Here is a 57,671-nt window from a genome sequence, read left to right as displayed (position 1 = left end):
GTTGAGCAGGCGGTGTGCCAATTTCTTTTTGGTTTTTCGTTGGTTTGACCAAACTTTCCAACACAGTGCCAGTGAATTCAGGGTAAATGTCGATTTGCTGACTCTTGAGGGCGTTGAACAAGAAGGCTGTTTGACCAAAGTTAGGTTTGAGGATGACTTTGTCGCGCGGATCTACTTGGTGAATCATATCTTTGTACATATTAATTAAAATATCTGGTTCAGAACCCATTTTACCGGCGATCGTAATGGTCTGTGGTGCGGGTTGAACAGCATGATAAAGACCAACACCGGAAGGGACTAAAATAATCAGGGCAAGGGTTGCTACGGCATAGCGTAACTTGCTCTTCTGCAAGATGAAAATAATGCCGCTGAACACAATTGCCAGTAGCGCCGATGCAATCGCACCAATAAGGGTCATGCTATTGTTGTTGCGGTCAATCCCCAGCAAGATGAAGTCCCCTAGGCCACCAGCGCCAATTAAGGCCGCTAAAGTAGCCGTGCCAATAATCATGACTAGGGCTTGTCTAATGCCGGCGATAAGTGTTGGCATAGCGAGTGGAAATTCGACCCGAATTAACTTTTCAGTTCGTGTCATTCCAAACGCATCGGCTGCTTCTTCAAGTGACGGGTCGATGCCGGTGATCCCAGTTAACGTGCCCGTAAAGATTGGGAGGAGCGCGTAAACGACTAACGCAATAACGGCTGGCACTGTCCCAATCCCGACGATGGGGATTAATAATCCGAGTAAGGCCAGGGACGGAATGGTCTGAAAAACACCGGTAATTTGAGTGAGTACGTTAGCCGCACGGTGATGGTGGACAACCAATAAAGCCAGTGGAATCCCGATTGCCATAGCAATCAGCAAGGACACCAGCGATATTTGGATATGCTGCCAAATGGCACTCATTAGGTCAGATCGTCTGCTAATTAATGTTTGCCAAAATTCATTCATAAAATCAGCTCCTTAACAATGTAGATAACCAGGCAGGAGAATAATGACATGCTATAATGACCATGTTTAGTGAACGAGGTCAGTGAAAGGGATGATCAGCGTGTCTGCTAAAGTGAGTCGAGCACAACAGAAACAACAAACCAAAACGCGTCTTTTTCAGGCGGCGGTAAAATTGATTAAAGCGCAAGGATACGCAAAGACCACGATTCGTCAGATAACTCGTGAGGCAAATGTGTCTTCAGGCACGTTTTACGTTCATTACACGTCCAAAGAAGACATTATTCGTGAGCGTTATTATGACGAATTGGCCAACTATGTGAGAGAAAACTATGACGCTTATGTAGCAGAACATCCGTCTGCAACGGTAGAAGAACGTATTTTGGCATTCAGCATGCTTCAGTTGCAATTGTCTGCGGATCAAGGCTGGCAAGTGGTTACATTGGTGTTTACCTCATTCTTTCAGGAAACATTAAACCAGGAGTTCGAATTACGTGACTGGAAGATGCTTAATACGTTAAGAGAATTAATGCAACAGCTAAATGATGAACAAAGATTGGCAAACCACGACCCGGAGTTGGCTTTTCAACAGTTATATACGTCTGTTCGGGGGATTATGGCGACTTGGGCATATAGTCGCGGTAACTTTGACTTAGTAACATCTGGACGGGCGTATTTGACGACCGTTTTGCATGGATTAATGAGTTAATAGATTGATTCACTGAACGTGTTCACTTAATGCGATCATTGTATTCATCGACGTTCTTTTGCGCAATTATCTGTCTTCGACCGTTGGCAATTGTGCTTTAATTGGGCGGATTAGTGGTGTCTGTGAGTGTAAACAAAAAAGCACCGTATCAGATTAATGTTGATCTGACGCGGTGTTTCGTTTGTAAGCGGACTTACCGTTTATATTGACGCTTTTTTAATCGTGAGGGATAAATGGGTAACGATTTAATTGGGTGTCTTCCAAGGTGATGTTTGGCGGCGTAGATAGATTATCACGTTTGACCTCGCGAAATTGTAATCGTGCGTAGAAATCGCGGGCGGGTTGATTGGCGATGACAACTTTTAACTGCATTGGTCCAGTTGCTTGTGACCGCATGTAATCGATGAGTTGACTGGCAACGCCTTGATGACGGTAGTCTGGGTCAATGAAGAGCAAATGAATAAAATTGGCTAACCGATAAAATGACAAGAAACCAACCACGCGATCACCAATGGTGGCGACGATAATCATTTCGTGATGACTGTCGCGCTCAAAGTCTGCCAGTTGTGGACTAGTAACCCAGGGAAATTCCTGTTGACGGTCTACTAAATAGATGTTTTCAAGTGTTGCGTAATCACCGATTGCGGCAGGGCGGATACGAATTTGATCTAACATGACTAAAACTCCATTTTTCGTCAAAATTCAAAATAAGGTAAAATACCATTAGAGGAATAAGATATGAATTTAAAACCACTATACAACATTTTAGAAACGAATATGGGTCGTCAAAATTGGATGTCGACGGAAGCACTGTGGGCACAGTCGCCATTTCAGGTGATGTGGGCCGCTATTTTGATTCAAAATGCCAGTGCAAACAATGGCGATGCGGCGGCACGGGCACTATTAGCGGCAACGGACAATGATCCGGCTAAGATTCGCGCATGCACACCAGAAAAATTGGCTGACATCATTAAGCCGGCAGGACTATATCGCACCAAGGCAAAGTACATCATGGCGGCCGCCGAGTGGTCTGGTACTCATGGTGACAACGTGGCGGAGATTGAAGCCTTAGATCGAGAGACGTTGCAGGCAGAACTGCTTAACGTAAAGGGTCTCGGTAATGAAACCGCAGATGACATTATGTTATATGGCTTTCATAAACCGCTATTTATTGCGGACACCTATGCCCGTCGTCATTTTGGCTGGCTTGGACTAGACGTGCCGAAAAAATATCGTGATTTTCAAACGTTGGTAGAGGAAGATGCTGGCCTGAATTGGGACGAATATCAGGAATTGCATGCGCTGATTGATGAATTTGGTAAAAAGGTTAAGAATCAACAGCAGTGGGATGCCAGCTTTATGGGCGGATTTACACTCTCCGGTACAGAAAGGAGAGTCAAATGACAGGAACAACCAATTTAGATGGTTTTGCCGTTCGGCGCTTCTCTGCTGAACCAGTAGTGATTGAGGCGAATCGCTTATTTAGCCAACACTTGTTAATTGTGGGACAAACAGGCAGCGGCAAATCGACATCAGCAGTGGCATTGTTGAATGCACTGATGCGCCAGAATCAAACGGGGATTATTTTGGATCCCACAGGCGAATATGCGCATTTGCCACATGCGGTAGTTGGCAAATTAGGCGATAACGCCTTTATTGATTTTGCCAAACTATCGGCTGATCAGTTGGCGGAAATTATTGGCATTGATGACGATATTGTTGTAGCTATGTTGAGCGCTGCGATGACGAGTCTGCGGCTTGCTTATAATGTCTTACACCAGGAGACACCTTACGTGAAGGTGGGCGTTTCTTGGACGGACTATGAGGCACAGTTAGAAAGGCTGCATGATTTTCCCCGACCATATGATATTCGCCTGCTGCCCGACCAGTTATTGGAAGAATGCGTCCAACCCGCCAGTGACGCCGAAGCCGATTTCAGTTTGCTGGGTCAACAGTATGATCGTCCCCGCCAACACCAGCTAGTACCAGTGCTGGCAGCCGTTCGGAAGTTCTTGGCTGACCCAACAATGCAGCGGCTGTTCCGTTTGCCCCGACCAAAACGGCGATCAGAACAAGCGCACGTGGATACATCAGCCAAGACTCAATATGACGTGGTTTATTTGCTAACGATGTTTGCCGCCATGAAAGCTCAACACCGTTTTCTCGTGATCGACTTATCAGCGCTACGAAGCAATCTTAAGGTTGGCAAACTGGTTGTGTCCACATTGGCTGCGACGTTGCTAGCGATTAAAACGAACCTGCCACACACCGTGCCAATTGTTCTGACGGTTGATGAGGCTCATCGTTATCTGACTGAAGCTGCCAGTCACGTTGGCTGGGTTGATCAAGACGGCTTATCGCGAGTTGCCAGAGAAGGGCGTAAAGCGGGACTATACCTGATGCTAACGACACAGAGTCCGCTCGATTTGCCGAGTCAATTGTTAGGTGAATTCGGCAATCTGTTGGTTCACCGTGTGACGACGATTGACGAATTGAGCAAACTACCAATTGTTAATGATATTGGGAAAGAATTGGCCCAACAAAACATGGGTGAAGCAACCTTTGTTGGCAACGGATTTGAAGAGCCGCTGACAGTGACAATGGTGCGGGCCGGGGATGTTCAGCATGATACGGCAAGCCCAGTGTTTAGAGACTAGAATAAAAAAGCTTCCAAACTCAAATGGAAGTTAATTGTCATCATTAATATCTAAACTATTTACTTTCGGCGGCTACTATCGACATATCCTTTAGCCAGCGAGTCAAGTGACCAACCAAAATAGTCCGCTAAAACGAAGAGTCGACTCGGCGGAATGTCGGCGCCCTTTTCGTATCTTTGAATGGCGCTTTTAGAAAATGTAATCGTATAGCGTTTATTCAGCGCGTCAGTTAACTCAGCAATTGATAAACGCTGTGAAGTACGCGCGTTATGCAGGATGTCGTTTAACATAAAAGCTCCTTTTTGCTCTTAATTTTAAAGCAAAAAGAGGGCTTTTTTGCGCTTTCCGTCAATTTATTGTTGCACTTGTTCCGATATCGAGTTATGATTCGAATGCGGGTCGAACGTCAAATGCTAAGGAGTAAAAATGTGAACGAAAAAATGGATTTGAGAACTTACTTATATGCACACAAAATAACGAGAGAACAGTTTGCTGATGCCATTGGAGTTTCAGTCAGTTCGGCTGCGAATAAAATCCATGGTCGAACACCGCTACATGTTGATGAAGCTCAGCTGGCTCATGACAAGTTGGGGATTCCGATTTATATATTTTTGCATTAACGACCCGATTTCGGGTTTAAATATTTAATTGAATGAAGATGATTAAATGGACAGAAATAAGGCCATTGAATATTTCAAAATGATTAACGGAAGAAATCCGACCGAGCAAGAGTTGGATAAACTTTTGTACTCTATTCCTAATGATGGGAAGAGTGCTAGTACGAAAAAAATAGATCAAAATGACAAAATCAATAAAAGAGAAGTTCGTTTAATCAAAATAACAATAGCTGTAACTATTTTGGTAAATATTTTTGCTTTATATCATTTATTGAAATTGGAGTTAAGACCTGAACTTAATTTACATGGCTTCTACGTGGGACTGTCAGCTTTTGGGTTTTTGATAGTCTTGATCTGGTTATTCAGTTGGCGACTAAAGTTAAATTCAAAAAAAGGGAGATTAAACATACATAGTGCTGTTGTACCTTATGTATCTTTTATTGCAGCGGCAGGTATAGCTGTGTTCGGCGTAACGCTCACATTTACGATTCTTTCCTCACATTCAATTTACACAATAAACGTTATAAATAGGCGAATTAGTGAGGGAAAGAAGCTACAAAGTCTATATTTCGATGGTCAGTACGATAAAGTCATTAATAAAAACTTAAAGAAAGCTGAAAAGGCGACCAATTACATGGGTGAAGTTAAAAATCGACAAAATAATGATTTGAAAACTGGAAAAATGCTTAATGATGGCCTTAGTGATAGTAGCGATATTTCGGGCATGAACGGCACAGCTGAAAAATTTAGAAGCTACGATTTTAGAGGAACTCTTAGTAAGAAATACTTAAATCAATTAAATTCTAGAGTAGAGAACTTATATAATTTTGCATTTCAAGTAAATCTCTTTACAGAAAAGTTAGATAAATTTGGCACGACAGGTGACGAGCAACCGTTAAGTAACTTTTTTGATTTAAACACTGCTTTAAAAGTAATTAACAGCAAAAACTACACGGGGCAAGTAACAACAAATGAACTAGAAACGGACGGCTTTTTGAATTAGTGGGAGGGCACTATGAATAAAGACAACACTCAGGAGCTAAGTGATTATTTTGAATTGATTAATGGTCGGAAACCAGACGATGATGAACTCGAGTTTTTGAAGAAATCTGCTGCAATGAATCAAAAAGAGAATTCTGATGCGTCAGTAGAGAATTCAGAAGGTAAATCTGATGTTGAAGAATCCGATAATCGGGAAAATCAAGCTGAAATTGAACGTTTACAGAAAAAACTTGATAAGTATGAAAAAGACACTGAACATGTCGACCTACTGAATCGCTTAACGCCGACGCGCGAACATTGGATATTGATTTTGAAGTTTATTAAGAATAGCGGCATTACGTTTGCAATCCTTGCACTATTTTTCCTTATTTTACCGACATCGTTGTTAGAAGCACTGCCAATGTTCCGCTTTTGGGCATTATTAATCATTTTGGGTTTTACGTATCTTTATCCATTGTTGAGTAGGCGTGAACGCTTCGAGTGGGATGCCAAACTTGAAAAACGACTCACTGAAATGCAACTTGATGGGGCGCGCGTTCGATCAATGTTTAAAAATGTGGCCAACGAAATGGCGGAACGTATACCCCGACAGCCAGACATACCGCGTAGAGAGGAGGCACAGGCACCTGAAAGAGCAGCAGCAGCTCCTCGTCAAGAAACTCCGGCGCAGGATACATTGCAAGATTCGGAAATTAAAGAAACGACACCCCAACCTCGACAAAAAGTCGGCTTCGGAGCTGCGGAAATATTTGCGATTATTGCTGGTGGCCTAGCATTGGCAAGTGTTTATGTGTTCAACTTCATTCAAGTTAATATTCCGATTTTGGGGAACTACGCGACGACACTATCTGACGTCTTAAATGCGCCTGGAGACTTCGTCAATAAGTTTGGTTTAAGCAGTTACATAGATACGAGTGATTTTACGGTGTCCATTGCAATACTCACAATTTGTCCGATTGTTTTCATTCTGTTTGCTATTTTGCCAAGTCGAGTAGCTAAGGTGATTGCTGCATTATCAGCCTTTGTGGAGGCGGCATTTTTAGGAACAGTTGCCGTGAAAATTACGAATGCAATTTCGGAAAGTGAAGTTGCACAGAAAATCACAGAGCAAGCCTCAAACTACTTTGGACCCGGTTTCTGGATATTAATTGGGGCTGTCGTCGTCATGGTATTAACCAGCATTGGGCTAATTACTAAGTCACTTAGAAAGTAGGACAAAATGTCAAAATCCGAGCAATGGAAGAAATGGTTTGAAGAGCACAACCATCGCCAACCAACATTTGATGAATATACAGAAGCTCAAAGTAAAGATTTTCGTTTTGAAGATTCGAGAGATGGTTCCAATCAATCTAAAAAGTCTAGAAAGCATCCGGTTTATAAATTTTTGTTGCTTTTAGCCATCTCGGTTGCGGTTCTTGGCTCGATTTTCTTGTTTGTGAAACATCAAGAGGATGTTAAACATGCGCAAGAAAATCGCAGAACGTTAACCGTTGATAAATTGAAGAAAAATAACAGTTTGATGGTCGCAGCAGTTACGGAATATGCGGCGCTTTCACTGAAGGTGCCCGAATGGGGTGACGCAGAAAATCAATTCTCTAGCATTTCAAATTGGAAGAAAACTGATTTTGGAGATGGCATTTATGAATTTGATAACGGAAACACAGAAGAAAGTATCGGATTTGTTCTGACAGGTTCAAACCAAAATAAAGCAATTTTCAAAGGGAAAAAAGGATCAGAGTTTTCCCCGACCCAAATGAGTAGCATTGTTCACTACTTAAATGCTCATGTTTCAACCAGAAAAATCTCGAAATTGTCAAAAAATGTTCGTGTAGATGGTAAAGAAGGATATAAAGACTCACCAAAAAACATTGTGGGAGGCAAGAAAGAAACTACGAATAAGAACACTAACGTCGATTCAAATCTTTTAACAAATAGTGATTTCAATACGAACATCACAGCCGATTCCGATGCCTTAAAAGCAATTATCTATTACGGAGGTCAAAATTCTGACGCTAGTGGCATATGGAAAGGCTTTGGTTCGGGTGGGAATGAAGTGCCCTTGTCAGTAGAACAAGTTAACGGCTCTGACCCTAAACACTTTATTTTGACAAGCAGTCAAATGGGCGGGGCTGGTCCCAGCTTTCGGTGGCCAGAATTTGCTATAACTCATGATTCCTCAACAAATAAGGATGGCATAGAGTTCTTTACAATGGGCAGTGCACCTTATTTTGCCTCATATGATGACATTGTCAGTTTTGCTAATAATGCTGGGGGACGTAAAAATCTAGCAAATATTGATTACACATTGACAACGGTTTCAGAGGATCAAGACTCAGATAATTTTATGGATGGCAATGGTGCATCTGATAGTAGTGATTCCGGCTCTGACAGCAATGATGACAGTGACTCTGATTCGACTGATAGCGCCGATTCTGACGAAAGCAACGCCGATGATAGTGACTCGTCGAATGATTCTGATCAAAACAGTGTAGATACGAATGATGATAATGATAACGATACGGACAATTAAGGAGTCGTAATCTAACTATTCCTTAGGAGGAAAACTTATATGGTCAATATTGTAGTGATTTTGCTTGCAATTGGCGCAGCCTATTTTCTATTCAAAATACGAGTGTTATTTGAGGTTGGAATATTTCTGTGGTTTTTAGTAACTAGTCACTGGATTATTGCTATTATTACGGCTTTACTTTGCTTATTTTTAGAATCTGCATTTGCAGAATGGCGAGAGGAAAAGCGCAATGAATACATTGGAAAACGCCGTTATGAAGGACGAATGGATGCAGTTGAAACTTCTAAGCAAAGACGCGCAGGTTATGAAAAAGCTAAACAAAAGGACGAAAGATTCTAATTTTTTGACTACTGAATTCATTACGGAGGTATTGACCGTTGAAAATTAGTAAGGCTCGTAAAGATTTAAATAAAAAAATAAACGATGCATGGCAGACGATTGTGATGGATGACGCACAATTTGGTCTTCGTGGTAATAAAAATTTGGGATTCTATTTTGGAAGCAAGGATTTTGAATTAATCCGTCAATATAATTCACAAGAGCAACAGGATTTAACTCGAATTAACCCATGGGGAATTCCAAATGATATTTCTGGCAGCATATTAACTGCCAAAGTTTTAGTCATTATGAAAAATATGGGTACGGCGGCAGACGAATATTCTTTTGATAAAAAGAGTGAGAGACCATTTTATACTCAGTCAAATCAAATTGCTCATACCACTATCCAAGGGAATGCTTTTGAACTTGCAATGCATTCAAACAATAAGCATGATTTTATGCAACAAGGAAGACCTAGGACCATGGCTAAGGTTATCGAAGAGCTCTGTATTCTTCAAGATCCTAAAAAGGCAGTTGAATACTTAAAAGGATTAGAAAGAGATCTTAGCAATATTCTTTTGAGTCAGCGGGGGAAATCAGCATCAGACAGCCAGAAATATATTAATATTCAAAATTTTTATTTGTTTGTAGTCTATCCACTTTTGCAACTTAAATTTTCATTTAACTCATACATTGCTTTTAAGCCACTGACTTTACTCGTAGATCCTTATTATTCTGGAATCGGAAATTATAGGGCGAAAAACGTTCTTAGATTTCAAAGAAATTCAGTGACTTGGGATAATTACTGGCAGAAATACTTAGATGACGATTTGATTCAATTTATGGATGGAGATGTTTCGTTTTTAAAAAGGGAACATGTAACGCGTTTGAGCGATGTTATGCTTCTCCAAGCATTTCCATATCGATCTTTTAGAGGTTCCCGTTTGAACACTAAAATATTGAAACCGATTTATGAGCGACAAAATCTTTTTCTGAAAGCAATGTTAGAACATATTCGTGAATACAATCTTAATAATGAAAACGATGTAATTACTGTAGACTTTGCTCGACCAGGTGGGAGGTCAAAGTCTGTTGCAATGACTATTGCTGATAATAATTGGACGTATACACATGACCCGGCAATCCAAGCTATTTTAAGTAATGCTGTGGTTAAGCCATTGACAAGTAAATAATTAATGTAATGAATTTGGAGAATACAAAATGAGAAATATTCACTCATTTTTGATAAAAAAGTTGGGAGTTTAATTTTAACTTCTATCCTTGTTTTACTTTTAGTAAGCTGTGCAAGTAATACTTCAAAGAAGCAACATGCTTCTTCAGGCAGTGTGCGCGTATCAAAGAGCCTTAAAACAAAAAAATCATCAAGTATAGTTCAGCAAAGCAATAGTAACTCTTCGAGTAATAATGTTTGCAGTAGTTCACAAAGCTCGACAGACAGTCAAAAAACAGTAGCTACTCCTCTTAATATGGACGATATATTTGGATCTGGAAAAATTGATATATTGTTGCGAGCGTTGCTGTTTTATGGCGTAAATAATCCGAACACAAGCTCACAATGGCATGACATGAAAACGTCATTAAATTCCGCCGGAGGAATATGGACTACTGGCATTATGGGAGCACACCCAACATGGATGGCGGGTAGTGGTGAATACAGCGGTAGCTCAAATATTCCATTACCCACGGTAAGAACTGTATTACCGGGAGAGGATTTGAATGCGGACGAAAGCACTCAAGAACGTCATACCGGTGTCACTTATTCAGTCGATAAATTTGATGATGGTGGAAATCCAATTGATGAAGAAAATGAGTACTCAATAAAACTTCAAGATGTCATTGACTTTATAAATGCTAACGGTGGTAAAAACGCACTCAATTCTGTTGACTACCATATGGTATCTCCCGCCGTTCAAAGTTCTAGTGATGATGACAGTTCTGATGATAGTAATACAAGTGAAAGTGACACGAACAACGATGATGGTTCTGATGATGACACAAGCGATAGCGATGTAAGCAGTGACACCAGTAATGATTCCAGTAATTCTGACGATCAGAACAACAATCAAAATGACGTCAATTCTAATGACAACGATGATGGCTCTGATAACTAATAAAAAATTGAATATTTGTTGCGTTGATTTTTAAGCACTTAGAGACAGATTTAGAAAGTGTCTGGAGGGTGAAAACTTTGAACCTTAATCGAACAGTTAAATTTAATAGAATTTGTGTTTTAGGAGCTGCAATGGTGCTTACGCTGGCACTCACTGGGTGTGCATCTTCCAGTTCTTCAGGTAATAAAAAGAGTGTCGTTAAAGAGCTAAAAAGAACAGAAAAGGTTTCAACAGCGCCAGTTAAGAACAAGAGTAATTTCACTGTTGACGACTTGAAGCAGCATCCGAAAATGTCCGCGACTGCTATCACGTTGTACGGAGATACGCATGTCAAAAATAGTCGTAAAGATCAACTGTCATCGACGTATAAAGACAATTTCGAAAAGGGATTTAGCCTTGCGATAGAAAGTGTAAATTCGACAACAGCAAAGTATTAGACGAATTCTGATAAGCTATCAAAATTCAGTTATTACAGCTTATTGGGCAGTAAACATGATCAGGTTGCTTATTACGATACGGAAGATAAAGTGCTGTTAAAGGTGGCACTGTCAGACGTGGTAAGTTATCTGAATAAGACACTGACGCGTGACGAAATGACGAGCACAGTTGGAAAAATTAGTATTGGTTCAAGAAACAACTCCCAAAGTGCAACTACTAAAAAGGATAGTTCAAATGTTTTGACGATGGACGAAGTATATCCTGAAAGCGGTAAGCTTGATCCCAATCTTGACGCTAAAGCGATGGTCTACTATGGAATAAATAATCCCAATGCTAATCCAGAATGGGCGGCACTCAAAAGTTCAATGGGGTCGTTATATAGTTTTTTAGCAGCCCCAAATATGCAATCGGGTGAGATGTATAAACCGGACAAAGAAACACCTGATGGGTTGTATGCCACTACTAAAAGTTATGAACCTGATGACGGCTCAAATTTGCCGTTGCAAGAGCAAGAAAATAATTATGAGTTTATGTATTACTCAGAGATTCATCCAGGTGGGTCAGGGCCATCATCCGCAGTGCTAACTGTGCATTTGCCTGAAGTTGTGAATTTTATTAACGCAGCAGGAGGGAAGTCTGTCTTGAAAAGTGTTCATATTCGAACTGCTCTTGACAACTAGATTTAGGAATTTTTTTGAATTGACAGTCTTGATTAAAATTGCTCCAAAAAGGACTAATTATGACTCAGAAAAAAGGAAAATATTTCCAAATAAAGAAATCTACTTTTGTGCTAACAGTAATAGGACTAACCATGATATTAGTTTTTCTTATCAGCCTACTTGTCATAACAGGGCAAGAAACAAGTCGCTGGCAAAAATATAGCGATGAACAGCAAAAACAAATTGATGATATTACTTGGAAACCACAAGCAATAACGAGACAGGCAACCAACTTAATAAAAATTGGGCAAAATGGTTCCAGTTTTCAAGAAATAAAAGAACTTTTCGGGCAAAGAAATGTCCGTTTGGAAAATGATCTGGTAGAGGGCGACAATGCTTCATGGGAAAATAATGATAAAACTGAATTTGTAAATGTCTCATTTGCTAAGAATCGAGCGAACTATATGGAAATTTACAGTAGGGATGCAAATGCTGGGTATGGAGCACTGCATCACATTATTAGTTTCAATGATTTTAAATCAATAAAGAAAGGAGAATCTATTTTACAAGTTCAGAATAAGCTTGGCAGCCCAAGTGAAGTAGAAACTATTATAAAGGCGGACAATAACAGAACTGACACGTGGACATATGGAAGGGGTATAGATACTCACCAGCAAATCAAATTTTCAAAAGGTGGCTTTTCTATAATCTTTCATAATGGTGTGGTAAGCAAAATACCGCGATTTTAAAATTTTATACGGTATCTGAAAATTGCCAAGAAATAATAATAAATGTGAAATACTGCTCATTTATACAGTTTGAATATTACGATCGATTTTAATGAGTTAGAAATTGATTTAGAAAGAGTCTGAAGAATGAGAACTTTGAGTCTTAATCGAACAGTTAAATTTAATAGAATTTGTATTTTAGTATCTGTAATGGTGTTTACGTTGACTCTTACTGGGTGTGCATCTTCCCATTCTAAGAGTAATAAAAACACTGACGTTAAAGAATCAAAGAGAACAGAAAAGGTTTCAAACTCGACGGTTGAGAACAAGAGTAATTTCACCGTTGATGACTTGAAGCAGCATCCAAAGATGTCTGCGACTGCTATCACGCTGTATGGAGACACACATATTCAGAAGAACCAAAAAGGAAAGCTGTCATCGAAGGATGAAACCAACTTTGAAAAAGGCTTTAATCTGGCAGTAGAAAGTGTAAATTCAACAACAGCAAAGTATTATACGAATTCCGATAAGCTATCAAAATTCAGTTATTACATATTATTGGGCAGTAATCATGATCAAGTAACGTACTATGATACCCAAGATAAAGCCCTTTTAAAGGTTTCGTTGGCTGACGTGATAAGGTATTTGAATAAAACTTTAACGAGTGCTGAAATGACGAGCGTTGCCGATAGTATCGAAATCTCAACAAAAGAATCAGTCAATAAGGCCAAGAACGGTAGTGACACTTCTAGTAGCTCTGAAACACAAACATGGAGTGGTAAAACAGCCGCTGATTTTTTAGAAAAAGTTGATTCGAGCTCACCTGAAGGGGCTTCTATAGTCGGAGAAAAATACGTTATATTTGGGACTGAAGCTATTAAGGGGAGTGATCCCGATATTGATACGTTTATTGAACCTGATAGAGGTGCTGTAGTCCCCGCCAATGATTGGTTTATCAGTGGCGACAATCGTAGTGGTGCTGGTGCCAGATCAGGGGTTGTTCTCACTCAGAACGCAGATGATACAGTGACAATGATAATGTGCAATGGGTTCGACTTAAATCCATATCTAAAAGCAACTGTTCGAGAAAGTGACTATAAAGTGTTATCACAAGAAGATCTCGGCATTCAAGGCAGTCTAACTGATTATTTTGGCGGAAAGAGTAGTGATGACGCTCTTAATTATCCTATTGGACAGGAAGGCGATTCGAGTGATGATAATCAAAGCAGCTCGGATGATCAAGACGATGATTCCAGTGACGATAACCAAAGTAGTTCAGATGATAATACGGATGACAGTAGTTCTGATGATTTCGATCAACAGCAAAACAATCAGAATCAAGCTAACTCTAACAGTGATAATGATGATGCTGATAATTAACACTTTTGAACTTTCTTAGGTGATATGGATAACGGCGCCAATAGAACAAACAGCGATTAGTTCATTCATGTTGATAATTGTAATAAATACGGTGTGGTTACAGTAGCTGCCTTCACTAGAAATCCGGATGGCCTAGTGACAATTCGGATGTGTGAGGGATAGGATTTAGGGTCTTACTTGACGGCAGTGGCACGAGAAAGTGATTGTAAAGCTCTATCTCAAGATGACTTGAATGGCCAAGGAAGCTTAACCAAATGCTTTGGTGGTCAGGGCAGTTATTCTGAAAATGAATCTAATGCACACGAAAGTTCAAATGACTCTGATAACAGAAATAGCGATATCAGTATTCAGGTTTTAAACAAAGGAATGTGAATTATGAAAAAAGGCCCATTGGTATTAAGAATTCTAGTGTTAGTTTTTCTGGTAATCGTATTATTTTTTTCAACACCACCGTTGAAAAGTAAATTGAAGAAAACAAACAATAATCACCCAGTTAATAGTGCCTTGTTGGCCATGCCACCAAGAAGACAAACTTTCAAGCTTAGGGAAGTTGCCGAATCTCGGAATGTGAAGTTAAGAGTTAATAACTTTAAAGTCAAGAGCTTTACTGACAAAGATGCTGATGGAGTTAAACACGTACGCAATTATGGAGTTGTCAATTTTACTATCATCAATGATAGTAATCGCGATTTTCAGTTTGTCGCGTCTGATTTTGAGTTAATGAATCAAGAAGAATATAGCCAATATTTGTCCCAAAATTTTTATGGATCGTCAAGTACGACTCAAAGCACCCCTGACGACGAAAGAACAGATTCTATATCTGTTGACAATTTAGAGCAGGGATCTCATGTTAGTGGGAATCTGTACTTCCAATATCAAAAGGCAAAGCCAAAAGTAGACAAAATGTGGTTTATATTGAAGCATGAAAAAGATTCAAATTATATTGGTCCTTGTCTGTTTCCAGAAGATGTTTCTGTGGATGTGGGGCAAGGGTAGTTGATTTTGACTATGTGGAAGAAATTATACTTTTGATTGGAGCGTTAACTTGTGAAAGAAAGTGTACGAAACAGAAGGTTAGTCAACATTTCATTTTATGCATTGCTTGTTCTAGTGCTTGTCGGTATTTTCTATAATTTTTATTCAACTTGGTCAATTAATAATCAAAATCAGAAGAAAGAAAATTTGCCAAGGCGAGAACTCTATAAAGCAGCAGATGTAAAGAAAAATACAAAGTTGCTGTATACCTATATAGTAATATACGGAGTCTCAAATTATGGTGCCAATTTTTATTTAGATTATCCAAAAAGTAGTCTGCCAGAACTGTCTGATGCAACGGATTGGTCAAAGGTTAGGAATTCTGTCAATACACATAAATTTAAAATTGTTGGATTTAACTACACAGGCACCCCAGGCTTTGATTTACAAACTAAATCAACAAGTGTACTTCCCCTGCGAAAGTTACCAATGTTTCGTGTAACCGAGAACAAAAGCGTATATTACGATGCAGGGTTTTATGAAGTGGATAAATTTAATAATTATGATAAAACTCCTTTTCACACTATTTATCATTTTGTTAACTCATATTACACGAAAGCTCAGGTGAAACGTGTGCTCGATAACGAGGAAATTGATTGAAACGACAATTTTAATTTTAAGTGAATTTGAGCATGAACGTTAAAAATGGCTTCCATTATTTTGCAAATGGAAGTCACTTTTTTTGCACATATCTTATTCAAACACAAACTGGTTATGATACAACTCCGAATAGAACCCGTGTTCATCAAGCAATTGCTGATGAGTTCCTTGCTCAATCACATTGCCATCTTTCAGTACGACGATCTTATCGGCGTTAAGAATGGTTTTCAAACGGTGAGCGATAACAAAGCTGGTGCGGCCTTGAACCACGGCATCCATTGCTTTTTGGATGCGCGCTTCAGTGACGGTATCAACGTTTGAAGTCGCCTCGTCAAGGATCAATAATGATGGGTTAGTGAGGATGGTCCGAGCGATACTGAGCAATTGTTTTTGCCCAGTCGAGAAGACGGAATTTTCGTCCGTGACCTTGGTATCGTAACCATCGTCTAGCGACATAATGAAATCGTGAATGTTGGCTTGCTTAGCAGCTGCAATCATCTCTTCATCAGTGGCATCAGGTTTTCCATACTTAATATTAAATGCAATGGTGCCAGAGAAGAGGACACTATCCTGTAAGACGATTCCGACGTGGTCACGCAGGTTTGTCATGTCGACCTGACGCACATCCTTATTATCAATGGAAACAGTCCCCGAATCGACATCGTAAAAACGGTTCAAGAGGTTCATAACCGTTGTTTTCCCAGAACCGGTAGGACCAACAAGAGCGACCATTTTACCTGGTTCAACGTCAATGGAAACGCCGTGCAGGATTTCACGGCCTTTATCGTAACTGAAGTGCACATCGTTTAGCGAGGCCCTGGTGGAGCCAGCAGGAATAATGGTGCCTTTTTCTGGTCTGATTTCTTCCGGTTCATCAAACATCTGGTTCAAGCGTCGGGCACCAGTAACAGCCAATTGGAACATGCTGTATAGTGTTGAAATTTGGGTGATAGGTTGATAGAACTGCTGCGAATATTGGACGAAGACAACGACCAAACCAAGGGCAGCGGCACGGCTCATGCCTGAGTTCATTGCTATCCAACTACCGGCGAAGATAACAATCGCCGTGTTGACCAACGACATGCCTTGCATCAGTGGAAAGAGCATTCCTGAGTAGGTTTGCGCCCGTGTTGTGGCCTTACGAACGTTTTCGTTGTGAGGCAGAAAACCGTCGATGGAATCCTGTTGCAAACCGTTAGTAATGTTGACCTTTTGACCGGCAATTTGTTCATTGATATACCCGTTCAGTTTGCCGACTTCATCTTGCTGAATATCGGTATACTTGCGGGTACGGTTGATTAAAAAGGTAGCTAGAACGATAGCAATGGGAGCTGAAGCGATGGTAACCCATGCCATTTGCGCGTTTTGTTGGAACACAATAATCAAAATCCCAATCATCAACGCGATGTTGGCCATGATTTCCCCTAGAGCTTCGTTGAGGGCATTGGAGATATTATCCAAATCACTGGTGAAACGGCTGAGAATGTCACCGTCTTGATGGGAATCGAAGAACCGGATTGTCATCCGTTGTAGTTTGCCAAATAAACCACGGCGCATGCGATTCGTTGAGTAGCCTGTAATGTAGGTGATTGCGATGTTCATGACAAATGTTCCTAGGACGCCGATGAAATAGAACAGGCCAAGCAGCCAAACAAAATGAACAAAATCACCTTTATTGCTGACGCCGTGCATCAGGCCAAATACATATTTAGCCAACGAGGTGACTGCCTTTCCTAGGTAAATGGGAGCTTTAACCTGGAAGTAGGTAGAGACGATGATAGCAATAATAACAATCGTAAAACTAATCTTATAATGTTTCAGATAATGATAGAAGAAACGCATGGAGCGACCAACGTCTGACATTAGGCTTCCCCCTTTCCCTTTTGGGTCTCATAAATTTCTTGATAGAAATGGTTATTGGCGACTAATTCTTGATGGGTACCTTCGCCAACGAGTTTCCCGTTATCGAGGACTAAAATGCGATTAGCGTTGATTACGGATGAAATTTTTTCTGCAATGACAAACGTAGTTGTGCCTTTTAGTTCATGGTTCAAAGCTTCCTGAACTAGCTTTTCTGACTCGGCATCTAGCGCAGAAGTGGAGTCATCCAGGATCAAAATCTTGGGCCGGCCAATCACGCCTCGCGTAATGGATAATCGTTGCTTTTGACCACCAGAAAAGTTGCTGGAACGTTCCTCGATATTAGCATCATAGCGATTGGGCAAACGGTCAATGAACTCAGCAGCTTGCGAAATCTTGCTGGCCCGATCCATATCAGCAATTGATGCGTTTTTAAGACCTTGCTGAAGGTTATGAGCAACGGTACCGGAAAACAGGATGGCTCGTTGCAGTACAAAGGCGACTGTTTTACGTAGTGAACGTTCGTTGACGTCTTTCAAGTTAACGCCGCCAACACTAACCGTACCGCTTTGCGGGTCAAACAAACGGGGAATGAGCTGAGCTAGAGTGGATTTACCAGCCCCAGTAGCACCAACGATGCCGATCATTTCGCCGGGTTTAACGTCAAACGAAATGTCTGACAGGGTTGGTTGATCATCACCATCATAAGTGAAGGAGACGTGATCAAATTTAACGGATCCGGTTAAGTCTTGCTCCGGCACATCCTTCTTGTAAACGATGTCTGGCTCAGTGTTCATGATTTCGTTTAACCGGTTTAAGGACACCATTGCACGAGCAGAGAAGGTGAGCATCATACCACCATTAATAATGGCAAACATAATTTGCATCAGATAATTAATAAATGACGCAATGGCGGCAACGGCACCTGGATGCGTTTGGGCAATGTCGCCAGTGAAGTAGATGGCGGCAACCACTGCCATGTTTCCGATCAACATAAAGGCGGGAATCATTAATGAAAAGAGAATACCGACGCCAATATTTTGGTCATTCAGTTTGTCGGAGACAGTATTGAATCGCTTTTGTTCATTATTTTCTTGATTGAATGACTTAACTACGCGGACTCCAGTTAAGTTTTCCTTAGCCAGCTCGTTAACGCGGTCAATCAGGGTCTGCATTAACCCAAAGCGGCGTCCCATCCGACCAAACGTACTAAGAACAACAAGCATAACAAGCACGATTTGGATCACGATGATCCACCAAAGTTGAGGCAGCGTGTTCAGTGCGAGAATCAGCGCACCGACAAACATGATGGGAACTCGAATCAGGGCTTGAAGGACCGTCATAATCAGGTTCTGAACCTGATTGATGTCATTAGTTAACCGGACAACTAAACTACCGGCTGAAAAATGTTCGATGTTACTGAAAGAAAATGCCTGAATTTTGCGATAGGCCATTTCCCGAATCGATGCGGCCATTCCCATGGCTACTTTAGCGGAGAAGATGGTGTTCAACACACCGGCGATCAAACCAACGAGCGCGATGACAATTAATGTGATCCCGATCGTTAGTATTTTATGATTGTTGTTGGCGATGATGGCATTGATCACGTTTTGCAGCAATTTGGGTTGCCACAAACTGGCGGCAGCCATTACGGCCGCCGAAAAAACGGCCCAGAAGATCCCCCAGGCAAAGTGTTTTATGTTGGCGCGGATAATTTTCAAGGTTAATTAACCTTCTTTCTATGAACTATTGCTAATTTGACTTTTCGGTGATGGGCTTACGCTACCGGTTGACAACATTGAAACTTCGCTGTGGGACCGGTTCAAGCCGGAAGTGCACCGTCTTTCACCTCGCCGCCAAGCCTCTGAGAACCGCGAGTCTTGGCGACCGTCCGTGCTGTAAATTCGAGAAGCCCACTCGAATTAACACCACTTTCACTGCTTCGTTTCAATGTTGACGCCCTTTCTCTCACACCTTGCATCAAAACAGCTTTACTGCTACTTTTTACAATTGTATTTGAGGCAAATTACTATTTGGAGTTTTTATTGAAGTGTGAGTGGAGGCAAACAGGGACAGAGCTTCGTGGTAGCAATACTTAGTGGGCGTACTTGGGCCACTTAGTATTGCAGGGCGACTTCTGAGATCGGGTTATGAGCTCAGAATCGAAACCCAAGACCGTCTTGTGGGCTTGGGTCGGTCCCATGAAACGGCGTCCCTGTTTGCTGTAACGGTCAGTCTTGAAAGAACTATTTTTTTACTTCGATTTACACAGGTTTAATGTCGCCGATGAAGATAAATGGCGACGATGATAACGATGATGAGTAGCAGAATGATGGTGCTCCGCGAATCATGCCCCAAAGCTTGTCGAAGCAAACGGAAATAACCAATCCCGTGAGGCAAAAAGACGCCTGAAATGGACCACATGTGTGTTGCCTCCTAAATTACTTTGTTTGACTTATTATACGCATTACAAAAATTATGAGAAAGCAATAAGTTGTTTGTGAGCAAATTTCCACAAAAAGGGGTCGCGTTGCTTCCTAAAGATGAGTAAGATGAAATTAGCATTTATGCGTATTGGAGGACCAATCCAGATGAACTGGGCACATTTTATTTTTGAAACAATTATCTATGTAAACGCGGTGTTGGCGTTCATTACCGTGTTCCGTGAACCGCGTGATATTTCAGCGACCTGGGCCTGGCTACTGGTGCTGGTGTTCTTGCCGATCATCGGTTTCATTGCCTACGCCTTTGTCGGTCGGCGATTGCCGAAGAATCGATTATTTCAAATTCAAGAGCAGGAACAACTGCAGCTTGATGAGCAGCTAGCACTGCAGCGAGCCGAGTTATCATCAGAGCGAAATGACGCGGATGATGTAACCGCTACTGCGTTGGGTACAGTTAATTTATTTATTGAGTCTGATCAAGCCTTCCTAACTCGCAACAACCGGGTGCACATTATTTCTGATGGGAAAGCGCTGTTCCACCAGATGTTTGAAGACATTGAGCGGGCTAAACAGAGTATTCATATCGAGTTTTACACGATTTATAACGATGACATTGGCAACGAATTGTTGCGTTTGTTGATTCGTAAGGCGGAAGCCGGCGTGGCTGTGCGAGTACTGTATGATTCATGGGGTTCAATGGGCGTGCGGCCCAAATTCTATGATCCATTACGGGCCGCTGGTGGGGAAGCATATCCCTTCCTGCAAACGCGCAGTGCGCTAGTGGATTTTCGTTTGAACTTCCGTGATCACCGTAAAATTGTTGTGATTGACGGTGCTATTGGCTATACCGGTGGTTTTAACGTCGGCGATCAGTATCTTGGCCGTAAAGAAAAGTTTGGTTACTGGCGTGATACGCATCTTCGCATCGTTGGGGCTGGCGTTTACGGGCTTCAGTCACGCTTTATTCGTGATTGGAATGCCACTAGTCGCACCAAACCGTTAAACGTTACCAACGATTTCTTCCATATCACTAAGGTGAAGGGTGAAACCAACATGCAGATTGTTTCATCTGGTCCCGATTCTGATAAAGAGCAGATTAAGATGGGCTACTTACGATTGATCAACTCAGCTCGTAAACGGTTGTGGATTCAGTCACCATACTTAATTCCGGATGACTCCGTCCTAGATGCGCTTCGGGTAGCGGCCGGCAGTGGCGTGGATGTTCGCATCATGATTCCAAGCAAGCCGGATCATGCGTTTGTGTACCGGGCAACCGAGTATTACGCGAAGCAGTTGTCTCGTAACGGGGTAAAGATCTTCAAATATCGCAACGGTTTTATCCATTCTAAAACGATGGTCGTTGATGATGGGGTCGCATCTGTTGGATCGGCAAATTTGGATTTTCGTAGTTTCAAACTAAACTTTGAGGTCAATGCATTCCTGTACGATCCTAAAGTTACCGCCGAGTTGGCTAAGTTATTTGAAGCTGATATGCGCGTCAGCGAACTGACGACTTACGAGACGTTTGCCCAACAATCGTATTGGCGTAAGTTCAAGCAAACATTTTCACGTTTATTGTCGCCAATTTTGTAGAGAATAACTATCACAATAGAAGGGACCGGTTTCGTAGCTAGACTGCGAAACCGGTCCCTTCTAGCAAACTTAGTGTTCATCTGCAGTTGGGCGGACATCGCCAAATGACCAATGTGGTAACTGTGATACGAATTGATGATAGGCGGTCTCTTCTTGTGTTGACGCGACTTCTGCGCTGGCGAGGTTCCCGGCGTGTAAGTCAGATTCGCTCAAACGCAAATGGTCAGTGAAGGTCGCGTTGCCGATTAAGTCGATAGTGTACGCAGCGTTTTGATGATGGACACGCGTTTGAACCATCCCGCCTGGATTATAAATTGTCAGGAGTTGGTCAAACTGAGCTGCTGGGTGAGTCAGTACCCAAATTAGCGATGTGGCCGACATGCCAGTACCACAGGCGTTTGTAAAACCAACACCACGTTCAAACGTCCGCACAAAGAGGTTAGTGTCGTTTATTTCCCAACCAAAGCTGACATTGACGCCGTCAGGGAACCACGGGTTTTGACCATTTAATTGTTGCCCGAGTTGCCCTAGGAACGAGGTTGTTAAGGCATTAGGATGATTATGGTCTGTGAGACTAATCAAATGTGGGTTTGGTACTGCCACAGCGGAAAAGTTTGCAGTGGAATTTGTTGCAAACGGCAAGTTGTTTTGATTTAAAAGTGGTGTTGTCGGGATTTGATGTAAGCCGATCAAAGTAGCATCGAAACTGACGGGTTGGATGCTGACACTGAACGCAGGCACATTTAGCGCAAACGGCGTGACTTGATGAACTGGTAAATCAGCCGCATCTGTTTCAACTTGGAAGTCCGTTTGGTGCGATTGTTCCGCAAGATAGCGGCTGACGGTTCGTAGGCCGTTGCCACACATGCTTGCTTGGCTGCCATCGCGGTTGAAAACCTGCATCCGGCCAATTGTGTTGGGATGTTGACTGTCGCTGATGACCAGGACACCATCTACTTCATCCAGACCTGATGGTGCTGTGTCGTTGACTTGTTGCGCCAAACGACTGAGTTCAGCTGTGGTGAGGGCATGTTTAAGTTGCCGTTGATCGAGCAGGTAAAAACTATTTTCCGAGCCATGAACACGAATTAAATTAACCATGAGTGACCTCCTGTGCTGGTTGACGAAGTGGCAAGCTAACTGGTTGGTTAAAGAAGTCATTGTAGATAAGGCGAACGGCGTCATCAGCCTGAGCTTCCCGAACACCGATCATGATGGAAATCCGTGACGCCCCCTGGTTGATCATTTGAACGCCGATATGATGAGTGGCTAGCGGGTGCAAGATCCGGTCAATGACGCCAACCTGATTGCGCATGCCTTCGCCAACCACCATCAAAATCGCGTAATCATCGATCCACTGAAGACGATCGGGTTGCAGCGTTTCTTTGATATCTGCTAGCAAACGAGGGAGGACATCTGTCGGAGTTTGATTGCGATCGAAGATGATCGTTAAATCGTCAATTCCTGAAGGCATGTGTTCGTAGCTGATATGGTAGCGGAAGAGGATTTTGAGTAACTTTAATGTGAAGCCAACTTCCCGGTTCAACAAATAACGGTGCAGGTAGAGCGCTGCAAACCGTTTGGAACTGGCCACCCCCGTAATTAATCGCTTAGGCTGCGACTGATTCGTTGGTACAATCAGTGTTCCTGGCGCACTAGGATGGTTGGTATTCTTAACGCAAATGGGAACCTGGCCTTCAATGGCTGGAATAATGGCTTCATCGTGAAAAACTGAGAAACCGGCATATGAAAGCTCCCGCATTTCAACGTAGCTCATCTTAGTAATGGGTGCCGGATTAGCGACAACGTTTGGATTGGCGGCGTAAATGGAGTCGACATCCGTAAAGTTCTCGTATTCAGTCGCATGCAAACCACGAGCAAGAATGGCACCTGTGATATCTGAGCCACCACGGGAAAAGGTTACAAGCTGACCGCTGGTTGTATAGGCAAAGAAGCCAGGAACGACCCACAGTTTGTCTTCCGCTAGAAGCTCCTGACGGGCAACGGCCAGGTGTGTGTATGTCTGGGATAAAATGGTCGCGTTGTTTGGCTCCTGCGTGGCAATTAATCCGAGTTCATGTGGGTCAACGTAACGAGCACTTAATCCTTGTGTAGTTAACACCAGCGCCAGTAACTGGGCGTTTAACTTTTCACCGTGGGCCTTAAACGCAGCCATTCTAAAGGCTGGACCACGAAATGATGTCGTTGGTAGGGCCAAAATTTGGTCCGCCAATGGTTTAAATTGAACTGCCGAAATATTGAACGCTGTTGCGATTTCTTGATACCTGTCGATGATTTTCCGGCCGATCGACTGTTGTGTCTTGCCATGCACACGGGCGTATTCAATCAGTAGATCGGTAACTTTTTCATCATTCTCATTCCGTTTGCCAGGTGCTGAAACAACCACCACGCGGCGTTGCCTATCCATTCGCAAAATCTGTATGACGTCATTAAAATGCGTCGCATCTGCCAAAGAACTGCCACCAAACTTAATTACTTTCATCGATCCTAACCTCGCTTACCACGGTCGTTTGTCCAAACAGACCATTGTTTTTGATGTTAGAAGGGGAATCGACACTGAAATCATTCACACCCACGATTACATTTAAAAAGCGCACCCAGTGACTTTGTTTAACGAGGTCATTGGGTGCGCTTAGTCTAATCGAACGTAATCGATATAGTACCGGTTATGTATGGTCGTAGATAGCGCCCCGCAACTTTTTTGTTAGTTGCGACAGTCCTTGAGCTGTTAACCCAAGTCCCAACCCTAACTGAGACGAGTCAGTCAAAGTTTCGGCGAATCATCCTTTCACTAAGCGTCGTTAACCTCGTCGATTTCCTCTTAGTTACTTTTAATCTTCGCAACCTCTTCTATGATTACTGGCAATTATAGCGAATTAGTTTTCAATTACAATAGCTAAATGAAAATAAATGTAAACGCGTTGGTACACCGTTTTACTTGGGAATATAAAATTCAAATGGGGACTTGACGGGTTATGAAAAGAGCGATATGCTCATTAAAATTAAATGTGAAAAGAGGTTGCAACCAACAAGAGTAATCAGCGGAGTCGGGTCACGACATAGAAACTGATGAAAGGGGCGGTTGCCGAAGCTGGACGATTGACCATCGCTTTGGCTGGGATGTTGATGAATAATCAACAAACTGTCGTGATGAAAAATTCATCGCGGGGCGCTTACGACATTCAGAAACGAAATGAATTTATTTTCGGGACTCTTTTGCGTACGCACCTGTGCAAATGAGTCCCTTTTTTCGTGCTATGTGTCTGTGTTTACGGTTGTCAACATTGGCACACTCGACCTGGGACCGGTTCGAGCCTCCCAAGTTCGGAGTCTTTCACCTCGCCGAGTAGCCCCGTTGGAACCCGGGTCTCTTCGACCGTCCGTGTTGTAAATTTGAGAAAATCGCTCGAATTAACATCACTTTCAGGACTCGGTATCAATGTTGACGCCCTTCAGTTCACCTTGCAAAGATAATCGCCGTATAGGCAAAGCGCATAACCGTTTGAACAGACACATAACTTCTAAAAACTAAAAGGAGCAAAAAAATGACAACAACAGTTGAGTCAACGACAAATCATTTAATGATCGGTGGTATGGATACCGTCAAACTGGCAGAGCAGTTTGGCACACCGCTGGTTGCTTACGATACGCAGGATATCGTTCGTCAAGTGAAGGCCTTTCAACAGACGTTTGCTAACCATCGAATTGATGGCATCGTGAGTTACGCGTCGAAGGCCTTCTGCGTGAGGGGAATCTATCAGCTGTTGGCGCCACTTGGCGTACATGCGGACGTTGTTTCAGCGGGTGAAATGGCAACGGCGTTTGCGGCCGGCTTTCCGGCATCTCGACTGAGTTTTCACGGGAATAATAAGTCTGTGGACGAACTGACAATGGCACTGGATCATCATCTTGGCACGATTATTGTTGATAATTTCGTTGAGCTTCATCTATTACAACGTTTGCTACAAGAACGCGACGAAACCATTGCGATTCAAATTCGGGTGACTCCCGGTGTTAGTGCCCATACACATCAGTACATTCAAACGGGTCAGGTCGATAGTAAGTTTGGTTTCGACATTGGCTCTGGCCAAGCGGATCAAGCACTAGAAGAGGCTTTAGCAGATGATCATCTAGAGGTTCGCGGCGTTCATGCCCATATTGGCTCGCAAATTTTTGAGAGTACCGGCTTTGTAATGGCAGCCGAGAAACTGATTGAATTGCTGACCCATTGGCATGAGGCGTTTGGCTATTCGGCCCAGGTGCTAAATATAGGCGGCGGGTTCGGCATTAAATATGTGGAAGGTGACGATCCACAATCACCGGAGGCCCAGCTTGATACTGTGTTAACGACGATTGAAGCCAGGTTAGGTAATCATCACCTAGAAATGCCGGAGATTTGGATTGAACCTGGCCGGTCGTTGGTTGGCCCGGCAGGAATCAATCTATATCGGGTTGGCGCAAACAAACGTGTCCCCGGCTTATTGCCTTATGTGGCTGTTGACGGCGGCATGGGGGATAACATTCGGCCAGCGCTGTACCAGGCTGAGTACGAACCAGTATTGGCCAATCATGTGGAAGATTCATCCAAGGAAACTATCCATATTGTCGGTAAATATTGTGAGTCTGGCGACATTCTAGTAAATAAAGCTACGCTGCCCGTTACGAAAACAGGCGATGTGATTGCACTCTTAGCCACCGGTGCGTACGGTTACTCGATGGCCAGCAACTACAATCGTAATCCACGTCCAGCCGTCATTTTTATCGATCACAAACAAGCCAGCATCGTCGTCCGGCGCGAAACTATTAGCGACATGCTCGCACTGGATGAGGATTTTAAGAAGAGTGCTGCCGAAACCCTGTAAGGTAACTCAATCATTAAGGAGGATTCAAATGGCAGAATTAGATGCGACACAGATTATTCATACGATAGCGACTGCTAAGAAACAAACGCCGGTCAAGGTCACTGTTAGTGGCGAGCACTTACGTCAACTTACGGTTCCAGATGGCATTGAAGCATTTATGGAAGATCACACGGGGACGTTGTTTGGGAGTTGGCCGGTAGTAAAACCATTTCTTGAATCACACCAAGACGTGATTGTGCAAACACATGTGGAAACTAATGCCACTAATTCAGCTGTTCCGTTATTAGATGCGCGCGAAGTTAACGCCCGCATCGAACCGGGTGCCATCATTCGTGATCAAGTAGTGGTTGGTGATCACGCTGTCATTATGATGGGTGCACTGATCAACATCGGCGCTGAGATTGGCGCTGATTCCATGATTGATATGGGTGCCGTGCTTGGTGGCCGTGCGATTGTTGGCAAACATTGTCACATCGGTGCTGGCGCGGTGCTAGCCGGGGTAATCGAACCAGCTTCTGCAGAACCTGTGCGCATCGATGATGATGTGTTGGTTGGGGCCAATGCAGTGGTTATTGAGGGCGTTCATATCGGTGAACACGCTGTGGTTGGTGCTGGTGCTGTGGTAACTGAGGATGTGCCAGCCAATACCGTTGTTGCCGGAGTTCCAGCTAAGGTAATTAAAGTTAACGATGCAAAAACGCAGGCTAAAACGAAACTGCAAGATTCGTTACGAAAGCTCTAGCACGTTTGACTGAAAGAAAGCTGGTACTGCATGTCTGAAACGTTAGATTTAATTCATATTCGCCGTCACTTGCACCAAATTCCAGAGTTGGCACTGCATGAAACTCAAACAGCCGCATATTTACGGCAAGTTATCGAAACAATGCCTCAGCAATGGTTGACCATTCATCACATACCAAGTCTGCCAACCGCTTTGATGGTTAAAGTTCAAGGAAGTAAGCCGCAACGGTGTATCGGGTACCGCACTGATATTGATGCCTTGCCAGTTACAGAAGCGACTGGCTTGCCATATGCGTCGACAAATCCCGGTAGGATGCATGCTTGCGGGCATGATATCCACATGACGGTGGCCCTAGGGGTGCTCAATTATTTTGCGAATCATCAGCCAAAAGATGACTTACTGTTTTTCTTTCAACCGGCTGAAGAAAACGACAATGGTGGCAAGTTGGCCGTTGAAGCAGGTGCCTTTACTGGCGAATGGCGACCGGATGAGTTTTATGGCTTGCATGTCAATCCGGAGCTGCCTGCAGGCGTGATTGGATGCCGTAATGGCACGTTATTTGCCGGCACGACTGAAATCAACGTGGACTTTGTTGGCAAGGGCGGGCATGCGGCTTATCCACATTTGGCTAACGACATGGTAGTTGCCTGCGCCAGCTTTATCATGCAAGCGCAAACTGTTGTCTCCAGAAGCGTTGACCCAATTGAAGGCGGCGTGGTGACGTTTGGCAAACTGAATGCCGGTAGTATCCGTAACGTCATTGCTGGCCGTGCCAGGCTAGAAGGGACCATTCGCGGACTAACGCAAACGATGATTGAACACATTGATCAGCGACTACAGGCAATCGCCAATGGCATCGCTACGAGTTTCGAGTGTGAAGTCAATGTTGAACTGAATCAGGGCGGCTACTTGCCGGTAGAAAACGATCCGCAGTTGACGATCCCGTTCATTCAATTTATGAAAAATGCACCAGATGTGGACTTTGTTGAAACGGCACCGGCCATGACCGGCGAGGATTTCGGATATATGCTGCATCAATTTCCTGGCACGATGTTTTGGTTAGGGGTGGACGGTCACGCCCCGTTGCACTCTGCCAAAATGACGCCAGATGAGTCCGCTATTAGTAAGGGTGTCACCGCCATTACTGAGTTTTTGGAGGATCGGATGTCAAGAGAGTGATGGTCGACTTCGGTTGATGCCGAATCCGGATGGCTCTCATCAATAGGGAGGAATTTAAAATGTTTGAACAAAACGATTTATTAACAGCGATCATCACACCGTTTACCGAAGATGATCATATTGATTTCGATGCATTAACGCGTTTAACAAATATGCTCATTGAAACTGGTTCACGCGGGTTTGTCATCGGTGGGACGACAGGTGAGACGCCAACGCTAACGCACGACGAAAAGATTGAACTCTATACCCGTTTTGCACAGATTGTGGCTGGTCGTGGTGTTGTCATCGCTGGGACAGGCAGTAACAATACAGCTGCGACGATTGCCTTTAATCAGGAAGTAGATGCGATTGACGGGATTGATGCGACGTTGGTCGTTGTCCCTTATTACAATAAGCCTAATCAACGGGGGATGATTGCCCACTTTACAGCGGTTGCTCAAGCTGCTATTAAGCCGATCGTCATTTACAACATTCCTGGCCGAACTGGTGTCAACATGACGAACGAAACGATTCTCCAACTTGCACAAGTGCCGAACATCAGTGGTGTTAAACAGTGTGGTAGCGATGCAGATTTGGCAGCACTAATTAATGATGCGCCGACAGGTTTTGCTGTTTACAGTGGCGAAGATGCCCAAGCATTATTAGTGAAGGCACTGGGCGGGGCTGGCGTCATTTCCGTTGCCAGTCACGTATATGGTCCAGCGATGCGACAGGAATATGACGCTCTAGAACAAGGTAATATTGCACGTGCTGGCCAGATTCAACGTGACTTGATGCCAAAGATGGCTGCGTTATTCATGTACCCATCACCATCACCAGTCAAGGCTGTTTTAAATGCGCAGGGACTACCAGTTGGCAACCCACGTTTGCCAATCGTTACGCTGAATGACACTGAGCAAACCAGTTTGGCACATCGTTTAGGCGTTCACGAACTAAGCGATATTCCGTTGGCAGAGAACACGGAGGCGGTATAGAAAATGAGTGAATCAAAGATCCGTGTTATTGTCGCTGGCTTTCGCGGCAGCATGGGGACTGCTAGCTGCCAGACAATTTTAAACGATGATCGGTTTGAATTAACTGGCGTGTTTGGTCCTCATGCTGCACTGACTGACGGAAATGACACACATTTACCAAGCCAAGTTGTCGTTGCCACTACGGAAGACGAGTTGCCTGAGGCGGACGTTTGGTTAGACTTTACAACACCAGCCGTGGTTGAACATAACGTTGAAGTAGCCTTGCAGCATGGGCTAGTCCCGTTGGTTGGCACGAGTGGCTTAACAACGGCACAAATAAAATCATTACAAGCGTTGGCTGCTTCAGCTCATCTAGGTGGGTTGATCGTTCCCAACTTTGGATTATCAGCGGTGTTACTAACTCAGTTTGCTAAACAGGCCGCCAAGTATTTTCCAAACGCGGAGATTATTGAAATGCACCATGCCGATAAACGGGACGCGCCATCCGGTACGGCCGTTGCCACGGCTCATGCAATCGCCGCTGGTCGGCAACAAGAGCCAGATCCTGATCATACTGAAAGCAGCGTGGATGGCGTGCGTGGTGGGATTGTCGACAATGTTCCGATTCATGCAGTCCGTTTGCCTGGTTATCTAGCACATGAACAAGTGCTGTTTGGCGGAACGGGCGAAGCGTTGACTATTCGGCAGGACACGTATGACCGTGAGTCATTTATGGTTGGCGTGAAGTTAGCTTTGAGCAAAGTGACAACATTAACAGAATTAAAGGTTGGTTTGGAACAGGTTTTAGATTAGCGTCGTACCGCGAATTGATACGGTCAAAGGAGAATGCATATGCCAGAATTAGAAGCTCAGTTAACGGGGATGACACGGCCCGTGTTTGACCAAATTGTGCCATCAGCGATTCGTCAGTTTGATAATCAAATAAAGGATATTCCTGGCATCCTGAAATTAACGCTTGGTGAACCAGATTTTAACGCGCCAGACCATGTTAAGCAGGCGACCATCGATGCAATCAATCAGAATCGCTCTCATTACGCACCAGCTGCTGGGTTACCGGAGCTACGAGAAGCGATTAGTACATACTTAACTAAATTGAATCAGGTCACTTACGATCCCCAAACGGAAATATTGGTAACAGTGGGTGCCACAGAAGCGATTGCGGCCGCGATGGGAACTGTTTTGGGAGCGGGCGACGAGGTGATTATCCCAACACCAATTTTTCCGTTGTACATTACGACTGCCCAGATTGATGGCGCTACACCAGTGTTAGTTGATACCTCAGTAGATGACTATGTATTGACACCGGCTCGGCTAACGGCTACATTGGCTGCCCATCCGCGTGCAAAGATGCTGGTTTTGAATTATCCGACCAATCCAACTGGTGTCACTTACACAGACTCGCAGTTGCAAGCATTGGCTGCAGTGATTCGCAAACATAAGTTGCTCGTGTTGGCTGATGAAATCTATTGTGAATTAGCCTATGACCAGCCTCATGTATCTATTTCTACATTATTACCAGAGCGGACAATCGTGATTAATGGCGTTTCCAAGACATTTGCCATGACTGGTTACCGGGTTGGTTACTTAGCAGCACCAGCTGCACTAACCCAGCAGATTGCCAAACTACATGGTGCCTTGGTAACTGCAGCACCAACACCAATGATGGCGGCGGCCACTGATGCTTTGCAACATGGGGTGGCAGACACGGCGGCCATGAAGGCTCAGTATCACGAACGTCGCGATTTTCTGGTACAAGCACTCAATCAACTAGGCTTTACCACGGCTCAACCAAACGGTGCTTTTTATGTCTTCGCTAAAATACCGGCAGATGAGGAACAAGATGACCGCGCTTTTGCGCTTAAGGTCGCTCAACAAGCAAAAGTAGCCGTTGTTCCAGGTAGCTGTTTCGGGCCTGGTGGTGAAGGCCACGTTCGGTTGTCATACGCCGCCGACATGGACAAACTGCAGGAAGCCGTCAAACGACTAGCAGCCTATCGTGCCAACAAATTATCGGTTGATGTTTCGGCCTAACTAAATGATCGAGTGGAATGAAACTTGAAAGGAAGCAATTTAATGCAATCATTTAATGTCGCAATTCTTGGTGTTACTGGCGCAGTTGGAACGCGGATGTTACAACAACTGGAAAAGTCTGATATCGCAGTTGACCGTTTGGTGCTGTTGGCATCAGCACGTTCAGCTGGTCAAACACGCATTTTTCGTGGCCAAGCTTATACGATCGAAGAAGCCACAACGGACTCGTTTAAAGGTATCGATATCGTCTTGTCGTCAGCTGGCGGTTCAGTTTCCAAAGCATTGCTACCAGCGGCGGTGAAGGCTGGGGCGGTTTGTGTCGATAATACCAGTGCCTTTCGGATGGAGCCAGATGTCCCGTTGGTCGTGCCTGAAGTGAATCCAGAGATGTTGAGTCAGCATCATGGTATTGTTGCCAATCCAAACTGCAGTACCATTCAAATGGTTGTGGCGTTGGCGCCGATTGATCGTCAGTATAAGTTACATCAAGTCCTAGTTTCGACTTATCAAGCGGCTTCCGGTGCTGGTCAACGGGCAATGAACGAGTTATTCGACGAGGCACAACAACGTCATGAAGGCGAAGAGGAGACGGCTGCCATCTTACCCGTCAAGGGTGCTGAACATCACTATCCATTGGCGTTTAACTTGTTGCCCCAGATTGATGTCTTTGAAGATGATGGTTTCACTCACGAAGAATGGAAGATGATTCACGAAACTAAAAAGATTTTGCGTGGCGACATGAACGACACGGAACTCAAGGTGTCTGCAACCTGTGTCCGCGTGCCTGTACCAATTGGCCATGGTGAAAGCGTTTATTTTGAAACGCACCAAGCACCAGCCGTATCAGACATGCAGGATCTACTGGCCCATTCAAAGGGTGTTGTACTGCAGGATGACCCTGCACACCAGGTTTATCCGCAACCGATTAACGCTGCTGGTCATGGCGAAACGTTTGTTGGCCGGATGCGAGCAGACCGGGAAAACCCAGGTGCTTATCACATGTGGGTCGTTGCTGATAACCTACTTAAAGGGGCGGCATTGAATGCGGTTCAAATCGCACAGGAACTGATCAAACGTGATTTAGTGCGTGTTCCTGAAGTAACTAAATAAAGTGCAAAAAACATCACGCTGATACGAAAAAATATCAGCGTGATGTTTTAGGTTACTTTGATTGGATGACATCGAAACAATTAACCAGTTAATAATACTAAGAAACGTGGATCGAACTGGACTTAGTTGCCGCAGTGACATAGAAATGTGGGTGATCGCCGACCGCACCATCTTTGAAGTTAGTCGTATTATGATCGTAGATAGCATTATCGGGACCGGTGATAGAACCACTTTTGGCGTCCAAGTCAAAGTTATACTCGATGCCCTTAGCGAATTCTAGTTTGATTGAACTGGAGTGCGCCGTGGTATCAAGATTGCCAGTGAGATCGCTGAAACTTAGGTTAATTGAACCTGAATTGGCGTTGAACGCACCAGCGCCGATCAAGTCAGTGCCGCGGACAGAACCTGAGTGCGTGTCAACATCGAACTTAGCAACCGTGGTGTCTGCCAAGCGAATTGAACCGCTATGAGCACGAGCACGTAATAGCCCCGCAACAGTGGTTTGCTTAATGCGAACGGAACCAGAGGATGCGTTGACATCCAAATCCTTAAAGTGGGCACCATTAATGCGAATGGAACCACTGTTTGCTTCCAAACGAACCTGGTTCAGAGCACCGGTATGGCTGAAGTTAACGCTGCCTGAGGCACTGTTAATCAGTAAATCACCTGCAAAGGATGCTGGAATGAGTAGTTGAACACGAACCCGCAGTGGTAACAGGTGAGGCCGGGATCCGTTATGAATTGACAGGGTACCATTCTCCAACTTAGTTTGTGCAAGATAGCTGTCATTAGCGCGGTTCATGTATTCCCGGAAGATGATGTGATCATCATCGGGATTGCTTAAAATTCGGACGCTACTGTCAGCATACTTAAAGTCGATTCGCTGAACTTGATCGGCAGAAAATTGTTCTTCGTTGGCAAGGGCTAAACTGTCCACGTAGATTTCAGTATCGACCGGTTCCTGTTCATTAAATTGCTGATCGAAGTTTGAAAATGTGTCGTCATTGGCATGGGGATCGAACTTGTCATTATGTGGTTGCTGCTTTTTTTCCGTAAACGAACCGGCAACTGTTTTGCCGCCGTCCGTGTGAATACCACGATTGTCGATTACAAGATTACCCATCCGAATACCGTCGTTTGTGACAGTAAACGTACCGTTGTTGATGTTGATGCCATCGCTATCAATATTTACCGCTTTCCCACCGTTAACTTTAATACCATTGTCGTCGATGCTGAGCACTTTGCCACCATCGATAATTACCTTGCCATCAGCAATATCGATGTGGTGACCGTGACTGTAGGTATGCTCATGTGACGTTTGTTTGGCATCGTCGGAATGAGTATCTTGATCAGTGGCATTTTTTTCGGCGTTAATTTCATCCACTAAATCGTCGAGATTGCCTAATCCTTCAAAGGCTCTGTTGACGGCGTCCGTGATGGTGGCGCCTTTTTTTTCATTGTCGTGGGCGGCCTCACTCAGATCAGCGGCCAACTCCTCACGTAATTCATGCATTTCTTCCGTGTCAGGATAAGCCTTAAACGTTTCATCCAAACGTCGGTTAACCATCGTATCAATTGTGTCCATTGTCATCAATCCTCCCAGTAATCAGGTCATCAATAATCTTTTTGGCAAACGCCCAGTCTGCGACGTTTTTGGCGAGTAGGCGGGTACCTTGTTCGGTTAGTTTATAGTATTTTCGGCGGCCACCCTGAGTCTCGTCGCCCCAATAGCTTTCGATATCACCATTGCGTTCCATGCGGCGAAATGCAGTGTATAAAGTGGCTTCGTTTAATTCATATGCATCGTGGCTCAGTTCGCGGACGGCCTTAGCAATTTCATAACCGTAACTGTCGCCCTGGCTAAGAATATTAAGAATGATGGTCGTCGTGTGTCCCCGAATGATATCTTTAGAAATTTCGGGTTTCATGAATGCACCTCCAGTAGTTGTTCGTTTGATTGAGTATAATTTATCACCAATTACTGTGTGTGTCAAAGTATTGTTTAAAGTTTTCTGTTCAAGTTTCAAATGCAGCCGCCTAGTTAATGCGCTTGCGGTTGTCAACAGTGATACCGAGAGCCATGGGACCGGTTCAAGCCTGCAAACCACAGTCTTTCACCTCGCCACACAGCCTCGTGAGAAACCGAGTCTCTGCGACCGTCCGTGTTGTAAATCCGAAAGGACCATTCGAATTAACAACACCTTCATGGCTCGGTATCACTGTTGACGGCCCTGTCGCTGAGATAGTGGACAATTTCTTTGAAATACCAGATACTCGTAGATTAAAAAATTTGGTGCAATTCTATTCACATCAATGCTAATGTATAACTTAGCAATTATGATTTTATTCTGGTCTACAAACACTGTGTTAATGCGGATGCAAGCGTTCCTTGCTCGTCAATGAAGCAAGCTACTGGTACTTTTTAGGAGTGAAGATGATGCAAACAAAAGGTGAAATTCTTTCGGCCAATTTAAAGAGGGCACGTAATCAATTACGGCTCACACAGTCTGAGGCCGCTAAACAACTAAATGTTTCACGTCAGGCTATTTCTAACTGGGAGACAGGGCGCAATCTGCCGGATGTTTTATTGTTGCAACAAGCGGCAGTCGTCTATCAAACGTCTGTTGACGCATTGATGAATGTTTCCGCAGTGACAACGATATCGGCTAAGTTCTCAAAAGTCTTGATCGTAATCGCGGAAACCATCTTGGTAACTAGTCGGATGACACAGTTATCCACAATTGCTGGTCTAAGAATGATGGATGGGTTGATTGTGGTTGTGGCAATGTTGCTATTTATATTCAAGATTAGAAGAACGCAACTTGTTTCTGCAACGATACTGATAGGTGTGCTAAACCTTGTTGCCGCGCGGCAGTCGCAGATCGACTTAAATTTTGGCATGCGATTTGCTTGTTTTGCAGCAGGCATTTTGCTGCTGTTACAAGCTATTATTGATTTGACTAGGAGGATCACTGAGAACCATCATTTTCAACATTGATGTTCGGGGCGGTTAGCGATGAAACGATTGTGGTGGTTGGTGACTATTAGTTGGAGTTTTCTGCTTGGATGCTCAGTGGCAATCGTCATGACACGTACGGTGGATGGGGCAGGTGTGACACAAACGCCTGCGTTGCGAATTATTTCACTGGTAATCTTAGGAATAGTTGTTATTTTCGTTTGTGCCTGTCAATTGATTTGGTGGCTAATTATGCGCCGGCATTGAGACCTTAATTTAAATCAGCACAAAAAGCCGCCCATCAATTAAGATGGACGGTTTCTCTGTCATCCGGTCATCGCAAACATCTCATGACGCTGTTGCCAAGTTGATCTTTGCTCACGGATTACTGCCGGTCACACACCGGCTGTTTAATTGTGCGACCCCGCGGGAGTCACTTATATTGGTGGCGGATTCTAGGTTGCCGCCTGCCTGTTATCAGCTGATGAACAACTTCATCCAACTGACCCTGTGGTTCTTAGGAAGGAATCTTTCTAAGGCCAACGCTTTTTTCGTGGTCATGATTCACTCACTGGCCATTCGTCTAAGCATCTAATTGTAATGGGATGTTCGCTCCCTGGACGATGTTTATCAGAACAACACCATTTCACGGTGAAGTGACTTCATGATGTCTAACACCAACCATTCAGACGCGTAGTCCAAACTGTGTTCTAAACTCATTAAAGGCCAACTTCCTTCCTCACTTAGAAGTATAGCAAACGTTTAATGAAAGCGCTACCATTATTTACCGTTTTCGATATTAAAATTTAAATCGAACAAATGTTTGTACATCTATTTCACCGAGAATCAGATTCGGGTAAAATGGACACAACAAGTTAGTTCCGCAGAAGAAAGGGGCAGAAAACGTGTCGTTAAACTTTATTTTGGGTCAGGCCAAATTTGATCATCGCCAGGAAATGATTGAGCAAATGCGTGCCTCCATGGCTGAGCATCCAAAAGATCAGTACTTCGTTTTGGTTCCTAACCACATTAAGTTCAATGCTGAGGTTGGTGTTTTAAATGCACTGAAAGAAGCCACGGATAAGACGGGCCAGTCACTCTATGCGAATGGGCAAATTCAAGTATTTTCGTTTACTCGATTAGCTTGGTACTTCATGAAAAATACGCCGACTTACCAACTACCGCGTTTATCAAACGCTGGGTTAAGTATGCTGATTTATCATATTATTGCGCTACACCAGACTGAATTGACCGTTTTTGCCGGTGAACTTAACCAAACCGGTTTTATTAATCAGTTGGTTCGCCAGTTTTCCGAGTTAAAGGTCGGTCAGGTTAGTGCGGCGGATTTGCAACATATCGCAGGTTCTTTGGAAACTAGCGAACAGGCAGATCTAGGCGGCAAACTCCATGATTTGGCAATTGTATACGAGGCATATACAGAGACTTTAAGCGGAAATTACGTTGATAATGCTGATCTAGTAAACCAGTTAACTGACTATTTGGCGCAAGGCAATGAACTTAAACATGCCCATATTTATTTAGACGGATACGCTACTTTTTCTGCACAGGAACAACAATTAGTCACCGTAATGATGAAACAGGCTGCTTCGGTTACCGTTTCGCTGGTTATGCAGCGTGCTCCGAAACAAACGCCAGAATTGGGTGACCTATTTTATGAGCCGTCATTAACGTATTTGAAACTAGTTCAGTTAGCTCGTGAAAACCAGGTTCAGATTAAGCTAGATACGACTGCTAAGAAATTGCGGGTAAGCACTGAATTAGCAAAATTAGACGATTATTGGGTCGCCAGTGTTCCCGCCAAACGGCTGCCGGTTGAGCAACTTTCAGCACAAACAAATTTGCGTGTGTTCACTGCTGAAACACGTCTGGACGAGCTCAATCAAGTTGCCCGCCAAATTCGAACGATGGTTGCCCAACAGCCTGAACGGTATCATTATCGTGACTTTTTAGTGTTGAGCCGACATTTAGCACCGTATGAAAACTTTGTTGGTCCAGTGTTTGATCAGATGGAAATTCCTTATTTCGATGATTCAGACAAGCCAATGGACAAACACCCACTGATTGAATTAATCAGTGCTTTATTTGACGTACGCGCCCATTATTACCGTTATCAAGATGTGATGCGGTTGTTAAAAACGGAGCTGTTAATCCCTAGTACATCAGGGCAGCCAATGTCAGTCAAAGATTTTCGACAAGCGTTGTCGCTAACGGAAAATTGGGTATTGAAAACCGGTATTGAAGGCTCTCGTTGGGTTGAAAAAGAAGATTGGACGTATTGGCGTTTACAACATGTCGATGATGAGACCCTCACGGAAGCAGACGTTGAGGTTCAACGTCAAATAAACGTTATTCATCATTTCATTGGGGCCGTTTTGCCACCATTTTTCAAGCAATTAGATAAGGCCACTAATGGCACCGAGGCAGCCAAGATTTTGTATCAGTTTTTAGCTGATAATGGGGTGATTGATTGCCTGAATTCCTGGCGGGTAACGGCCACCGATAACGGAGACTTAGATCGCGCAAGCCGCAATGAGCAGGCATGGAATACATTTACCGGCATTTTGGACGAGTATGTCAGTCTCTTAGGCGAGGCTGCTGATTTTGATATCGATGAATTTGCTGCGTTGCTGTTGAATGGATTCGAAGGCACCAATTATACTCAAATTCCGGCAACCTTAGACCAGGTGACTATTTCAGAAACGGGAATTGTCCAACTAAATGATTATCAGGTTGTTTTCTTAATCGGGGCTACTGATGATGTTATGCCAGATCAGGTCGCTGAAAGTAGTATTTTAACCGATGGTGATCGAGACCGATTAGCCCCTAAACTCGCGGATAATCAATTTTTAACGTTAAGCGCGGGTACGCGAATGACATTTGATCCATATATTAACTACATGGGATTTCTGACAGGATGCCAGCAGCTGATCTTATCGTATCCGCAAGGGGGGACTGACGAGAACGGTCTTCAACCATCACGCTACGTCACGAGCATTGTGAACCACTTTCAGTTGCCTGTTGTTACTTACACCGCCACTCCAAATGTGGCAACGCAACAAGCTAGTGCACTGCAACCGTTTATTGGCTCGCCACGATTTGCACTGACTAATTTGATTAAGGTTAGCTATCAGGCCAAAGAGACCCAGTTACCTTTGCCAAAGCCATGGGTGTTCGTGTACCGCTGGTTACGATTGTCCTCCGTTAAAACGTTAACGGATCAATTATTAGCGGGAATAGATTACCGAAATACGCCACAACCGCTACGACCTGATATTGTACAAGGACTTTATGGTGATCAGTTAAATACTTCCATTTCACAGCTTGAGACATTCTATAGAAATCAGTATGAGTACTTTCTTAAGTTTGGGCTACGTTTAAATGAACGAGATGAATTCGAATTATCTGCCGCTAGCACTGGGGAGTATTTCCATATGGCGCTAGATCAGCTGATGAAGTTGGTAGTCAGTCGTCAACTGGATTTAAGCCAGCTGAGTGAATCTGCCATCAACGATCTCGTAAGTGAAGTGATGCCATCGGTCAATGATCAACCGCAGTTTGCCATTCTAAACAGTTCTCACCGAATGGGATATATTCGCAATCAATTAATTGAAACCATCAAACGGATGGCGACGATTATCGGGCAACAACAGCAAATTACGCCGATGCGAACGTTAGCTACGGAAGTATTGTTCGGCCATGTTGGGGCGGATTCAGGAATGCCAGCCTTGTCGTTCAAACTGCACGGGGATCGTCACATTAACGTGCGTGGAAAAATAGACCGAGTTGATGGGATGAATGTTGGCAGTAAAGAATACTTGAGTGTTGTGGATTATAAATCTGGCCGACGTACATTTGATTTTGAGCAAGCTTACTATGGGCTATCAATGCAGATGCTGACGTACCTTGATGCTCTTCGCCAAGATGCCGATTCAGTGAGCCCTAGTCAGTTAAACTCACTAGCAGGAGCATTATACCTACACATTCAAAGTGCAGGCATTTCGCTAAATAAACTGGGTAAGGGTAAACGTTTGGACCTAAATGACTTGGCCTCAATCAGTGACGCCTTGCTATCAGCCCACAAGTACCAAGGTGTGCTGGTTGCTGATCCTGTCATTTTGACAAACTTAGATCAGGACATTGCAGATGGCGGTCACTCAAAAGTTTATCCATTGGCTCTAAAAAAAGATAAAACGTTGTCCGCGACGGCTAAGACAGTCATTACTGCTGAACAACTGAATGATTTATTGTCATACGAGGAACAACTCATTGTTAACGCAGGCAATCAGATTTTTGCCGGATCAGATAAGCTCAATCCGTTCCAAAATGCCCGCAAACAGACAGGGTTGCAGTATTCACCATACACTGCGGTTATGCGCTTTGACGCAATGCTACCTGAAAATCGCTATCACGTGTTGGATAAATTAACGCCCGCAGATGTGCTTCATCGCATTGATCCAAAGCAACAGGAGGCTGATAAAGATGGCAACAACTAAGTTAAATTTCACACCGGCTCAGGATGCCGCCATCCATCATGCCGGCCACAATGTTTTAGTTTCAGCTTCAGCTGGTTCTGGGAAAACTCGGGTATTAGTCGAACGTGTAATTACCAAATTGTTGGATGAGAGCAATGATACAGACATCACTAATTTACTGGTGGTGACGTTTACTAATGCAGCAGCTAAAGAAATGCGCGACCGTATTCAAACCACATTAAGGCGTGAAATAAATAAAAATGACGGCGAAGATGCCGACAGTAACAAACGTCGCCGTCAGTTGTTGCATCAGTTAAATCTGCTTGGCAGCGCAGATATTAGTACTTTGGATGCATTTTGTTTGCGACTGGTTCAGAAATACTATTATGTCATTAAACTTGATCCGGTTTTTCGTCAGCTGGCCGATGAAACGGAAGCCCAGTTACTAAAAGAAGATGTTTGGGGCGATTTGCGTGAAACCTTATATGCTAACGATAATAATGGTCGGTTTGCTGAGTTGACCCGCAATTTTTCTAACGATCGTGATGATGAGGGCTTACAAGACCTAGTCTTTAGACTCGCAACGTTCGCCACTGCAAAAGCTAAGCCTGATGCATGGCTAGAGAGTTTAGTCAAGCAGTACAAATTATCCGATGGAAGTCTTTGGGAAAGCGATTTAGCGCGGCAATACATCCAGCCGAATGTGGCCAGTGCAATTCAACAGTGTTTGGCAGATATTCAAACGGCTAATAACATTGTTGCTGGTTTTTCAAGTGACGACTATATTGCCAAGTGGCAGAAGGTCCTAGCGCCCTTAACTGATCAGTTTACAAAGTTGCAAGATGAACTAACGACGACAACCTGGGATTCATTACGCGATGAATTGGCTAGTGTTGATACTGGTCGGGCACCGGGGTTAAGAAAATTAGAAGCCGATGATCAACGTGTTCATGATCAGTTAAAAACGTTACGAGGTGGTTTAAAAAAGCGCCTTGAACAGCTAATTGATCGTTACTTTGTTTTAAACGAAGCTGACATTAAAGAGGTTAACCAGCATGCGAGTGAATTAGTTGCGCAACTTGCTGACGTGGTAATGCAGTTTATGTCAGCCTTTGCAGCTGCCAAACGTCAACGACACTTAGTTGACTTTGGTGACCTAGAACATTTTGCGTATCAAATTTTGCAAGACGACAGTGTCCATCAAGAAATTACGAAAAAGTATCACGAGGTACTCGTTGATGAATACCAAGATATCAATGAGCTGCAAGAATCGATCTTGCAATCAGTAGCCAACCAGACGGCAGGCCATGGAAACATGTTCATGGTGGGCGATATGAAGCAATCAATTTATCGCTTTCGCTTGGCTGATCCAACGTTATTTTTGAAAAAATATAATACGTTTGATACTCATGATCAATTGGTCGAAAAGCCAAATAGCGATGGTGAGCGGATTATACTGGCCGATAATTTTCGTTCGATGAAGAATGTTGATGCCTTTACAAATTTGATTTTTTCACAGTTAATGGACGAATCTCTTGGCGAAATGAATTATGCCGGGGATGCTGAATTGCAATATGGACCAAAGGATTATCCTGAGGAGGATGTTCCAAAAACACAGGTTATGATTTACGAGAGCGGCACTGACGATGAGTCTGCGGACAGTGATGATGACGAAGAGGACGTCACTGACGCTTTGGCCATTAATGATCGTGCAGAAGGTCAAATTGTGATGGTGGCAGCCAAAATCCGTGATATGGTGACCGAAAAGACACAAATTTTTGATCGCCAGCAAGGTACCAATCGAGACATGACGTATGGGGATGTCGCATTACTGGTTCCAACTCGTAACAACAATCTGTTACTTCAAGAGCAATTTGCTAAGCTTGGGGTTCCCCTAGAAGTCCGCGATACTGCGAATTACTTCCAAACAACCGAAATTCAAATTATGATGGCTCTTTTACGAATTATTGATAATCCATACCAAGATATTCCATTAGCAGCTGTTTTGCGTTCTCCGATTGTCGGTTTAAATGAAAATGAATTGGCCTACCTACGCATTCAAAACAAAACAAGTGATTACTACCAAGCCCTGCTGGATTTTGAACAACGTGTTCAATCAGAACCTGATAAGATAGGTGACTTTGGTCAGCGTGTCCATGAACGTTTGCAACGCTTTTTAAAGCAGTTAGATCACTTTAGAGATATCGCTCGTCAAAATCAGTTGGTAACGTTAATCTGGACCATCTATCAAGATACTGGCTTTCTCGATTATGTTGCGGGAATGCCAGGTGGACAACAACGGGCCAGTAACTTACATGCGCTATACGCACGGGCCGCTGATTATGAAAACAGCAGCTTTAAAGGCGTTTTTCAGTTTGTTCACTTCATTACGGAAATGCAAAAACGCGATAAGGATTTGGCTGAGGTTAATACGGCAAGCAATGACAATGCTGTTTCAGTAATGACGATCCACGGTAGCAAAGGCCTGGAATTTCCAGTAGTATTTGTCATGGATGCTTCCCATGGTTTCAATCTATCGGATCAGCGGAGCGCTGTGGTGTTGGACGACCATCTTGGTATTGGAATCACGTGGTACGATCAAAGTCGTCATTTGAAGATTGATACACTGCAAAAAAAATTGGTTGCCAGCGAGTCACTCAAAAAGACCTTATCTGAAGAAATGCGGGTGCTTTACGTTGCTCTTACACGGGCACAACAACGTCTGTTTGTAGTTGGCACGTATAAGGATCAGGATGATTTATTAAAGCATTGGCAAAAAGCAGCTAACAATGCGTCCTTAACGTTAAATACGACATTAAGATCGGAAACTAAGAACTTCATGGATTGGATTGGGATGGCTCTTTTACGATTGCCGTCAGTGGCCAAGCAATTAGGAGTGGATGACTTTGTGATTCCGTTGTCGTCCGAGGCTGTGAACGAAACGCGGGCGGATAGCTTCGAATTGGTCTTAAAAACGAAAGCTGATTTAGAGGCTGCCGGTATTTTACAAGCAGCGGATGACGAACAACAAACCTACTTGGATGAATTACGTGAAACGGCCAAACAAACCAAGTTTGGTGATCTTAACGTTGATGCGTTAGAGCAGGTATTGTCTTTTAGCTATGCAAACGAAGCCGCAACGAAAACGACTGCTTATCAATCTGTCTCAGAATTGAAGCGATTATTTGAAGAACCCGATCAGAATCAGTTTGGTACGCTGGAATTAGACGATCAGGCCAAGGCTCGGTCACGGGTTACTAACAACGAATTAAGAACACCACAGTTTATGCAAACGGTCACGGCGCCGAAACCTACTGAGATTGGAACAGCGACCCATCTAGTTCTGCAGGAAGTAGACTTAAGCGCTGGTCAACCTAGTCCCGAAGACTTGCAGAATCTTGTTAATCAACTGGTTAAAGATCATGTATTGACTGATGCGGTGGCTTTGAAAATCAACTTGTCTCAGATTGAAAGCTTCTTTCACAGTGATTTAGGCAAGCAAGTGATTGAACATGCACATGACGTTCATCGTGAGGCGGCGTTTTCATTACTAATACCTGCTTATCAGTTATATCAGGGAATTCATCGGCCAGAAGATGAGACGAAGGCTGAGCAAGTGCTCATTCACGGAATTATCGACGGTTATTATATCAAGGATGACGAGGTCACGTTATTCGATTACAAGACTGATTATATTGACCCTGCACATCAAGATGAGGGACTTCAAAAGTTGGTCGAGCGTTACCGAGGTCAATTGAACCTTTACGCCGCCGCGCTGACAAACATGACTGGATTACCTGTAACGCACAAAATTCTTTACGCGTTAGATGCCAGTCGACCGATTGAAATATAAATAAAAAACTGATTTTCTTGATGACTTACACGTTAACTGGCGTAAGCACAGAAGAAAATCAGTTTTTTATTGTTGATTAGCATCAATTACACGATGCAGAGCCTTTTTAGCGGAGAGCCAAAATAGAAAGGCTTCCAGTGCGTCATAACGAATAACCTCTGCCGCAGACATTTCTTGCTGTTGCTGTTCGGCCAAACGAAAATGTTTGAAGGAGTCGTTAGCAGCTTCTCGATTAAACAGTGTTATGAAATGATCGTAACTTTTTTGCGGCGATTCATTGTCGATGATGTATTGAAGGGCAACTCTAAGCTCTTCAAGTGAAAAAATGTTTTTTAAGAGACCAACAATGATAGCGCCTGCTAAATGAATCTTATGATAGCTTTTTTTGTCGGGTGCGACTAGAACGTCGGCCTTAAAGTAATTATGCATCATTGTTTTAGTTACTATATCGCCGGTAATAGGGCGTAAATACCCATTTGTAAGTTCAATCAGCTGGTCGAGATGAAGGTCGAATCCAGGCAGGTCTGACCAATGTGGCAGAATCATCAAGTTATTATTTTCGAATGATTGATTCAATGGCTTTGACATATTAATGGGGCGTCCTTTCTGACATTAACCCACCTGTACCGCGATACCAACAAGTCCGGGACCAGTATGAACGCCAAGGGCAGGGGAAATGTTTCCTGTCTCAATATTAAGTGATGGAAAGCGGTTTTGTAAATCCCCTGTTACCTGTTTTAATAGCGGTTCATTGAGACCTTGAGCTACAGCTACCCGTGCGTTTTTGTTAGCAGAGATTTTTTGGAAAGCAAGTTCGACCATTTTTTGGACAGCTTTCTTTTCTGTGCGCGCTTTAGCGATAGCTGTATAAACGCCATCTGAATCACAAGTAATAATTGGTTTAATGTTAAGTGCCGCACCAAAGAATCCGGCAACACGGCCGATTCGTCCACCAGCTCTTAGGTATTTTAATGTTGGAATATAAATGTAGACAGAGCTTTTAGGAACGGAGGCATTGAGCTTATCGATGATTGTGGTAAATGGCAATTGCTGGTCAATGAGCGATTCTGCGTAGCTGGCAAACAGGCCACTACCAACACCAATGTTTTTAGTATCGATAACTACCATTTTCACGTCGTCTTGTGACTCTGCGACTTGTTTGAACAGGCTGTTGGTTACCGAAAGTGCACCAGATATAGTGATTCCGATGACATGAGTAAAGCCGCGGCTTTTTAGTGTTGCGAGGCGATTAATGACATCGCCCATCACAGGGCTGGCAGTTTTAGGAAGCTCTTTAGCAGTGGATTGTAACCGATAAAAGTCATCTGGTTCAATGGTTTCACGGTCGGCGTAAGTTTTGCCATCGATCATTAACTGCATTGGTACAGCGACGATGTTTTGATACTGTGTAAAAATATGTTCAGGCACATCTGAGGCCGAATCTACGAGCAAAGCAATTTTTTCTTCTGTCATCAAGACTTTACCTTCTTAGTCGTATTTAAAACGATATCGATTTCATTAATATAGTATTGAATACTACATTAATGATCGGGCATTGTCCAATTCTGGTTTAATTCATTTAATTTTAATAATTGAATAAGAAATTCGTTTGAGCTCGCCTAGTATTTGAAAATGTGATAATTTACTGATTGAGAAAGTAATTGATGGCATAACTGCGAGTCTCATGGGGAGAGAATCGACATTATATAGAGGGTGGATGAAATGATGCACGATAACTGTGAAATTTGCAGACGAATTCAAATGATTAAGGATGGGACTAATCCCTATTTTGTTGCTGAATTATCAACAGGGTATGTGGTAATTGGCGACAATCAGCACTTTAAGGGATACACCTTGTTTCTATGCAAACAACATGAGACAGAATTGCATTTTTTGCCACGCGATTTTAAAGAGCAATTTTTGCACGAAATGAGTTTGGTAGCGGAGGCTGTTTACGACGCGTTCCATGCCGAAAAAATGAACTATGAGTTATTAGGGAATGGCGATACCCACGTGCATTGGCACCTATTCCCTCGTCGAGAAGGCGATACGACAACACCGGGGCCAGTTTGGTGGTTAGATCGTAACGTTATGTTCAGTGACGACAACCGGCCATCGCCTGAAGAACTTGACGAGATGAGGCACACACTGAAAGCAACACTAACTAAAGTGCTGGCGGCGGATGCTGAAGCGGCAAATTAAATAGAACTCAAATAGCGGCGACATTCACGTGAAGTAATCATGTGAATGTCGCCGCTATTTGAGTTTTATAGAAGATTTGAATAGCGTGTACAGATTGTCTTTCTATAAAAGCTTAAGAAAAATTGAGGCAATGATAACACTTGCAACGGATACGGTTGCAAAACCACCTACTAACATTTTAGGCATCATTTGATCTCGTAGATAGCCTTCGAGCGGTTTGTCTCCTGAGGCAACGCTCCGAGATATCTCTGATGTCAGGATGTAGTCAGCCGGGAAACCGAAAAGAGAAGTTAGCGAACAGGCATAGGCCATTTGCCATGTCATACCAAATGGTTTTGCTAGAAGTCGTGCAGCAAGAAACATGCCTAACAGACCAAGAGCAATTAGCGTGATAATTTGAACGATTATAGTTCCCATTAGGCTTGGTGTGGTTGAGCTTAATTGACCAAAAACGTAGGCTAGCAGACCGTACATGAGCCAACTAAAAACGCCGGCCTTGCCCAAAATATTATTCTCAAGAAAGCCAAGTTGATGGGCGATGACACCAAATATTAAGCAGACGACATTTGCGTTAATAACGTTATGAATCAACATTGCAAATCCCATACTGATGAGTGCGACGATGGCAACCTTTACTAGCAAATATGCTGAGGTGACGTATGCATTGGGCAACTTGATTAACGAGTCTTTTTTCTCTTTACTTTCATCGGATTGCTCGTATTTTGGAGCTAAAGTGGCACGATTTTTGTTAAAAACAATGCTGAGGCGTTTTCCTTCATGTTTTAACATGGCTGCGGTTAATGGGTAGCCGACTACTGAATGGAGAACAAACATGGATACAGGTAGTGCTACTAATGCTGTGATGCCCTGTGATTTCAGGCCGTTACTCATTAACAATGCTGAAACTAAACCGCCTGTTAAAGGCGGGATTGCTGCTACTACTGTATGCCAGTTGAAAAGCCATGTGCCGATTGTTAATGTCAGAATCAGTGTTCCAATGACGCCAAGCAGTGCGATACAAACTGCTTTCCATTGCTGCAATAATTCCTTTAAGCTCATTAGTGTACCAAGGTGAACTAGAAGCAAAGGGATAGCGATGGAGATAAATTGAGGACCAAATGAAGCACTTGCAACGACTGTTTTGGGCAACACTGTCCAAAAACCAATGACAAATAAAATTGCACTAACGAAAACGGACGGAATGTAAGCATGCGAAACAGTTGATACCCACTCGCCGATTAGCATAAAGGCCATGACAATACTAAAAGCAATAATAAAATTCATACACGTCACCTCAAAAAATAAATTAACAATGAGAATACTATTAATTTATTTTTAAGTCAAAATTAATTTAAGAACCCTTACTAAACGGCATTATTTTAATAATAAACTCTATTCAACTGATTTGACCTTTTTTGCTAGTTGGTATATTTTAATCATAATTTAATTTATTTGAGGTGACTTTTATATGTCAAAAACAGTATTTACACATGGTCATTTATTTGACGGGAACCATGAACAGGAAGTAAATGATGCGTGGTTCGTTGTTGATGATACAACGGGAAAAATTGAAGAAACTGGTAGTAATACACATCCAGTAGTTGAACAAGAAGTTGATTTGTCTGGACAGTATGTTATGCCGGGATTAATCAATTGTCATACTCACATAACGATGGATCCCAACACAGGTGATGGTGGAACTGGCGCCAATGTTGTCGAAGCGACGGTTCGTGCTGTTGATAATTTACACGATCTGTTGAAATCAGGTGTTACATATATTCGCGAGTGCGGGTCTTCGTTTGACATTGACATTTATTTGGAAAAATTGCGTAGTGCAGGGAAACTGACTAAGGTGCCACGTATATTGCCATCTGGCCGGCCATATTCAATGACAGGCGGACATGGTGATTTTCCGAATTTCGGGCATCTGGTCGACTCTCCGGATGAAATGCGCAAAGCAGTTCGTCAAGGATTAAAAATCGGAACGAAGGCTGTTAAAGTTATGGCAACGGGTGGCGTTATGACTCCTGGTGACTTTATGGATGATCCTCAACTTAGCGTTGAAGAAATCAAAGTTGCCGTTGATGAAGCGCATCATAAGGGAGACATCGTTGCCGCACACGCAGAAGGTAATCCAGGCATTATGAATGCTATCAAAGCAGGTGTTGACTCGATCGAGCACGGTTTTTATGTTAACGATGAAGAAATCGATTTGATGTTGGAGAAGGGGACTTATTTAACACCGACTATTGTTGCTGACTGGGCAATTCCAGAATATGCCAAGGGAAAATTGCCAGAGTGGGAAATCAAGAAAGCAGCTGATGCGCTGGACGACTTGTACACTAATATTATGCATGCGTGGAAACGAGGCGTACCGGTTACTCTAGGAACTGATGCGGGGACGCCGTTCAATGATTTTACTATGACACCGAAAGAACTATCTCTAATGGTCGATAAGGGAGTATCACCTGCCACTGCCATTAAGTCATCAGTTACGTCAGCGAAATTGATGAAGATTGATGATGAATATGGCACCTTGGAGAAGGGAAAATATGCTGACTTTTTGGTCTTGAATGGTGATCCTCTGGTAGATGTGAATGCCGTTCAACAACCCGATAAACAAGTTTACCAGCATGGGCAACGTGTCTATTAGTGTCTGAACTTAGCAAATAATCAGTTAGTTAGTGTGAAAGCAGGTTTAATTAAAATGAACAAAAGAGAAGTAGAAGATTATGCAATCGCAAACTTATCTGATGTTGAAGAATATATAACTATTCCAAGTATTTCCGCACAGGGAACTGGCATTAATGAAACCTCTGATTGGTTAGTTAATGAATTTAAATCATTGGGAGCCTCAACGGTTGAAAAATGGCATGATCAAGGAGGAAATCCAGTCGTTTTTGCTGCGTTTAAGGGTGCTAAACAAACGACAGTTTTATTCTATAATCACTATGATGTTCAGCCACCAGAGCCACTAGACGAATGGCATTCTGATCCATTTAAACTGACGCAACGAGATGGAAAAATGTTTGCACGTGGTGTTTGTGATGACAAAGGGGAACTAATGTCACGCCTGACGCTCATTAAATATTTCAATGAGCATGGTGGACTGCCTGTGAATCTAAAATTTTTCGTAGAAGGCGAAGAAGAAGTAGGCAGTCCACATGTTGGGGACTATTTAAAAGCTCACGCGGCAGAACTAAAAGCAGATGTTTGTTTGTGGGAAGGTGGCGGTAAGAACGCCGTTGATCATTTTGAAGTCACCTGTGGTCTGAAGGGCATTGCAACGTTTGAATTAAGTGTTCAGACTGCGGATGTAGATATTCACTCATCATTGGCGAGTTATGCCGATAACGCAGTTTGGCGTCTTATGGAGGCCGTTACATCATTACGAGGAAAAGATGGGCGTGTTAAAGTATCAGGATTTTACGATAATATAAAACCGCTCAGTTCAACAGAGACAGCTGCTGTTGAACAAATGGACTTCGATGGTGAAGCTGTTAAGAATACTTTTGGATTGAAAGGAAATTTCGTCTATCCAGACCCGAAGACCGAATTGGTAAACGGTACGACATTGACTGTAAATGGCATCATGGGTGGATATGCAGGTGCAGGAGTAAAAACAATCATTCCGCGTTCCGCTTCTGCAAAACTAGACTGTCGATTGGTTCCTGGTCAGGAGCCGGCCGAGCTTATGAATTTAATTCGCAAACAATTGAATCGAAATGGGTTTAGCGATGTTGAGATGAAACCAACGCATGCCGAGTTGCCATTTCGGACGAACCTTGATGATCCCTTTGTTAAGCTGAACGTTAAAATTGCTAAACAGGTATACGGTGATGAAAATGTACGGTTAGTACCGAACATGCCAGGCAGTGGACCAGCTGGTGAGTTTGCCAATGAGCTTGGAAAGTCATTACCAATTGTTATGGTTGGTGTTCACTATGCGGCTAGCAAACCGCATTCCCCGAATGAAAATATACGTCAAAGTGATTATCAAGAGGGAACATACTTTTTAGGTGAGTTATTGACTGCAGTTGGCGCACAGTCGGAAGAGTTCAAAGTGTCCAGTTTAAACAATGAATAATCGCACGAAAGCCCCCCGTTTTTCATATTTTGAAAAACAGGGGGCTTTGAGTTATATGAAAATATATGATGAGGTGTGACCGACTAAAAAAGTTATTCGTTTAAAAATGCTTGCGGCCTCATTTTTTCTACTCAATTAATTTTAAACGATGATGAACGATCACTAGATCAACAGTGTCATCATCGTAAACGAAAGCAGCCCCGTAAATATCGTCGCGGTCTTCTCCCCAACCTGGAATTGGTTTACCTGCAAAGAAAAGCCGCTTTGTTTCTATTTCACATGTGATTGAGTCACGGGCAAAAATAGTAACACCGCTGACGTGTGTTTGCAGGGGATGACCGGTTTCAGGACTCAACAAGTGGTGGTAACGATGACCGTTCTTAACTAAGACGCGTTCGTAGGTGCCTGACGTGACGGCGGAACCAGCTGGCATCAACACAGTCAGAAGATCCTCACCACGAGCTTTTGTTGGCGCCTGAACACCAACTAACCATTGACCATTATCGCGTTTAGGCGAAGTACCGACAAATTCAATGTTTCCGCCTAGATTAATGATGCCTGCTTGCACGCCATTGGCACGCCATAAATCGCGAATTCGGTCAGCAATGTAGCCCTTGGCAATCCCACCCAGATCCAGTTCCATTCCTGGTTCGGTGAGGTAAACACTCTGATCAGCGTCATTTAGAATGACGTTTGCTGCATTAGACAGTGCTAGCCGTTTGGAAATATCGGATTCATTGGGAACGTTTGCTCCAGCAAAGCCAATTTTCCAAAGTTTAACGAGTGGTCCAATTAGAGCATTGAACCCAAAATGTTGGTGACTCTGCTCAACGGCAGTTTTGATGAGTGCAAACGTGCTTGGGGATACTTGTACAGCATGTTTGCCGGACGCGTTGTTGACTGCCATAACTTCGGAAACGGGTGCGTTAACGGTTAACTGTTGTTCGTACAGTTGAATGAGCGCAATGCTGTCATCCAGTACCTTTTCATCTGTTTCACCCATGACCGTTAGCACAATACGAGTGCCAAGTGCATGGGTTGTTTTTGTTAGTTTTTGCGATGCGAGATTATTAATCATAGTTTGGGTCCTATTGGTTATCTTTCAGTATGTTCAAAGTGTCAATGTTAATTGGTATTATAGGTCGTGGTCGTTTTTATCGTCAATGTTAGTATGGATGAGTACTCAACATTAATAAATTAATAAATAAACTTTGAAGTTTAGTAAAGACACTACTGATATTAACCATCTGAAAATATTGTGCGGTAATATCACAGTGTACCTAAAGAGATGAAGATGTTTCCATTTTCACTAGTCAACGGATGTCTAGCGTTTGTGAAATTACCTTGAATCTTCTTTGGAACAGGGTTATATTTTTTTATGGCGGTATTTTTAAGCCCTTATGGAGAGTTACCCAAGTCTGGTTGAAGGGACACGATTTCGGTTGTGAGGTCAGTAATGACGCAGAGGTTCAAATCCTTTACTCTCCTTTGTGAGTTCCTGTTGATGACAAGCCTGTGCTGTTGACGTGGACTCACATAGTTGCATAATTTAACAGTTTTAAAAATGGAGAGTTACCCAAGTCTGGTTGAAGGGACACAATTTCGGTTGTGAGGTCAGCAATGACGCAGAGGTTCAAATCCTTTACTCTCCTTCACAGGCATCGGTGGTCGATGCCTTTTTAGTATCAAAAAAATGGAATGGTGTGAAAATGGTGCAAAAAGTTCGGGAATTATCAGCTGAAGAATTTAGTGCGTTTGAAGAAAAGTGTCCTTACGGTTCGTTTTATCAATCTGTAGAACAGGGCAACCTGATGTTAAAAGAAGGCCATAAAGCGACTTATATGGGTCTTGTCGAAGACGATAAGATCATTGTGGCCGGATTGTTGGTCGGCATGAAGATTCACTTTGGTTATCGGTTTGATATCTATGGTGGACCATTGTTTATGCCAGGTTCTGAAACAAAAGCTAACTTGTCTGCGTTCGTTGAAGCAGTTGAAGAATACGTTCGTAATCAAAACGGGATGTTCTTGCGCCTGATCCCCAACTTGCCGGTTAAAACATATAACGATGCGGGCGAGCTCACTGCGAGTCACTTTGAAACTTTGCCAGCATTGTTTAAAGAACTTGGCTACGATTATCAAGACTATCATGCAGCCGGTTACGACGAAGCAACTCATGTTACTCATTACGAGTATAAAAAAGATGTCCGTGACATGACGGAACAAACGCTGGAAAAGAGTTTCGATAAGAAAACACGTTATAACATCAAAAAGGCCAAAGAATTTGGTGTTAAATTAAGAGACATCTCCTTCGATGAATTACCAGAATTCAAGAAGGATACGGCAATGACTGCAGAGCGATTGCACTTCCCGGACAAGTCACTTGATTACTACCAAAACGTTTACCGTGAGTTTGGCGATAAAATTCGCTTTGTCGTGGCTGAAATCGACTCGAATGAATACATTGATTCTTATCAACAAAAGATTAAGTCAACTGATGATAAAATCGCGGCACTTAAGGCGAAAAACAAGGGCTATGAACAGAACAAGATCGATGATCTTGAACGCCAAAAGGCTAACCATCAAAAGAAAATCGATGTCGCAAAGGACCTTCAAAAACGGTATCCTGCCAAGTTCAATGTTGCCGGTGCGATGTTTGTGATTCAACCGCAAGAAATCGATTATGTATTTAGTTACACGAACGAAGAATTCAAGACTTTTAAAGGGCCATTCATGTTGCAAGATGCTATGATGAAGGCCGCTGTTGACCAAAAGATTCCGACGTACAACTTTTTGGGTGTTGCCGGACTATTCGATGGTAGTGACGGTGTGTTTGAATTCAAACAAGGCTTTAATGGCTACACTGACGAAATGATCGGTGAATTCTCCAAAGTGTTGATTCCATGGCGTTACAAGCTCTTAAATGCCATTAAGACAGTGTTGGGGCGTAGCAAACGTTTCTAAAGTGGACTTGAAAGATAAAGAAAATAACCGTTTGAAAATTACAAGTTGCACAGTAATTTCCAAACGGTTATTTTGGTAGCGTTAAATAGAATTGAATGGAGAAACAAAATGTCTATTATTTCCCGTCATGCCAGGTCAGAAGATTATGACGCACTAACCATACTATGGCGTGAAACGGTTGTAACAACGCACAAATTTTTGAAGGCGACAGAGATTGACCAGATTCAACGAATGTTGCCAGTGTACTTTGATGCAGTTAATTTGTTGACATGGTTTGATGGTGAAGAACTAATTGGTTTTTCTGGCACGAAGAATTATAAACTTGAAATGCTGTTCCTGGATGTTCGTTGTCTGCATCAGGGCTACGGAAGGCAAATTTTGGAACGCCTGATCAATAAGGAACACATTCAAACAGTAGATGTTAACGAACAAAATCCTGATGCATTATCTTTTTATCAGCATAATGGGTTTCACATTGCGAGCCGTGATGCTGAGGATAATCAGGGACGTCCATTTCCAATCTTGCACTTAAAGTTAACCTAAGTATATTATCGAGAGAAATAAAATCATTCCGCTCAAAACTCACCTGTATTTCTAATCCAATTAAGGCAAACATTCTTGTAAAATCTCTATTGTAGTCGATTCCGGCTCATCGCATAAAAACGGTGAGAGGAGGACGAATATGTTACAAATGTTTTTGACTATTATAGTGGGCCCGCTTGTTGTCGGCGTGCTGCTTATCTTATTTATGCAGTGGTTGAATCGAAATGATAAGTGGTGATCGACTACTAATCTAACCCGTCCGTTTAAGTACATATTATTCGAAAAAAGAACCCCGAAGAGTGCCAGCTCTTCGGGGTTTTGACGAATATGTTACATTTAACTATCAGTGTAAATATAGTTTATCATGTTTTTGAGCAAATGCTAAGTAGTAGGGTAAATGTCATTTGAACATGTATGTGCCAAACACAAGCACATAACTTACCCTTATGTTCGACCAAATGTTTCAGTTCATTATCCATAGCAAATTTCATAATCAATCAAAAAGCGATCGTAACTTTGGATTAAAATCCAAAATTACGATCGCCTTATTTAATCTATTGTTTGAGTCACAACATTTAATCCGAAGTCTATTGTTCTTCGTACCAAGTGTAGTGGAAGTTACCAGGACGGTCAGTACGTTCGTAAGTGTGAGCACCGAAGTAGTCACGTTGTGCTTGCAACAAGTTAGCTGGCAAAACTTCTGCACGGAAACTGTCGTAGTAAGTGATGGCAGCTGAGAAGCTAGGAACTGGAACCCCAGCCTTAACAGCCATGGCAACAACGTCACGAACTGATTCTTGGTACTTAGCAGCGATGTCCTTGAAGTAGTCGTCGAACAATAAGTTCGTCAGCTTAGGATCCTTGTCAAAGGCATCAGTGATGTTTTGAAGGAAGCCGGCACGGATGATACAACCTGCGCGCCAGATTTGTGCTAGTTGACCAAATTGTAAGTCCCAGTCATAAGTTTCAGAAGCAACACGCAATTGTTCGAAACCTTGTGCGTAGCTCATTAACTTACTGAAGAACAAAGCTTGACGAATCTTTTCGATGAATTCTTTCTTGTCACCGATTTCAGCCTTACCTTGGTTCTTAGCTGCTGGCAATACTTTAGAAGCTTTAACACGTTCGTCTTTCATCATTGAAATGTAACGAGCGTAAACGGATTCAGTAATAACTGATTGTGGTACTTGGATGTTCAAAGCATCTTCTGAACTCCACTTACCAGTACCTTTGTTGTTACCACGGTCCAAGATCATGTCAAGGATAGGCTTTGTCTTGTCGTCGCCTAAGTCATCTTTATGAGTCAAGATGTCAGCGGTGATTTCGATTAAGTAGCTGTCCAATTCACCCTTGTTCCATTCTTTAAAGATGTCAGCCATTTCGTCAACAGAAATGCCGGCAACGTTACGCATGATGTTGTAGCTTTCGTCGATCAGCTCTTCATCACCATATTCGATACCGTTGTGAACCATCTTAACGTAGTGACCAGCACCATTAGGGCCGATGTACGCAACACATGGCTTGCCATCTTGAGGGGCCTTTGCAGCAATCTGTTCAAGGATTGGGGCAACTAAGTCATAAGCGGCCTTTTGACCACCAGGCATTAGTGAAGGACCTTGAAGGGCACCTAATTCACCACCGGATACACCCATGCCGATAAAGTTGATCCCGGACTTGTCCAGTTCAGCGTTACGAGCCATAGTGTCGTGGAAGTTAGTGTTCCCACCGTCGATTAAAACATCACCCTTGTCGAGTAATGGCAATAATTCTTGGATAACGGCGTCCGTTGGGGCACCAGCTTTAACCATCATCAAAATCCGACGAGGTGTTTCAAGAGACTTAACGAAATCTTCAATCGTATAACTAGGAACTAACTTTTTGTCGCCGTGGTCCTTCATCATGTCATCGGTCTTTGAACGTGAACGGTTGTATACACCTACAGTGAAACCGCGACTTTCAATGTTTAGGGCCAAGTTCTTACCCATAACTGCTAAACCAACAACACCAATTTGTGCTTTTTGATCTGCCATGATAAACCTTCCTTGTTATGTTTTATTGTGAAAATCATTATCATTATGGGCACAATCCCGTTATGTCAACGATGTTCCACAATTGTGAAGAGCAACACTATTACAGCTATTATGGTAGTTGATACGCTTACATTTTTCAACCGCTAGGGGTTCGTTTAATGAAATTAGTTGTGAAATAAATTTACGCTGACAGTTTATAAAACTTGGTTACAATCGTTTGTCATTGTTCTTAAATAATTGCCGTAATATTCGACATCGGTTAGACTTGAGTTTACTTGTGAAAAAGAAGCAGTCAAACAGAGTAGAAAGAGGGAAACTCATGGACGACGTTGTTATCGTCAGTGCTGTGCGCACACCTGTAGGAAAAATGGGCGGCGCATTGGCCAGCTTTAGTGCAGTTGAATTAGGAACCTTAGCGGCTAAGGCTGCAATTAAGCGGGCAAACGTTGATCCAAGTATCATTAATCAAACGATTGTCGGCAACGTCTTACAGGCTGGCTCGGGGCAAAATGTTGGTCGTCAAATAGGGATCAACGCTGGCGTTCCGGAAAGCAGCCCAGCGATGACCGTTAATGAAGTTTGTGGATCAGGTTTAAAAGCGATTCGATTGGGTCAATCAGCCATTGTTATGGGTGATGCCGATGCAGTCTTAGTAGTTGGCACGGAAAGCATGACCAATGCACCTTACCTGACGAATGGTATGCGATTGGGGACTAAGTTTGGTGACACAACGATGGTTGATAGCATGGAGCATGACGGCCTGACGGATGCCTTTTCAAATCAGCCGATGGGTGTGACTGCTGAGAATGTTGCAGAGCAGTACCACGTTAGTCGCGAACAACAGGATGCTTTTGCATTGGCCTCACACCAGCACGCAGCCAAAGCCAGTGACGATGGTGCGTTTGCCGATGAAATGCTGCCATTAACCGTTAAAAATCGGCATGGGGAAACCGTTATCGACCGCGATGAAACGATTCGTGAAGATACCAGTCTCGAGAAGTTGGCTAAACTTAGACCGAGCTTTGAACTGGGTGGTACCGTCACGGCCGGTAATGCGGCGCCACTGAATGATGGTGCTGCTGCCATGATCCTGATGCGTAAAAGCAAGGCTGACGAGTTAGGTTTGAAACCATTGGCGACTATTAAAGGTTATCAAGAAGTCGGCGTTAACCCACAAACAATGGGCTACTCACCGGTTAAAGCAGTCAGTGAGTTACTTGCCAAACAGCATCAGACGGTGTCGGATATCGACTTGTTTGAACTGAATGAAGCCTTTGCAGCGCCAAGCGTGGCAGTTGCTCGCGACCTGAAGATTCCAGCGGACAAATTGAATCCAAATGGCGGTTCTATTGCCATCGGCCATCCCCTTGGGGCGACTGGCGTTCGGATCGTAACGACACTGATTTATGCCTTGAAGCATGCCAATCAGCATACAGGTGTTGCCGGTTTATGTATTGGCGGCGGACTGGGCATTGCGCTTTCTGTGGAAGTTAATTAAGACCTTTAGTATGAGAGAGCGGGACATAACACGCCTTGGCTTTCTTAGGTAACATAAATCCGGCGTTTATGGGTGTTTTTCCCATGAGCGCCGGATTTATGTTAGATGAGCAAAAGTCAGTGTTATGTCTCACGTTTGCGGCAATTTTTCATCCGCATGAACTTTTGCGATTGAAGAAAAATTGCTTACCGAAACTACCTGCTACCATTTTGCTGAAATAAAAGATGAGCAAAATGACTCAGACTTTTAATTTCTATGCTAATTGTGACTGTTATCGACTTTTTTCATCAATTCAGTTTTGACGTAGCCGGTAAATAATGAGACCGGTAAGCGAGATAATACCGACAATAATTAGTGAAATGCTAATTTGCTGACCGGTGTGTGGCAAAGCCTCCGCCAGAGAATCCTTCTGTGTTGCAGATTCTTTGGTTGAAATGGATTGACCGTTAAACGGCGCATTCGAAGACGAATTTGAT

At 43.2% G+C, this 57,671-nt stretch carries 51 protein-coding genes, 2 tRNA genes and 2 riboswitches (2 of these 55 cut by a window edge); of the genes, 37 read left to right on the top strand and 16 right to left on the bottom strand.

Features of this window, described 5'->3' with window-relative positions; genetic code table 11:
* Positions 1 to 952: the 5' portion of an ABC transporter permease/substrate-binding protein gene (locus GB993_RS07065; RefSeq protein WP_161003676.1), read on the bottom strand. The gene continues 584 nt to the left of window position 1, outside the view; the window shows 952 of its 1,536 coding nt (coding positions 1–952); the start codon lies at positions 950 to 952; its stop codon lies beyond the left edge, outside the window.
* Between the two features lie 91 nt (positions 953 to 1,043).
* Between GB993_RS07065 and GB993_RS07060 the strand changes: the two genes are divergently transcribed.
* Positions 1,044 to 1,658 carry a TetR/AcrR family transcriptional regulator gene (locus GB993_RS07060; RefSeq protein ID WP_161003675.1) on the top strand — a complete coding sequence of 205 codons (615 nt, stop codon included), beginning with the start codon at positions 1,044 to 1,046 and terminating at the stop codon, positions 1,656 to 1,658.
* Between the two features lie 216 nt (positions 1,659 to 1,874).
* Here GB993_RS07060 and GB993_RS07055 read toward each other — a convergent pair whose 3' ends face one another.
* Positions 1,875 to 2,333, bottom strand: coding sequence for a GNAT family N-acetyltransferase (locus GB993_RS07055; RefSeq protein ID WP_161003674.1), 459 nt, complete (start codon positions 2,331 to 2,333; stop codon positions 1,875 to 1,877).
* Positions 2,334 to 2,396: 63 nt separating this feature from the next.
* On the opposite strand from GB993_RS07055, the gene GB993_RS07050 reads away from it, so the two are divergent.
* Together GB993_RS07050 and GB993_RS07045 are read left to right on the top strand one after the other, a co-directional pair.
* On the top strand, positions 2,397 to 3,062 hold the full coding sequence (locus GB993_RS07050) for an endonuclease III domain-containing protein (RefSeq protein ID WP_161003673.1): 666 nt from the start codon (positions 2,397 to 2,399) through the stop codon (positions 3,060 to 3,062).
* On the top strand, positions 3,059 to 4,315 hold the full coding sequence (locus GB993_RS07045) for an ATP-binding protein (RefSeq protein ID WP_161003672.1): 1,257 nt from the start codon (positions 3,059 to 3,061) through the stop codon (positions 4,313 to 4,315). Before GB993_RS07050 ends, GB993_RS07045 begins: the two co-directional genes overlap by 4 nt.
* Positions 4,316 to 4,374: 59 nt before the next feature.
* Here GB993_RS07045 and GB993_RS07040 read toward each other — a convergent pair whose 3' ends face one another.
* On the bottom strand, positions 4,375 to 4,605 hold the full coding sequence (locus tag GB993_RS07040) for a helix-turn-helix domain-containing protein (protein WP_017260839.1): 231 nt from the start codon (positions 4,603 to 4,605) through the stop codon (positions 4,375 to 4,377).
* Between the two features lie 138 nt (positions 4,606 to 4,743).
* Between GB993_RS07040 and GB993_RS07035 the strand changes: the two genes are divergently transcribed.
* The 13 genes from GB993_RS07035 (at position 4,744) to GB993_RS06975 (ending at position 15,754) form a co-directional block, all read left to right on the top strand.
* Positions 4,744 to 4,935 carry a helix-turn-helix domain-containing protein gene (locus tag GB993_RS07035; protein WP_161003671.1) on the top strand — a complete coding sequence of 64 codons (192 nt, stop codon included), beginning with the start codon at positions 4,744 to 4,746 and terminating at the stop codon, positions 4,933 to 4,935.
* Positions 4,936 to 4,981: 46 nt separating this feature from the next.
* Positions 4,982 to 5,935 (top strand): DUF4184 family protein, encoded by a 954-nt coding sequence (locus GB993_RS07030; protein ID WP_161003670.1) that lies wholly within the window; start codon positions 4,982 to 4,984, stop codon positions 5,933 to 5,935.
* 12 nt (positions 5,936 to 5,947) lie between these two features.
* Positions 5,948 to 7,147: a hypothetical protein gene (locus GB993_RS07025; protein WP_161003669.1), complete on the top strand. Its 1,200-nt coding sequence runs from the start codon at positions 5,948 to 5,950 to the stop codon at positions 7,145 to 7,147.
* 6 nt (positions 7,148 to 7,153) lie between these two features.
* Positions 7,154 to 8,464, top strand: a complete 1,311-nt coding sequence (locus tag GB993_RS07020) for a hypothetical protein (RefSeq protein WP_161003668.1) — start codon at positions 7,154 to 7,156, stop codon at positions 8,462 to 8,464.
* Between the two features lie 39 nt (positions 8,465 to 8,503).
* A complete protein-coding gene (locus GB993_RS07015) occupies positions 8,504 to 8,803 on the top strand; it encodes a hypothetical protein (RefSeq protein WP_161003667.1) in 300 nt (99 codons plus the stop codon).
* Between the two features lie 38 nt (positions 8,804 to 8,841).
* Positions 8,842 to 9,975, top strand: coding sequence for a hypothetical protein (locus GB993_RS07010; protein WP_161003666.1), 1,134 nt, complete (start codon positions 8,842 to 8,844; stop codon positions 9,973 to 9,975).
* 393 nt (positions 9,976 to 10,368) lie between these two features.
* Positions 10,369 to 10,914 (top strand): hypothetical protein, encoded by a 546-nt coding sequence (locus tag GB993_RS07005; RefSeq protein WP_161003665.1) that lies wholly within the window; start codon positions 10,369 to 10,371, stop codon positions 10,912 to 10,914.
* Between the two features lie 77 nt (positions 10,915 to 10,991).
* The gene (locus tag GB993_RS07000) at positions 10,992 to 11,351 is read left to right on the top strand and encodes a hypothetical protein (protein WP_161003664.1); all 360 of its coding nucleotides are present in this window, start codon (positions 10,992 to 10,994) and stop codon (positions 11,349 to 11,351) included.
* Positions 11,352 to 11,393: 42 nt separating this feature from the next.
* The gene (locus GB993_RS06995) at positions 11,394 to 12,032 is read left to right on the top strand and encodes a hypothetical protein (protein ID WP_161003663.1); all 639 of its coding nucleotides are present in this window, start codon (positions 11,394 to 11,396) and stop codon (positions 12,030 to 12,032) included.
* 59 nt (positions 12,033 to 12,091) lie between these two features.
* Positions 12,092 to 12,760 (top strand): DUF3862 domain-containing protein, encoded by a 669-nt coding sequence (locus tag GB993_RS06990; protein ID WP_161003662.1) that lies wholly within the window; start codon positions 12,092 to 12,094, stop codon positions 12,758 to 12,760.
* A gap of 126 nt (positions 12,761 to 12,886) precedes the next feature.
* Positions 12,887 to 14,119: a hypothetical protein gene (locus GB993_RS06985; protein WP_161003661.1), complete on the top strand. Its 1,233-nt coding sequence runs from the start codon at positions 12,887 to 12,889 to the stop codon at positions 14,117 to 14,119.
* Between the two features lie 375 nt (positions 14,120 to 14,494).
* The gene (locus GB993_RS06980; protein ID WP_161003660.1) at positions 14,495 to 15,115 is read left to right on the top strand and encodes a DUF4352 domain-containing protein; all 621 of its coding nucleotides are present in this window, start codon (positions 14,495 to 14,497) and stop codon (positions 15,113 to 15,115) included.
* Between the two features lie 51 nt (positions 15,116 to 15,166).
* Positions 15,167 to 15,754 carry a hypothetical protein gene (locus GB993_RS06975; RefSeq protein ID WP_161003659.1) on the top strand — a complete coding sequence of 196 codons (588 nt, stop codon included), beginning with the start codon at positions 15,167 to 15,169 and terminating at the stop codon, positions 15,752 to 15,754.
* A 93-nt stretch (positions 15,755 to 15,847) separates the two neighbouring features.
* Here GB993_RS06975 and GB993_RS06970 read toward each other — a convergent pair whose 3' ends face one another.
* The 3 genes from GB993_RS06970 to GB993_RS06960 all read right to left on the bottom strand — a co-directional run bounded on the left by GB993_RS06970 (position 15,848) and on the right by GB993_RS06960 (position 20,038).
* Positions 15,848 to 17,617 (bottom strand): ABC transporter ATP-binding protein, encoded by a 1,770-nt coding sequence (locus GB993_RS06970; protein ID WP_161003658.1) that lies wholly within the window; start codon positions 17,615 to 17,617, stop codon positions 15,848 to 15,850.
* Complete coding sequence (locus GB993_RS06965) at positions 17,617 to 19,335, bottom strand: ABC transporter ATP-binding protein (RefSeq protein ID WP_161003657.1); 1,719 nt, start codon at positions 19,333 to 19,335, stop codon at positions 17,617 to 17,619. The genes GB993_RS06970 and GB993_RS06965 overlap by 1 nt, the downstream gene beginning before the upstream one ends.
* Positions 19,336 to 19,888: 553 nt before the next feature.
* Complete coding sequence (locus GB993_RS06960; protein ID WP_017260849.1) at positions 19,889 to 20,038, bottom strand: hypothetical protein; 150 nt, start codon at positions 20,036 to 20,038, stop codon at positions 19,889 to 19,891.
* Between the two features lie 167 nt (positions 20,039 to 20,205).
* On the opposite strand from GB993_RS06960, the gene cls reads away from it, so the two are divergent.
* Positions 20,206 to 21,651 carry a cardiolipin synthase gene (gene cls / locus GB993_RS06955; protein WP_161003690.1) on the top strand — a complete coding sequence of 482 codons (1,446 nt, stop codon included), beginning with the start codon at positions 20,206 to 20,208 and terminating at the stop codon, positions 21,649 to 21,651.
* A gap of 69 nt (positions 21,652 to 21,720) precedes the next feature.
* On the opposite strand, the gene dapF is transcribed toward cls, so the two are convergent.
* Positions 21,721 to 22,752: a diaminopimelate epimerase gene (gene dapF / locus GB993_RS06950; protein WP_161003656.1), complete on the bottom strand. Its 1,032-nt coding sequence runs from the start codon at positions 22,750 to 22,752 to the stop codon at positions 21,721 to 21,723.
* On the bottom strand, positions 22,745 to 24,154 hold the full coding sequence (locus GB993_RS06945) for an aspartate kinase (protein ID WP_161003655.1): 1,410 nt from the start codon (positions 24,152 to 24,154) through the stop codon (positions 22,745 to 22,747). Before GB993_RS06945 ends, dapF begins: the two co-directional genes overlap by 8 nt.
* A gap of 192 nt (positions 24,155 to 24,346) precedes the next feature.
* Positions 24,347 to 24,530, bottom strand: a riboswitch (Lysine riboswitch).
* Between the two features lie 147 nt (positions 24,531 to 24,677).
* A riboswitch (Lysine riboswitch) is annotated at positions 24,678 to 24,855 on the top strand.
* 362 nt (positions 24,856 to 25,217) lie between these two features.
* Here GB993_RS06945 and lysA point away from each other — a divergent pair.
* Genes lysA through GB993_RS06910 form a run of 7 tightly spaced genes read left to right on the top strand, consistent with a single transcriptional unit; the run spans position 25,218 to position 32,570 of the window.
* Positions 25,218 to 26,534, top strand: coding sequence for a diaminopimelate decarboxylase (gene lysA / locus GB993_RS06940; RefSeq protein ID WP_161003654.1), 1,317 nt, complete (start codon positions 25,218 to 25,220; stop codon positions 26,532 to 26,534).
* Positions 26,535 to 26,562: 28 nt separating this feature from the next.
* Positions 26,563 to 27,276, top strand: coding sequence for a 2,3,4,5-tetrahydropyridine-2,6-dicarboxylate N-acetyltransferase (gene dapD / locus GB993_RS06935; protein ID WP_161003653.1), 714 nt, complete (start codon positions 26,563 to 26,565; stop codon positions 27,274 to 27,276).
* Positions 27,277 to 27,306: 30 nt separating this feature from the next.
* Positions 27,307 to 28,455 (top strand): N-acetyldiaminopimelate deacetylase, encoded by a 1,149-nt coding sequence (locus GB993_RS06930; protein WP_161003652.1) that lies wholly within the window; start codon positions 27,307 to 27,309, stop codon positions 28,453 to 28,455.
* Between the two features lie 59 nt (positions 28,456 to 28,514).
* Positions 28,515 to 29,429 carry a 4-hydroxy-tetrahydrodipicolinate synthase gene (gene dapA, locus GB993_RS06925; protein ID WP_161003651.1) on the top strand — a complete coding sequence of 305 codons (915 nt, stop codon included), beginning with the start codon at positions 28,515 to 28,517 and terminating at the stop codon, positions 29,427 to 29,429.
* 3 nt (positions 29,430 to 29,432) lie between these two features.
* Positions 29,433 to 30,221, top strand: coding sequence for a 4-hydroxy-tetrahydrodipicolinate reductase (gene dapB / locus GB993_RS06920; RefSeq protein ID WP_161003650.1), 789 nt, complete (start codon positions 29,433 to 29,435; stop codon positions 30,219 to 30,221).
* A 39-nt stretch (positions 30,222 to 30,260) separates the two neighbouring features.
* A complete protein-coding gene (locus GB993_RS06915; protein ID WP_161003649.1) occupies positions 30,261 to 31,460 on the top strand; it encodes an aminotransferase class I/II-fold pyridoxal phosphate-dependent enzyme in 1,200 nt (399 codons plus the stop codon).
* Between the two features lie 42 nt (positions 31,461 to 31,502).
* Positions 31,503 to 32,570, top strand: coding sequence for an aspartate-semialdehyde dehydrogenase (locus tag GB993_RS06910; protein ID WP_161003648.1), 1,068 nt, complete (start codon positions 31,503 to 31,505; stop codon positions 32,568 to 32,570).
* Positions 32,571 to 32,667: 97 nt separating this feature from the next.
* Here the strand turns inward: GB993_RS06910 and GB993_RS06905 are convergent, their stop codons facing one another.
* Both GB993_RS06905 and GB993_RS06900 read right to left on the bottom strand, forming a co-directional pair.
* The gene (locus GB993_RS06905) at positions 32,668 to 34,155 is read right to left on the bottom strand and encodes a DUF4097 family beta strand repeat-containing protein (protein WP_161003647.1); all 1,488 of its coding nucleotides are present in this window, start codon (positions 34,153 to 34,155) and stop codon (positions 32,668 to 32,670) included.
* Complete coding sequence (locus GB993_RS06900) at positions 34,142 to 34,498, bottom strand: PadR family transcriptional regulator (RefSeq protein WP_161001906.1); 357 nt, start codon at positions 34,496 to 34,498, stop codon at positions 34,142 to 34,144. The genes GB993_RS06905 and GB993_RS06900 overlap by 14 nt, the downstream gene beginning before the upstream one ends.
* A gap of 506 nt (positions 34,499 to 35,004) precedes the next feature.
* On the opposite strand from GB993_RS06900, the gene GB993_RS06895 reads away from it, so the two are divergent.
* From GB993_RS06895 to addA, 4 genes are all read left to right on the top strand, one after another.
* A complete protein-coding gene (locus GB993_RS06895) occupies positions 35,005 to 35,568 on the top strand; it encodes a helix-turn-helix domain-containing protein (RefSeq protein ID WP_238331621.1) in 564 nt (187 codons plus the stop codon).
* Between the two features lie 18 nt (positions 35,569 to 35,586).
* Positions 35,587 to 35,793, top strand: a complete 207-nt coding sequence (locus GB993_RS06890; RefSeq protein ID WP_161003646.1) for a DUF3923 family protein — start codon at positions 35,587 to 35,589, stop codon at positions 35,791 to 35,793.
* Between the two features lie 638 nt (positions 35,794 to 36,431).
* The gene (locus GB993_RS13185) at positions 36,432 to 40,040 is read left to right on the top strand and encodes a PD-(D/E)XK nuclease family protein (RefSeq protein ID WP_161003645.1); all 3,609 of its coding nucleotides are present in this window, start codon (positions 36,432 to 36,434) and stop codon (positions 40,038 to 40,040) included.
* Entirely contained in the window at positions 40,027 to 43,872 is a 3,846-nt protein-coding gene (gene addA / locus GB993_RS06880; RefSeq protein ID WP_161003644.1) for a helicase-exonuclease AddAB subunit AddA, read from the top strand. Before GB993_RS13185 ends, addA begins: the two co-directional genes overlap by 14 nt.
* A 66-nt stretch (positions 43,873 to 43,938) precedes the next feature.
* Here addA and GB993_RS06875 read toward each other — a convergent pair whose 3' ends face one another.
* Positions 43,939 to 44,460, bottom strand: a complete 522-nt coding sequence (locus GB993_RS06875) for a DUF1836 domain-containing protein (protein ID WP_161001911.1) — start codon at positions 44,458 to 44,460, stop codon at positions 43,939 to 43,941.
* A 24-nt stretch (positions 44,461 to 44,484) separates the two neighbouring features.
* Positions 44,485 to 45,345: a DegV family protein gene (locus tag GB993_RS06870; protein ID WP_161003643.1), complete on the bottom strand. Its 861-nt coding sequence runs from the start codon at positions 45,343 to 45,345 to the stop codon at positions 44,485 to 44,487.
* A gap of 288 nt (positions 45,346 to 45,633) precedes the next feature.
* Here GB993_RS06870 and GB993_RS06865 point away from each other — a divergent pair, with 288 nt between their 5' ends.
* Positions 45,634 to 46,074: an HIT family protein gene (locus GB993_RS06865; protein WP_238331620.1), complete on the top strand. Its 441-nt coding sequence runs from the start codon at positions 45,634 to 45,636 to the stop codon at positions 46,072 to 46,074.
* 102 nt (positions 46,075 to 46,176) lie between these two features.
* Here GB993_RS06865 and GB993_RS06860 read toward each other — a convergent pair whose 3' ends face one another.
* Complete coding sequence (locus tag GB993_RS06860; protein ID WP_161003641.1) at positions 46,177 to 47,358, bottom strand: hypothetical protein; 1,182 nt, start codon at positions 47,356 to 47,358, stop codon at positions 46,177 to 46,179.
* Positions 47,359 to 47,542: 184 nt separating this feature from the next.
* Between GB993_RS06860 and GB993_RS06855 the strand changes: the two genes are divergently transcribed.
* Together GB993_RS06855 and GB993_RS06850 are read left to right on the top strand one after the other, a co-directional pair.
* Entirely contained in the window at positions 47,543 to 48,727 is a 1,185-nt protein-coding gene (locus GB993_RS06855) for a metal-dependent hydrolase family protein (protein WP_161003640.1), read from the top strand.
* 54 nt (positions 48,728 to 48,781) lie between these two features.
* The gene (locus GB993_RS06850) at positions 48,782 to 50,161 is read left to right on the top strand and encodes a M20/M25/M40 family metallo-hydrolase (protein ID WP_161003639.1); all 1,380 of its coding nucleotides are present in this window, start codon (positions 48,782 to 48,784) and stop codon (positions 50,159 to 50,161) included.
* 127 nt (positions 50,162 to 50,288) lie between these two features.
* On the opposite strand, the gene GB993_RS06845 is transcribed toward GB993_RS06850, so the two are convergent.
* Positions 50,289 to 51,239 (bottom strand): FAD:protein FMN transferase, encoded by a 951-nt coding sequence (locus GB993_RS06845; protein WP_161003638.1) that lies wholly within the window; start codon positions 51,237 to 51,239, stop codon positions 50,289 to 50,291.
* A 324-nt stretch (positions 51,240 to 51,563) separates the two neighbouring features.
* Here GB993_RS06845 and GB993_RS06840 point away from each other — a divergent pair.
* The 5 genes from GB993_RS06840 to GB993_RS06820 all read left to right on the top strand — a co-directional run bounded on the left by GB993_RS06840 (position 51,564) and on the right by GB993_RS06820 (position 53,905).
* Positions 51,564 to 51,649 (top strand) — tRNA-OTHER (locus GB993_RS06840).
* Between the two features lie 78 nt (positions 51,650 to 51,727).
* Positions 51,728 to 51,813: transfer RNA gene (locus tag GB993_RS06835), tRNA-OTHER, on the top strand.
* Positions 51,814 to 51,870: 57 nt separating this feature from the next.
* Complete coding sequence (locus tag GB993_RS06830; protein WP_162854078.1) at positions 51,871 to 53,124, top strand: peptidoglycan bridge formation glycyltransferase FemA/FemB family protein; 1,254 nt, start codon at positions 51,871 to 51,873, stop codon at positions 53,122 to 53,124.
* Between the two features lie 108 nt (positions 53,125 to 53,232).
* A complete protein-coding gene (locus GB993_RS06825; RefSeq protein ID WP_161003636.1) occupies positions 53,233 to 53,667 on the top strand; it encodes a GNAT family N-acetyltransferase in 435 nt (144 codons plus the stop codon).
* A gap of 139 nt (positions 53,668 to 53,806) precedes the next feature.
* Positions 53,807 to 53,905: a type I toxin-antitoxin system Fst family toxin gene (locus GB993_RS06820; protein WP_161003635.1), complete on the top strand. Its 99-nt coding sequence runs from the start codon at positions 53,807 to 53,809 to the stop codon at positions 53,903 to 53,905.
* Between the two features lie 349 nt (positions 53,906 to 54,254).
* On the opposite strand, the gene gndA is transcribed toward GB993_RS06820, so the two are convergent.
* On the bottom strand, positions 54,255 to 55,697 hold the full coding sequence (gene gndA / locus GB993_RS06815) for an NADP-dependent phosphogluconate dehydrogenase (RefSeq protein WP_017260881.1): 1,443 nt from the start codon (positions 55,695 to 55,697) through the stop codon (positions 54,255 to 54,257).
* A 319-nt stretch (positions 55,698 to 56,016) separates the two neighbouring features.
* Here gndA and GB993_RS06810 point away from each other — a divergent pair, with 319 nt between their 5' ends.
* Positions 56,017 to 57,195: a thiolase family protein gene (locus GB993_RS06810; RefSeq protein ID WP_161003634.1), complete on the top strand. Its 1,179-nt coding sequence runs from the start codon at positions 56,017 to 56,019 to the stop codon at positions 57,193 to 57,195.
* 292 nt (positions 57,196 to 57,487) lie between these two features.
* Here the strand turns inward: GB993_RS06810 and GB993_RS06805 are convergent, their stop codons facing one another.
* A protein-coding gene (locus GB993_RS06805; protein ID WP_161003633.1) for an Ig-like domain-containing protein crosses the window boundary here: on the bottom strand, positions 57,488 to 57,671 show its end. Its footprint extends 1,280 nt past the window's final position; the window shows 184 of its 1,464 coding nt (coding positions 1,281–1,464); its start codon lies beyond the right edge, outside the window — the gene reads right to left on this strand; it ends in the stop codon at positions 57,488 to 57,490.

The organism is Furfurilactobacillus milii (assembly GCF_009864005.1).
Taxonomy (GTDB): domain Bacteria; phylum Bacillota; class Bacilli; order Lactobacillales; family Lactobacillaceae; genus Furfurilactobacillus; species Furfurilactobacillus rossiae_B.
Note: the sequence above shows the minus strand (reverse complement) of the source record. Positions and strands in the feature narration are given on the sequence as shown.

Bases quoted from the DNA above. Each gene is read 5' to 3' on its own strand.
- GB993_RS07005 (WP_161003665.1), top strand. From the start codon at position 10,369: ATGAAAACGTCATTAAATTCCGCCGGAGGAATATGGACTACTGGCATT.
- GB993_RS06850 (WP_161003639.1), top strand. From the start codon at position 48,782: ATGAACAAAAGAGAAGTAGAAGATTATGCAATCGCAAACTTATCTGAT.
- GB993_RS06865 (WP_238331620.1), top strand. From the start codon at position 45,634: ATGATTAAGGATGGGACTAATCCCTATTTTGTTGCTGAATTATCAACA.
- lysA (WP_161003654.1), top strand. From the start codon at position 25,218: ATGACAACAACAGTTGAGTCAACGACAAATCATTTAATGATCGGTGGT.
- GB993_RS06990 (WP_161003662.1), top strand. From the start codon at position 12,092: ATGACTCAGAAAAAAGGAAAATATTTCCAAATAAAGAAATCTACTTTT.
- GB993_RS07055 (WP_161003674.1), bottom strand. From the start codon at position 2,333: ATGTTAGATCAAATTCGTATCCGCCCTGCCGCAATCGGTGATTACGCA.
- GB993_RS06860 (WP_161003641.1), bottom strand. From the start codon at position 47,358: ATGAATTTTATTATTGCTTTTAGTATTGTCATGGCCTTTATGCTAATC.
- GB993_RS06845 (WP_161003638.1), bottom strand. From the start codon at position 51,239: ATGATTAATAATCTCGCATCGCAAAAACTAACAAAAACAACCCATGCA.
- GB993_RS06855 (WP_161003640.1), top strand. From the start codon at position 47,543: ATGTCAAAAACAGTATTTACACATGGTCATTTATTTGACGGGAACCAT.
- dapF (WP_161003656.1), bottom strand. From the start codon at position 22,752: ATGGTTAATTTAATTCGTGTTCATGGCTCGGAAAATAGTTTTTACCTG.
- GB993_RS06985 (WP_161003661.1), top strand. From the start codon at position 12,887: ATGAGAACTTTGAGTCTTAATCGAACAGTTAAATTTAATAGAATTTGT.
- gndA (WP_017260881.1), bottom strand. From the start codon at position 55,697: ATGGCAGATCAAAAAGCACAAATTGGTGTTGTTGGTTTAGCAGTTATG.
- addA (WP_161003644.1), top strand. From the start codon at position 40,027: ATGGCAACAACTAAGTTAAATTTCACACCGGCTCAGGATGCCGCCATC.
- GB993_RS06820 (WP_161003635.1), top strand. From the start codon at position 53,807: ATGTTACAAATGTTTTTGACTATTATAGTGGGCCCGCTTGTTGTCGGC.
- GB993_RS06825 (WP_161003636.1), top strand. From the start codon at position 53,233: ATGTCTATTATTTCCCGTCATGCCAGGTCAGAAGATTATGACGCACTA.
- GB993_RS06930 (WP_161003652.1), top strand. From the start codon at position 27,307: ATGTCTGAAACGTTAGATTTAATTCATATTCGCCGTCACTTGCACCAA.
- GB993_RS06905 (WP_161003647.1), bottom strand. From the start codon at position 34,155: ATGGACACAATTGATACGATGGTTAACCGACGTTTGGATGAAACGTTT.
- GB993_RS06960 (WP_017260849.1), bottom strand. From the start codon at position 20,038: ATGTGGTCCATTTCAGGCGTCTTTTTGCCTCACGGGATTGGTTATTTC.
- GB993_RS07040 (WP_017260839.1), bottom strand. From the start codon at position 4,605: ATGTTAAACGACATCCTGCATAACGCGCGTACTTCACAGCGTTTATCA.
- dapD (WP_161003653.1), top strand. From the start codon at position 26,563: ATGGCAGAATTAGATGCGACACAGATTATTCATACGATAGCGACTGCT.
- GB993_RS06980 (WP_161003660.1), top strand. From the start codon at position 14,495: ATGAAAAAAGGCCCATTGGTATTAAGAATTCTAGTGTTAGTTTTTCTG.
- GB993_RS06875 (WP_161001911.1), bottom strand. From the start codon at position 44,460: ATGTCAAAGCCATTGAATCAATCATTCGAAAATAATAACTTGATGATT.
- GB993_RS06830 (WP_162854078.1), top strand. From the start codon at position 51,871: ATGGTGCAAAAAGTTCGGGAATTATCAGCTGAAGAATTTAGTGCGTTT.
- GB993_RS06970 (WP_161003658.1), bottom strand. From the start codon at position 17,617: ATGTCAGACGTTGGTCGCTCCATGCGTTTCTTCTATCATTATCTGAAA.
- GB993_RS06945 (WP_161003655.1), bottom strand. From the start codon at position 24,154: ATGAAAGTAATTAAGTTTGGTGGCAGTTCTTTGGCAGATGCGACGCAT.
- GB993_RS07030 (WP_161003670.1), top strand. From the start codon at position 4,982: ATGGACAGAAATAAGGCCATTGAATATTTCAAAATGATTAACGGAAGA.
- GB993_RS06915 (WP_161003649.1), top strand. From the start codon at position 30,261: ATGCCAGAATTAGAAGCTCAGTTAACGGGGATGACACGGCCCGTGTTT.
- GB993_RS07050 (WP_161003673.1), top strand. From the start codon at position 2,397: ATGAATTTAAAACCACTATACAACATTTTAGAAACGAATATGGGTCGT.
- GB993_RS06890 (WP_161003646.1), top strand. From the start codon at position 35,587: ATGAAACGATTGTGGTGGTTGGTGACTATTAGTTGGAGTTTTCTGCTT.
- GB993_RS06910 (WP_161003648.1), top strand. From the start codon at position 31,503: ATGCAATCATTTAATGTCGCAATTCTTGGTGTTACTGGCGCAGTTGGA.
- GB993_RS07015 (WP_161003667.1), top strand. From the start codon at position 8,504: ATGGTCAATATTGTAGTGATTTTGCTTGCAATTGGCGCAGCCTATTTT.
- GB993_RS06900 (WP_161001906.1), bottom strand. From the start codon at position 34,498: ATGAAACCCGAAATTTCTAAAGATATCATTCGGGGACACACGACGACC.
- GB993_RS06810 (WP_161003634.1), top strand. From the start codon at position 56,017: ATGGACGACGTTGTTATCGTCAGTGCTGTGCGCACACCTGTAGGAAAA.
- GB993_RS07025 (WP_161003669.1), top strand. From the start codon at position 5,948: ATGAATAAAGACAACACTCAGGAGCTAAGTGATTATTTTGAATTGATT.
- dapB (WP_161003650.1), top strand. From the start codon at position 29,433: ATGAGTGAATCAAAGATCCGTGTTATTGTCGCTGGCTTTCGCGGCAGC.
- GB993_RS06870 (WP_161003643.1), bottom strand. From the start codon at position 45,345: ATGACAGAAGAAAAAATTGCTTTGCTCGTAGATTCGGCCTCAGATGTG.
- GB993_RS07020 (WP_161003668.1), top strand. From the start codon at position 7,154: ATGTCAAAATCCGAGCAATGGAAGAAATGGTTTGAAGAGCACAACCAT.
- cls (WP_161003690.1), top strand. From the start codon at position 20,206: ATGAACTGGGCACATTTTATTTTTGAAACAATTATCTATGTAAACGCG.
- GB993_RS07045 (WP_161003672.1), top strand. From the start codon at position 3,059: ATGACAGGAACAACCAATTTAGATGGTTTTGCCGTTCGGCGCTTCTCT.
- GB993_RS07060 (WP_161003675.1), top strand. From the start codon at position 1,044: ATGATCAGCGTGTCTGCTAAAGTGAGTCGAGCACAACAGAAACAACAA.
- GB993_RS06895 (WP_238331621.1), top strand. From the start codon at position 35,005: ATGATGCAAACAAAAGGTGAAATTCTTTCGGCCAATTTAAAGAGGGCA.
- dapA (WP_161003651.1), top strand. From the start codon at position 28,515: ATGTTTGAACAAAACGATTTATTAACAGCGATCATCACACCGTTTACC.